Origin of the sequence: Streptomyces sp. MMCC 100 (assembly GCF_041538145.2) — a bacterium.
In the GTDB taxonomy this organism is placed as follows: Bacteria; Actinomycetota; Actinomycetes; order Streptomycetales; family Streptomycetaceae; genus Streptomyces.
This window is the reverse complement of the sequence record NZ_JBGORK020000001.1, coordinates 561,146-618,816: the sequence shown is the minus strand read 5'-3', so window position 1 is coordinate 618,816 and position 57,671 is coordinate 561,146. Positions and strand designations below refer to the sequence as shown.

General features: G+C 71.6%; 39 protein-coding genes and 2 rRNA genes (1 of these 41 cut by a window edge). 24 read left to right on the top strand and 17 right to left on the bottom strand.

What is annotated here, in order from left to right; translation table 11 throughout:
- The 9 genes from ABS735_RS02925 to ABS735_RS02885 all read left to right on the top strand — a co-directional run.
- Positions 1-953: the 3' end of an FHA domain-containing protein gene (locus tag ABS735_RS02925; RefSeq protein WP_373899816.1), read on the top strand. 3,016 nt of this gene lie to the left of the window's left edge; only the last 953 of its 3,969 coding nucleotides appear in the window; its start codon lies beyond the left edge, outside the window; its stop codon occupies positions 951-953.
- A gap of 274 nt (positions 954-1,227) precedes the next feature.
- Entirely contained in the window at positions 1,228-2,625 is a 1,398-nt protein-coding gene (locus tag ABS735_RS02920; RefSeq protein WP_373899815.1) for an ABC transporter substrate-binding protein, read from the top strand.
- Positions 2,626-2,728: 103 nt separating this feature from the next.
- Entirely contained in the window at positions 2,729-4,012 is a 1,284-nt protein-coding gene (locus ABS735_RS02915) for a carbohydrate ABC transporter permease (protein WP_373899814.1), read from the top strand.
- The gene (locus tag ABS735_RS02910; RefSeq protein ID WP_373899813.1) at positions 4,009-4,968 is read left to right on the top strand and encodes a carbohydrate ABC transporter permease; all 960 of its coding nucleotides are present in this window, start codon (positions 4,009-4,011) and stop codon (positions 4,966-4,968) included. The genes ABS735_RS02915 and ABS735_RS02910 overlap by 4 nt, the downstream gene beginning before the upstream one ends.
- A 165-nt stretch (positions 4,969-5,133) precedes the next feature.
- Positions 5,134-7,419 (top strand): bifunctional glycosyltransferase/CDP-glycerol:glycerophosphate glycerophosphotransferase, encoded by a 2,286-nt coding sequence (locus ABS735_RS02905; protein WP_373899812.1) that lies wholly within the window; start codon positions 5,134-5,136, stop codon positions 7,417-7,419.
- Positions 7,420-7,610: 191 nt separating this feature from the next.
- Positions 7,611-9,821, top strand: a complete 2,211-nt coding sequence (locus ABS735_RS02900) for a bifunctional glycosyltransferase/CDP-glycerol:glycerophosphate glycerophosphotransferase (protein ID WP_373899811.1) — start codon at positions 7,611-7,613, stop codon at positions 9,819-9,821.
- 7 nt (positions 9,822-9,828) lie between these two features.
- The gene (locus ABS735_RS02895; RefSeq protein ID WP_373899810.1) at positions 9,829-12,066 is read left to right on the top strand and encodes a bifunctional glycosyltransferase/CDP-glycerol:glycerophosphate glycerophosphotransferase; all 2,238 of its coding nucleotides are present in this window, start codon (positions 9,829-9,831) and stop codon (positions 12,064-12,066) included.
- A complete protein-coding gene (locus ABS735_RS02890) occupies positions 12,063-13,352 on the top strand; it encodes a hypothetical protein (protein WP_373899809.1) in 1,290 nt (429 codons plus the stop codon). Before ABS735_RS02895 ends, ABS735_RS02890 begins: the two co-directional genes overlap by 4 nt.
- 92 nt (positions 13,353-13,444) lie before the next feature.
- The gene (locus tag ABS735_RS02885; RefSeq protein WP_373899808.1) at positions 13,445-14,998 is read left to right on the top strand and encodes a hypothetical protein; all 1,554 of its coding nucleotides are present in this window, start codon (positions 13,445-13,447) and stop codon (positions 14,996-14,998) included.
- 16 nt (positions 14,999-15,014) lie between these two features.
- Here ABS735_RS02885 and ABS735_RS02880 read toward each other — a convergent pair whose 3' ends face one another.
- Positions 15,015-15,428: an organic hydroperoxide resistance protein gene (locus tag ABS735_RS02880; protein WP_373899807.1), complete on the bottom strand. Its 414-nt coding sequence runs from the start codon at positions 15,426-15,428 to the stop codon at positions 15,015-15,017.
- 147 nt (positions 15,429-15,575) lie between these two features.
- On the opposite strand from ABS735_RS02880, the gene ABS735_RS02875 reads away from it, so the two are divergent.
- Positions 15,576-16,046, top strand: coding sequence for a MarR family winged helix-turn-helix transcriptional regulator (locus tag ABS735_RS02875; protein ID WP_373899806.1), 471 nt, complete (start codon positions 15,576-15,578; stop codon positions 16,044-16,046).
- A 77-nt stretch (positions 16,047-16,123) separates the two neighbouring features.
- Positions 16,124-17,104 carry a UDP-glucose 4-epimerase GalE gene (galE, locus tag ABS735_RS02870; protein WP_373899805.1) on the top strand — a complete coding sequence of 327 codons (981 nt, stop codon included), beginning with the start codon at positions 16,124-16,126 and terminating at the stop codon, positions 17,102-17,104.
- A gap of 69 nt (positions 17,105-17,173) precedes the next feature.
- Here galE and ABS735_RS02865 read toward each other — a convergent pair whose 3' ends face one another.
- On the bottom strand, positions 17,174-17,611 hold the full coding sequence (locus ABS735_RS02865) for a glutaredoxin domain-containing protein (RefSeq protein WP_373899804.1): 438 nt from the start codon (positions 17,609-17,611) through the stop codon (positions 17,174-17,176).
- Between the two features lie 308 nt (positions 17,612-17,919).
- Here ABS735_RS02865 and ABS735_RS02860 point away from each other — a divergent pair, with 308 nt between their 5' ends.
- A complete protein-coding gene (locus ABS735_RS02860; RefSeq protein ID WP_373899803.1) occupies positions 17,920-18,459 on the top strand; it encodes a hypothetical protein in 540 nt (179 codons plus the stop codon).
- A gap of 14 nt (positions 18,460-18,473) precedes the next feature.
- Here ABS735_RS02860 and ABS735_RS02855 read toward each other — a convergent pair whose 3' ends face one another.
- Together ABS735_RS02855 and ABS735_RS02850 are read right to left on the bottom strand one after the other, a co-directional pair.
- On the bottom strand, positions 18,474-18,884 hold the full coding sequence (locus ABS735_RS02855) for a nuclear transport factor 2 family protein (protein ID WP_373899802.1): 411 nt from the start codon (positions 18,882-18,884) through the stop codon (positions 18,474-18,476).
- A 41-nt stretch (positions 18,885-18,925) separates the two neighbouring features.
- The gene (locus tag ABS735_RS02850; RefSeq protein ID WP_373899801.1) at positions 18,926-19,558 is read right to left on the bottom strand and encodes a TetR/AcrR family transcriptional regulator; all 633 of its coding nucleotides are present in this window, start codon (positions 19,556-19,558) and stop codon (positions 18,926-18,928) included.
- 172 nt (positions 19,559-19,730) lie between these two features.
- Here ABS735_RS02850 and ABS735_RS02845 point away from each other — a divergent pair, with 172 nt between their 5' ends.
- From ABS735_RS02845 to ABS735_RS02830, 4 genes are all read left to right on the top strand, one after another.
- The gene (locus tag ABS735_RS02845; RefSeq protein WP_373899800.1) at positions 19,731-20,681 is read left to right on the top strand and encodes an ABC transporter permease; all 951 of its coding nucleotides are present in this window, start codon (positions 19,731-19,733) and stop codon (positions 20,679-20,681) included.
- Positions 20,674-21,546 (top strand): ABC transporter ATP-binding protein, encoded by an 873-nt coding sequence (locus ABS735_RS02840; RefSeq protein WP_373899799.1) that lies wholly within the window; start codon positions 20,674-20,676, stop codon positions 21,544-21,546. The genes ABS735_RS02845 and ABS735_RS02840 overlap by 8 nt, the downstream gene beginning before the upstream one ends.
- Positions 21,547-21,696: 150 nt before the next feature.
- The gene (locus ABS735_RS02835; protein WP_373899798.1) at positions 21,697-23,943 is read left to right on the top strand and encodes a CDP-glycerol glycerophosphotransferase family protein; all 2,247 of its coding nucleotides are present in this window, start codon (positions 21,697-21,699) and stop codon (positions 23,941-23,943) included.
- Positions 23,940-25,658: a glycosyltransferase family 2 protein gene (locus ABS735_RS02830; protein ID WP_373899797.1), complete on the top strand. Its 1,719-nt coding sequence runs from the start codon at positions 23,940-23,942 to the stop codon at positions 25,656-25,658. The genes ABS735_RS02835 and ABS735_RS02830 overlap by 4 nt, the downstream gene beginning before the upstream one ends.
- Before the next feature lie 187 nt (positions 25,659-25,845).
- Here ABS735_RS02830 and ABS735_RS02825 read toward each other — a convergent pair whose 3' ends face one another.
- The 3 genes from ABS735_RS02825 to ABS735_RS02815 form a co-directional block, all read right to left on the bottom strand.
- Entirely contained in the window at positions 25,846-30,816 is a 4,971-nt protein-coding gene (locus ABS735_RS02825; RefSeq protein WP_373899795.1) for an NAD-glutamate dehydrogenase, read from the bottom strand.
- Positions 30,817-31,286: 470 nt separating this feature from the next.
- Positions 31,287-31,958, bottom strand: coding sequence for an HAD family hydrolase (locus ABS735_RS02820; RefSeq protein WP_373899793.1), 672 nt, complete (start codon positions 31,956-31,958; stop codon positions 31,287-31,289).
- Positions 31,959-32,016: 58 nt separating this feature from the next.
- Positions 32,017-32,520 (bottom strand): DUF6912 family protein, encoded by a 504-nt coding sequence (locus ABS735_RS02815; RefSeq protein WP_373899791.1) that lies wholly within the window; start codon positions 32,518-32,520, stop codon positions 32,017-32,019.
- Between the two features lie 1,344 nt (positions 32,521-33,864).
- On the opposite strand from ABS735_RS02815, the gene ABS735_RS02810 reads away from it, so the two are divergent.
- On the top strand, positions 33,865-34,134 hold the full coding sequence (locus tag ABS735_RS02810; protein WP_373899789.1) for an Rv3235 family protein: 270 nt from the start codon (positions 33,865-33,867) through the stop codon (positions 34,132-34,134).
- A gap of 119 nt (positions 34,135-34,253) precedes the next feature.
- Here the strand turns inward: ABS735_RS02810 and secA are convergent, their stop codons facing one another.
- Complete coding sequence (secA, locus tag ABS735_RS02805; RefSeq protein ID WP_373899787.1) at positions 34,254-37,097, bottom strand: preprotein translocase subunit SecA; 2,844 nt, start codon at positions 37,095-37,097, stop codon at positions 34,254-34,256.
- Positions 37,098-37,379: 282 nt separating this feature from the next.
- Between secA and ABS735_RS02800 the strand changes: the two genes are divergently transcribed.
- Both ABS735_RS02800 and ABS735_RS02795 read left to right on the top strand, forming a co-directional pair.
- Positions 37,380-37,946: a GNAT family N-acetyltransferase gene (locus ABS735_RS02800; protein ID WP_373899785.1), complete on the top strand. Its 567-nt coding sequence runs from the start codon at positions 37,380-37,382 to the stop codon at positions 37,944-37,946.
- Positions 37,947-38,178: 232 nt separating this feature from the next.
- The gene (locus tag ABS735_RS02795; protein ID WP_373899782.1) at positions 38,179-39,354 is read left to right on the top strand and encodes a winged helix-turn-helix domain-containing protein; all 1,176 of its coding nucleotides are present in this window, start codon (positions 38,179-38,181) and stop codon (positions 39,352-39,354) included.
- Between the two features lie 26 nt (positions 39,355-39,380).
- Here ABS735_RS02795 and ABS735_RS02790 read toward each other — a convergent pair whose 3' ends face one another.
- The 7 genes from ABS735_RS02790 to mtnA form a co-directional block, all read right to left on the bottom strand.
- Positions 39,381-40,145: a response regulator gene (locus tag ABS735_RS02790; protein WP_373899780.1), complete on the bottom strand. Its 765-nt coding sequence runs from the start codon at positions 40,143-40,145 to the stop codon at positions 39,381-39,383.
- 228 nt (positions 40,146-40,373) lie between these two features.
- Positions 40,374-41,066, bottom strand: coding sequence for a ribosome hibernation-promoting factor, HPF/YfiA family (gene hpf, locus ABS735_RS02785; protein WP_373899778.1), 693 nt, complete (start codon positions 41,064-41,066; stop codon positions 40,374-40,376).
- 313 nt (positions 41,067-41,379) lie between these two features.
- The gene (locus ABS735_RS02780; RefSeq protein ID WP_373899776.1) at positions 41,380-42,294 is read right to left on the bottom strand and encodes a ComF family protein; all 915 of its coding nucleotides are present in this window, start codon (positions 42,292-42,294) and stop codon (positions 41,380-41,382) included.
- Between the two features lie 161 nt (positions 42,295-42,455).
- Entirely contained in the window at positions 42,456-44,303 is a 1,848-nt protein-coding gene (locus ABS735_RS02775) for an LpqB family beta-propeller domain-containing protein (protein WP_373899774.1), read from the bottom strand.
- Positions 44,293-46,383: a two-component system sensor histidine kinase MtrB gene (gene mtrB, locus ABS735_RS02770; RefSeq protein WP_373899772.1), complete on the bottom strand. Its 2,091-nt coding sequence runs from the start codon at positions 46,381-46,383 to the stop codon at positions 44,293-44,295. Before mtrB ends, ABS735_RS02775 begins: the two co-directional genes overlap by 11 nt.
- 1 nt (position 46,384) lies before the next feature.
- A complete protein-coding gene (gene mtrA / locus ABS735_RS02765) occupies positions 46,385-47,074 on the bottom strand; it encodes a two-component system response regulator MtrA (protein WP_003975799.1) in 690 nt (229 codons plus the stop codon).
- A gap of 4 nt (positions 47,075-47,078) precedes the next feature.
- The gene (gene mtnA, locus ABS735_RS02760) at positions 47,079-48,221 is read right to left on the bottom strand and encodes an S-methyl-5-thioribose-1-phosphate isomerase (protein WP_373899770.1); all 1,143 of its coding nucleotides are present in this window, start codon (positions 48,219-48,221) and stop codon (positions 47,079-47,081) included.
- 140 nt (positions 48,222-48,361) lie between these two features.
- On the opposite strand from mtnA, the gene ABS735_RS02755 reads away from it, so the two are divergent.
- The 5 genes from ABS735_RS02755 to ABS735_RS02735 are packed head-to-tail and all read left to right on the top strand — an operon-like array spanning position 48,362 to position 54,053.
- Positions 48,362-49,744 carry a DUF7847 domain-containing protein gene (locus ABS735_RS02755; RefSeq protein WP_373899767.1) on the top strand — a complete coding sequence of 461 codons (1,383 nt, stop codon included), beginning with the start codon at positions 48,362-48,364 and terminating at the stop codon, positions 49,742-49,744.
- A 4-nt stretch (positions 49,745-49,748) separates the two neighbouring features.
- Positions 49,749-50,540, top strand: a complete 792-nt coding sequence (locus tag ABS735_RS02750) for a DUF4129 domain-containing protein (RefSeq protein WP_373899765.1) — start codon at positions 49,749-49,751, stop codon at positions 50,538-50,540.
- Complete coding sequence (locus ABS735_RS02745; protein ID WP_373899763.1) at positions 50,537-51,754, top strand: DUF4350 domain-containing protein; 1,218 nt, start codon at positions 50,537-50,539, stop codon at positions 51,752-51,754. The genes ABS735_RS02750 and ABS735_RS02745 overlap by 4 nt, the downstream gene beginning before the upstream one ends.
- Positions 51,754-52,743 carry an AAA family ATPase gene (locus ABS735_RS02740; RefSeq protein WP_373900212.1) on the top strand — a complete coding sequence of 330 codons (990 nt, stop codon included), beginning with the start codon at positions 51,754-51,756 and terminating at the stop codon, positions 52,741-52,743. Before ABS735_RS02745 ends, ABS735_RS02740 begins: the two co-directional genes overlap by 1 nt.
- Positions 52,743-54,053, top strand: coding sequence for a DUF58 domain-containing protein (locus tag ABS735_RS02735; protein ID WP_373899760.1), 1,311 nt, complete (start codon positions 52,743-52,745; stop codon positions 54,051-54,053). The genes ABS735_RS02740 and ABS735_RS02735 overlap by 1 nt, the downstream gene beginning before the upstream one ends.
- A gap of 104 nt (positions 54,054-54,157) precedes the next feature.
- On the opposite strand, the gene rrf is transcribed toward ABS735_RS02735, so the two are convergent.
- Both rrf and ABS735_RS02725 read right to left on the bottom strand, forming a co-directional pair.
- Positions 54,158-54,274: ribosomal RNA gene (rrf, locus tag ABS735_RS02730) — 5S ribosomal RNA — on the bottom strand.
- Positions 54,275-54,487: 213 nt separating this feature from the next.
- Positions 54,488-57,610 (bottom strand): 23S ribosomal RNA (locus ABS735_RS02725).
- Between the last annotated feature and the right edge of the window lie 61 nt (positions 57,611-57,671).

The window sequence follows — 57,671 nt, the reverse complement described above, 5'->3', positions numbered from 1 at the left end:
CGCCCGGCAGCGGCCGCACCGAGCTGCTGCGGGCGCTCGTCGCCTCGCTCGCCTCGGCCGAACGCCCCGACCGGCTGGGCATCGTCCTCATGGACGGCCGCGACACCGTGAGTTCCGGCGGCGCCCACGGCGAGGGCCTGCGCGTGTGCACGGACGTACCGCACGTCACCACTCATCTCACCGCCAACGACCCCGTGCGGATGCGGGAGTTCGCGCAGTCCCTGAGCGCCGAGCTGAAGCGGCGCGCCGAGCTGCTCGGACGGTCGGACTTCGCCGAGTGGCACACGGGGCGCGAGGTGTCGGGCCGACTGGTCGCCCAGCGCACACCGACGCCGGCGGGACCCGCGCCGATCTCCGACTCCGGGGACGTCGAGTCCCCGCCCAGCTCCACCCTGCGACTGCGGCCGGCCGCCGCCAGGCGCCGAACGGGTCCCGTCCCGCCGCTTCCCCGCCTCGTCGTGGTCGTCGACGACCTCGACGCCCTCGTCACGCCCCCGCTCGGCTCCCCCGGGCGGCCCGCGGCGGGTTCGGTGATGCGGGCGCTGGAGGCCGTCGCGCGGGAGGGCGAGCGGCTCGGTGTCCACCTGGTGGCCGCCACCGCTCCCGGCGGTCGTACGGACCGCACGGAGCCCGCGCTGCGCTCGACCCTCCGCGTCACCCTGGACGCGCCCGTGCCGGGCCCGGACGAACCGACGCCCGGACGTGGCCGGTTGACCCGCCCGGACGGCCGCGCCGTGGCCTTCCAGGGCGGCCGGGTCACGGGCCGGATCCCGCGTACGGCGACCCTGCGTCCCACGGTGGTCCCCCTGGAGTGGCACCGCATGGGCGACCCGCCCACCCGCCGCCCCGTACGCGAACTGGGCAACGGGCCGACCGACTTGGCCCTCCTGGCCAGCGCGCTGGAACGGGCGGCCCGGGAGGTCTCGGCGGCCGAGGTCCCGTCACTCCTGTAACGCCGCCGGGAGTGCGACTCACTCCGTCCGGCGATTCCCGCCCGGCGATTCCCGCCCGGCGATCGAGGACGAGGGCGTCCAGGCCGAAGCCGGGCCGGGGGCGCCAGCCCCCGGGACGCCCGGACCCGCGCCGGGTTTCCGATCACGGTCACGACGCGGTCACGATCCTCCTGTTGACCGCGGACGCGCCCTTGCCGCCCTCACCCCCCTGGCGTACACCAGAGCGCACGGGACAGCGCCGAGCGTTCGACGAGGAACGAAGAACGGGGCAGTGATGCGCACGAGCAGCACCATCCGGACACGCAGAACCGTCAAGAGGGCCACCAGGACCGCCGCCGCCCTCGCCGCGGGAGCGCTCGCGCTCTCGCTCACCGCGTGCGGCGGCGATGACGACGACAGCGGCGGCGACAAGGGCGACCAGGGCGGCGGCACCAAGCAGCCGGCCTCCTCCGTCACCCTTCCGAAGCTGGACGGCGAGAGCCTGGAGGTCGCCGCCGTCTGGACCGGAACCGAGCAGGAGAACTTCAAGAAGGTCCTCGCCGAGTTCGAGAAGCGCACCGGCGCCAAGGTGACCTTCGTGCCCGCCCAGGACCCGATCATCAACTTCCTCGGCTCGAAGATCGCGGGCGGCGCCCCGCCGGACGTGGCGATGCTCCCGCAGCCCGGCGCCATCAAGCAGGCGGTCGACAAGGGCTGGGCCAAGCCGCTGGGCGCCGAGGCCACCAAGGAGCTCGGCGAGAACTACTCGCAGGGCTGGCAGGACATCGGCAAGGTCGGCGGCAAGCAGTACGGCGTGTACTACAAGGCCGCCAACAAGTCGCTGATCTGGTACAACGCGCAGGTCTTCGAGAACGCGGGCGCCGCCGAGCCCAAGACCTGGGACGAGCTGCTCGACACCGCCCAGACGATCTACGACTCGGGTGTCACGCCGTTCTCCGTCGGCGGCGCGGACGGCTGGACCCTCACCGACTGGTTCGAGAACGTCTACCTCTCGCAGGCGGGCCCGGAGAAGTACGACCAGCTCGCCCAGCACGAGATCAAGTGGACGGACCCGTCCGTGAAGGAGGCCCTGACCACCCTCGCCCAGATCTGGGGCAAGAAGGACTTCGTCGCGGGCGGCGCGTCCGGCGCGCTCCAGACGGAGTTCCCGGCCTCGGTCACGCAGACCTTCACCGGCGGCGACCAGCCCAAGGCGGGCATGGTCTACGAGGGCGACTTCGCCCAGGTCAACATCGGTGAGACCAAGGCGGAGATCGGCACGGACGCGAAGGTGTTCCCGTTCCCGGCCGTCGGCGACACCGCGCCGGTGGTGTCCGGCGGCGACGCGGCCGTGATCCTGAAGGACTCCAAGGCGGCGCAGGCGCTGGCCACCTGGCTGGCCTCGCCGGACGCGGCGGGGATCCAGGCGAAGCTCGGCGGGTTCCTCTCGCCCAACAAGAGCATCGACTCCTCGGTGTACCCGAACGCGGTGCAGAAGAAGATCGCCGAGGCCCTGGTCGCGGCCGGTGACGACTTCCGCTTCGACATGTCGGACCAGGCCCCGCAGGCCTTCGGCGGCACCCCGGGCAAGGGCGAGTGGAAGACACTGCAGGACTTCCTGAAGAACCCGAAGGACGTCGCGGGCGCCCAGGCGAAGCTGGAGGCGGACGCGGCCGCCGCCTACGGAGGCTGACGCGATGACGTCGGCCACGGCGGCGGGGGCCACCCCGGCACCTCGAGGGCCTGAGGGCCCTCAGGGTCCACCGGTCCCCGCCGCCCCCAAGTCGCGCAAGAGCGTGACCGGCACCCGCAGGTCCGTGGCGGCGCTGTTCCTGCTGCCCGCCCTGGTGCTGCTCGGCGCGCTCGTGGTCTACCCGATCGGGTACTCGCTGATCCGCAGCTTCTACGACCAGTCCGGCGACTCCTTCGCCGGGTTCGACAACTACGAGGCGCTGTTCACCGACGACGGCATCCGCACCGCCCTGAAGAACAACATCATCTGGGTGGTGTTCGCGCCGACGGTCGCCACCGCGCTCGGCCTGATCTTCGCGGTGCTGACCGAACGCATCCGCTGGGGCACGGCGTTCAAGCTGGTCGTCTTCATGCCGATGGCGATCTCGATGCTCGCGGCCGGCATCATCTTCCGCCTGGTCTACGACCAGGACCCGGACAAGGGCGTCGCCAACGCGGTGTGGGTCGGGGTGCACGACACGTTCGCCGAGTCGTCCGCGTTCCCGAAGGCGCACCCGGGCCGCGACTCGCCGCTGAAGCCCGCCGGCGGCGGCGCGTTCATCACGAAGCAGCCGGTCGGCGCGGGCACCCCGGTCGTCCTGCCCCTGGTGGGCGTGGCCCCCGACCTGATGCCCGACGACGCGAAGAACGCCGTACCCGCCGAACCCGAGGACGGCAAGGTCACCGGCACCACCTGGCAGGACTTCACCCGCGGCAAGGGCGTCGGCAAGCCGGCCGGCGTCGACGCGGCCGAGCTGGGCTACGCCGGGATGAAGATCGAGGCGGTCAAGGACGGCGAGGTCGTCGCGTCCACCACGGCGGCCGGGGACGGCACCTTCACGCTGCCCGCGGCGGCCGACGGGGCGCTGCTCAGACTGCCCGCCGACAACTTCAAGGAGCCGTACAACGGCCTGAACTGGCTCGGCCCCTCCCTGGTCACCCCGGCGATCATCGGGTCGTACGTGTGGATGTGGGCGGGCTTCGCGATGGTGCTGATCGCGGCGGGCCTGGCCGGCGTGCCCCGGGAACTCCTGGAGGCCGCCCGGGTGGACGGCGCCAACGAGTGGCAGGTCTTCCGACGGGTCACGGTGCCGCTCCTGGCGCCCGTCCTCGCGGTCGTCGTCGTCACCCTGATGATCAACGTGCTGAAGGTCTTCGACCTGGTCTTCATCATCGCCCCGGGCTCCTCCCAGGACGACGCCAACGTGCTCGCCCTGGAGCTGTACCGCAAGGGCTTCGCCTCGGACCAGCCGGGCGTCGCCAGCGCCATCGCGGTGTTCCTGCTGCTCCTGGTCATCCCGGTGATGTGGTTCAACGTACGGCGACTTCGGCGGGAGGTGCGGCGATGACCGCGGACGCGGGTTCCCTCACCGGCCCCGGGGCCGGAACCGGATCCGGGGCCGGAACCGGATCCGGAACCACCGCTCCGGTGCCCGGGAAGACCGTCAAGGCGAAGCAGTCGCTCGGGTCCCGGCTCGCCGAGGCCGTCAGCGGCGGTGTCGTCCGGGTGTTCCTGATCGTGGTGGGCCTGTTCTGGCTGGTCCCGACCATCGGGCTGCTGCTGTCCTCGCTGCGCACGCCGGAGGACATGGCGGCGAGCGGCTGGTGGAAGGTCTTCACCGAGCCGTCCCAGCTGACCTTCCAGAGCTACGAGGAGCTGCTGAAGAACGGCGACATCACCTCGTCCCTCCTCAACACCGCGCTGATCACCGTCCCCGCGACGGTCCTGGTCGTGGTCATCGGGGCCCTGGCCGGATACGCCTTCGCGTGGATGGACTTCCCGGGCCGCGACTGGTGGTTCCTGGCCGTGGTCGGGCTGCTCGTCGTGCCCGTGCAGGTCGCCCTGATCCCGATCGCCGAACTCTTCGGCAAGATCGGCCTGTTCGGGTCGATGCTCGGCGTGATCCTCTTCCACGTCGGCTTCGGACTGCCCTTCGCGGTGTTCCTGCTGCGGAACTTCTTCGCGGAGATCCCGAGGGAGCTGCTGGAGGCGGCCCGCCTGGACGGCGCGGGCGAACTGCGGCTGTTCGCACGGGTGGTGATGCCGCTCGGCGGGCCCGCGATCGCGAGCCTGGGCATCTTCCAGTTCCTGTGGGTGTGGAACGACATGCTGGTCGCGCTGATCTTCTCGGACGCCGGGAGCCAGCCGATCACGGTCGCCCTCCAGACCCAGGTACGGCAGTTCGGCAACAACATCGACGTGCTGGCACCGGGAGCCTTCATCTCCATGGTGATCCCGCTGGCCGTGTTCTTCGCGTTCCAGCGGCAGTTCGTCTCCGGCGTCATGGCGGGCGCCGTCAAGTAACCTCCGCGACATCACCCTTGAGGGGGCGGGCCGGTTTCCGGTCCGCCCCCTCATCCGTACGGGCACGACGTCCCCCGAATGCCGCAGGGGCCGTAACCAAGTCGCTCCACCGGGCGTTGCCGGGCAGAACGCCCGCGCCGATCCCGCCGACCCATGGATGTCCCCGTGCCCAGGTTCAGTGTCATCGTCCCCGCGTATCGGGTTCAGGCGTATCTGCACGCGTGCCTGGAGTCGGTGCTGGCCCAGTCGTACCCGGACTTCGAGGTGATCGTGGTCGACGACTGCTCGCCGGACGCCTGCGGCGCGATCGCCGACGAGTTCGCGGTCCTCGACCCCCGCGTCCGCGTCGTACGCCTGCCGCGCAACGAGGGACTGGGCCCCGCCCGCAACGCCGGGATGGAACGGGCGGGCGGCGACTACCTGGTCTTCCTCGACGGCGACGACACCCTCGCCCCGCACGCGCTGCGGGGCATCGCCGACCGGATCAAGGAGACCGGCGAGCCGGACGTCCTGGTCTACGACTACGCGCGCACGTACTGGACCGGCGAGACGGTCCGCAACCAGGCCGCCGCGCATCTCACCGAGCACGGCCCGGCGCCGTTCCGGCTCACCGACCGGCCGGGGCTGCTGAAGCTGCTGATGGTGGCCTGGAACAAGGCGGTGCGGCGGGAGTTCGCCGAGCGCGAGGGCTTCGCCTTCCCGCCGGGCTACTACGAGGACACCCCGTGGACGTACCCGGTCCTGATGACGGCGGGATCCATCGCCACCCTGGACCGGGTCTGCGTCCACTACCGGCAGCGCCGGCGGGGCAGCATCCTCGGCACGCCGAGCGAGCGGCACCTGGACGTCTTCACGCAGTACGACCGCGTCTTCGCGTTCCTGGAGGCGCGCACGGAGACGCACCCGGACTCGCGCCCCGAACTGGTCCGCTGGCGGCCGCTCCTGTACCGCCGCATGGCCGACCACCTGACGACGGTGTACACCCGGCCCGACCGCCTCCCGCGCTCCCTGCGCGCCGAGTTCCTGCGCCGGGCCCGCGTCCACTGCCGCCGCTACCGGGTCCCCGGCGCCCCCGCCCCGCTGCCCGTCCGCCTCCGCCACGCCCTGCTCCGCCTCGGCATGCGCCGCACCTACGGCGCCCTGCGCCTCGCCTCGGCCCTGCGCCGGCGTACGGCGAAGGTCACCGCGGGACTGCTGCGCGCCGCACGGACCGGCGCCCTCCGCCTGCACTACCGCGTCCAGCGCTGCCTCCCGCTCCGCGCCGACCGCGCCGTCTTCGCCGTCGACGGGTACCGGGGGTACGGCCGCGACCCGGGGGCGCTGGAGGAAGCGTTCCGCCGTCTCGCGCCGCACGTGCGCACGGCGTGGGCCGCCGACCCCGTGCACCACCACACCGTCCCGCCCGGCACCCGCCGGCTGACGCCGGGCACGGCCGCCCACTGGACGGCCCTGGCCCGCTCCCGCTACCTGGTGCGCGACGCGGCCTTCGACACGGGCCTGGTCCGGCGCCGGGGTCAGGTCCTGGTGCAGACGCAGGCCGGGACGCCCCTCAAGCACATGGGCCTGGACCTCCAGGAGCGCCCGGCCGCCGCCCGCGGCACCGACTTCGCCCGGCTGCTGCGCGAGGTCGACACCTGGGACTACGTGATCTCCGCCAACCGCCACTCCACCCTGACCTGGGAACGCGTCCACCCCGGCGGCTGGACCACCCTGGAGTACGGCCAGCCGCGCACCGACGCCCTCCAGCGGGCGACGGCGGCGGACGTGGCCCGGCTGCGCGAGACCCTCGGCATCCCCGAGGACACGGTCGCGATCCTGTACGCGCCCACCCACCGCGACTACCGGCGCACCCAGCGCGCCGCCCTGGACCTGGAGCGCGTCGTGCGCCGCCTCGGCCCGCGCTTCATGGTGCTGGTCCGCGCCCACCCCGGCCACGGCGGCCCGCTCACCGCGTCCGCCGGCCGGGTGCTGGACGTCAGCGACCATCCGCACGTGGAATCGCTCTGTCTGGCCTCGGACGCCCTGGTCACCGACTACTCGTCCCTGATGTTCGACTACGCGGGCCTGGACCGCCCGATCGTGCTCCACGCCGACGAGCCGGAGGCGTACGAGGCGGTCCGCGGCACCTACGTCGACCTGCGTTCCTTCCCGCCGGGCGCGATCGCGCGGGACGAGGACGAACTGATCGGCGTCTTCGCGAGCGGCGACTGGCACGGAGCCCGGTCCGCGCGGCTGCGGGCCGCCTTCCGCGAGCGGTTCTGCCCGTACGACGACGGCCGCGCCGCCGAACGCGTCGTACGCCGGGTCGTCCTGGGCGAAACGGACCTGCCGCCGGTCGTGCCGCTCGCCGAGCGCCGCCCCGCGCCCCCCGCCGCGGCCGCCCTCGTCCGCACCCCGCTGGCGACGGTGCCGCAACCCGCGGGGCCCCGCACCGTCACCGACAGCCTCTGACCGCCGTTTGTCCACCGGGAGTCCCCATGTCCCGCAGTTCGTCGCGGCCCACTCCGACCCGGCCGCCCACGTGGCGGCCGACGGGACGGCCGGGCCGCCGCCACGACCTGTAGGGGCTCCCGCCGGACCGGGACAAGTCGGACCCGGACGAGCCGGTCCGGGATCACCAGCGAAAGAAGAGAAAGAGCAGTATGCCCCGCTTCAGCATCATCGTCCCGTCCCATGGGGTGGCGGGGCGGCTCGCCCAGGCACTGGACTCGGTCCTCGGCCAGTCCTTCGGCGACTTCGAGCTGATCCCGGTCTGCGACGGCCCGGACTGCACCGCGGCGGACGTCGCCGGGGAGCACGCCGAGCGGGACTCCCGGGTGACTCCCGTGCACTCGCCGCCGTCGGCCGGGCTGGCCGGCGCGCGCAACGCCGGCATGCGGGCGGCGACCGGCGCGTACCTGCTGTTCCTCGACGGCGACGACACCCTCGTGCCGGGCGCGCTGGCGGCGCTCGACGCGCGGCTGGCGGACGCGGGCGGCGTCGACGTCCTGTACTTCGAGTACGAGCGCGTGCCCTGGTGGGAGGGCGAGACCACCAACCCGGCCGCCCCGCTGCTGGCGAAGACCCCGGACGGCGCCTTCGCCCCCGACCGTGCCCCGCACCTGACCGGCGTGCACCTGCCCGCGTGGAGCGCGGTGCACCGCCGTACCTTCCTCACCGAGCGCCGACTGGACTTCACCGACGGATACTTCACGGACGTCGGCTTCGGCGCCCGCGTCGCGGTGCGCGCCGAGCGCGTGGCGGTGCTGCGCTCCGTGGTCGTACGGCACCGGGTGCGACGCCAGGGCAACCGGCTGAACCTGCCCGGCGAGCACCACGCGGACCTGCTCGACCAGACCGAACTGGCGCTCGCGTACGCCACCGAGCGGGGCCTGCCGCCCGAGCGGCTCGGTCCGCTGTTCGAGCAGCTCTTCGCGGCGGTCCTGAAGACGGCCGCCCACCCCCGGCGTCTGACCCGCCGGGGGCGCCGCGCCTTCTACCGCCGGGCGAGCCGCCTGTACCGGCGCCACCGCCCCGCGGGCTTCCGGCCACCGGGCGGGCGGCTCGGCGTGCAGCACCGGCTGCTGGCGTCGGGCTCGTACACCGGCTTCCGTGCCCTGCGCGCCGCCAACCGGGCCGCGACCGGCGTCCTGCGCCGCCTGCCGTGGCCGCGGGGACTGCGCACCCGGCTGCGCTACCGCCGCCACCTGCGCCGACCGCTGGACCCGAACCTCGTCGTGTACTGCGCCTACTGGGGCCGCGGCTATGCCTGCAACCCGGCCGCGATCCACGCCAGGGCCCGCGAACTCGCCCCGCACCTCAGGTCGGTGTTCCTGGTCGAGCCGGACCAGGCGCACACCGTGCCGAAGGACGTCGACCACGCCGTCATCGGCAGCCACCGGTACTGGGAGGTGCTGGCCCGCGCCAAGTACCTGGTGAACAACGCCAACTTCGCCGAGGGCGTCGTCAAGCGCCCCGGCAGCGTGCACGTGCAGACGCAGCACGGCACGCCGCTGAAGACGATGGGCGTGGACCAGTCGCCGTACCCGGTGGTGGCGGCGGCCACCGGCAGCTTCGCCAAGCTCCTTGGCCGGGTGGACCGCTGGGACTACAACCTGTCCGCCAACCGGCACTCCACCCAGATGTGGGAGCGCGCCTTCCCCGGCTCCTACGAGCACCTGGAGTACGGCTATCCGCGCAACGACGTCTACTGCACGGCGACCGCCGAGGACGTGGCCCGCGTCCGGCGCGAACTGGGCGTCCCGGAGGGGAAGACGGCGGTCCTGTACGCGCCGACGCACCGGGACTACGAGACCGGGTTCGGCGCGGGCGGCCTGGACCTGGAGGCGTTCTGCGAGGCGGCCGGCGAGGACGTGGTGGTGCTGCTGCGCGCCCACTACTTCTACGACCGGGGCGGGAAGCGGCAACGCACCGGCCGGGTCATCGACGTGACCGCGCACCGCTCCTCGGAGGACGTGTGCCTGGCCGCGGACGCGCTGGTCACCGACTACTCCTCCATCATGTTCGACTACGCCAACCTGGACCGCCCGATCGTCGTGTACGCCGACGACTGGGACGTCTACCGGGAGACCCGCGGCGTGTACTTCGACCTCATGGCGGCCCCGCCCGGCCCGGTGGCGCGCACGCCGCAGGAGCTGGCCCGCCTCTTCGCCGACGGCACCTACGCGGACGCGGAGTCGACGGCACTGCGGGCGGCCTTCCGGGAGCGGTTCTGCGAGTTCGACGACGGCCGGGCCGCCGAGCGCGTCGTGCGCCGGGTGCTGCTCGGCGAGCCGCCCGAGGCGCTGCCGCCCGTGGTCCCGCTCGCGCAGCGCGTCCTGGCCCCCGCCGCCGCCACCCTCGTAAGGAGCTGACCCCGCCGTGCCCCGCTTCAGCGTCATCGTCCCCTGCTTCAAGGTGCAGGGCTTCCTGCGCGAGTGCCTCGACTCGGTCCTGGACCAGTCCTTCCGGGACATCGAGGTGATCGCCGTCGACGACTGCTCCCCGGACGGTTCGGGGGCGATCCTGGACGAGTACGCGGCCCGCGACGACCGGGTGCGCGTGCTGCACCTGAAGGAGAACGTCGGCCTCGGCCGGGCCCGCAACGCCGGGCTGCCGCACGCCATGGGCGACTACCTCTTCTTCCTCGACAGCGACGACACCCTCACCCCGGGCGCCCTGCGCGCCATGGCCGACCGGCTCGCGGAGACGGACGACCCGGACGTGCTGGTCTTCGACTACGCGCGCACCTACTGGTGGGGCGGCACCCGGCGCAACGTCCTGGCCCGGGTGCTCGCGGAGGCGGGCGACGGCACGTTCACGGCGGCCGGACATCCCGAGATCCTCGACCTGCTGATGGTGGTGTGGAACAAGGTCTACCGGCGCGACTTCGTCGAACGGGAGGGCTTCACCTTCCCGCCCGGCTACTACGAGGACACGCCGTGGACCTTCCCGGTCCTGTTCAGCGCGGAGCGGATCGCCGCGCTGGACCGCATCTGCCTGAACTACCGGCAGCGCCGCCAGGGCAACATCCTGTCCACCACCAGCCGCAAGCACTTCGACGTCCACGCGCAGTACGAGCGGGTCTTCGCCTTCCTCGACGCCCGCCCGGATCTCGCGACCCGCTGGCGGCCGTTCCTGCACGCCAAGATGGGCGAGCACTGCCTGGACATCCTGTCCAAGCCGGACCGGCTGCCGCCGTCCGACCGGGCCGAGTTCTTCCACCGCACCGCCGAGATGTTCCGCGCGTACCGGCCGAAGGGCACGTCGGTCCCGGCCGAACTCCGGGTGCTGGAAGGGTCGTACGCCGCCTACCGGGTGCGCCGGCAGTCCGGGCGGGCGGCGCGGGAGCTGGAGCGCCGGGCGCGGCAGGCGCGCGGCACGGCCTCCGGGCGGCTGCGCCGCGCCGCGAGCGCCGTGCACGTCCGCCGCCCCCTCGACCCGGACCTCGTCGTGTACTCGGCCTTCTCCCACCGGGGGGTGCTGGGCGACCCCGCGGCGATCCACCGCGCGGCCCGGGAACTCGCCCCGCATCTGCGCGGTGTGTGGGTGGTGCGCGACGAGGAGTGCGCGGCGGACCCCGCCCTGCTGCCGCCGGGCACGGAGCACGTGCTGCTGGGCAGTGCCGCCTACCGCCGGGTGACCGAGCGGGCGGCGTTCCTCGTCAACAACGTCAACTGGCCCGGCGCGGTGGCGAAGCGGGAGGGCAGCGTCCACATCCACACCCACCAGGGCACCCCGCTCAAGTACATGGGCGTCGACCTGCTGGGCAGGCCCGGCGCACGGCACGGCCTGGACGTGCCGCAGATGCTGCGCCGGGCCGACCGCTGGGACCACAGCCTGGTCGCGGGCCGGTTCGCGGAGCGGGTGTGGGAACGGGCGTACCCGTGCCACTTCACGTCCGCCCGCACCGGCAGCCCGCGCAACGACGTCCTGGTGAACGCCGGTCCGGAGGACGGCCGCGGGGTCCGCGAGCGGCTCGGCGTCCCCGACGGCCACACCGTCGTGCTGTACGCGCCGACCCGACGCGAGTACCGGCGCGGCGGGCTGGTCGAACGCCTCGATCCGGCCCGGCTCGCCGCCGACCTCGGCGAAGGTCACACCCTGCTGGTCCGCCTGCACCCCTCCCTCGCCACCGGCCCGGCGCGCGGCCTGGGCCTGTCGGAACTGCACCGGCGGGGCGTGGTGATCGACGCGACGGACGAACCGCACGTCGAGGACCTGATGCTCGCCTCGGACCTGCTGATCACCGACTACTCCGCCCTGATGTTCGACTACGCCCTGCTGGACCGCCCGATCGTGATCCACGCCGACGACTGGGGCCCGTACACGGCGACGCGCGGCGCGTACTTCGACATCACCGAGGAGGCACCCGGTCACGTCTCGCGCTCCTACCGGGAGCTGGCGTGGCTGCTGGCGTCCGGGGCGTGGCGGGACGAGGAGGCGGCCCGGCTGCGGGCGGCCTTCCGGACCCGGTACTGCGAGTACGAGGACGGCCGGGCCGCCGAGCGGGTGGTGCGGACGCTGCTGCTGGGCGAGCCGATGCCCGCCCCGGAGCCCTCGGGCGTCCCCGGCGCCCGCGGCGTGCCGTCCGGACACGACCTGCTGCCCTCCGCATGAGACCCCGCGGCCCGGTCGTGGGCGTGCTGGTCCTGGTCGCCGTGTTCGCCGCGCTCCAGCTCGCGAACGTCACCGGCCGGGACACCCCCGACACCAAGAACTACCTGTCGTACGCGCTGAGCCTGACCGGTGAGAGCAAGCGCGGGGCGGCGACGGCCACCATCGAGTACGTGTGCGCGAGCCGGGCGGAGCGGGCCCGCCGGGACCAGAGCGTGCACGTGGTCCGCTTCCACCGCCCCGACCCCACCGACGAGGTGACGGCCGAGTGCCGTGCGCAGGAGTGGGCGGCGGTGGAGCCGCGGCTGGCGGCCGGGCAGACCGGCGGGCACACCGTGCCGTACATGTCGGAGCGCTTCATGCGGATCTTCGAGGCGCGGCCGGGCTATCCGGCGTTCCTGGTGCCGTTCGTCCTGGCCTTCGGGGTGACGTGGGGCCTGTGGGCGGCGGGGGTCGTCATCGCGGGCGCGGGCGGTGTGCTGGTCTTCCTGGTCCTGCGGACCCTGTCGGTGCCGGTGCCGCTCGCGCTGGCCGGGCAGGCGCTGTACTACGTGCTGCCGTGCGGGACGACCGCGATGCGCCCGATGACCGAGGGCCTGCTGATGGCGCTGACCCTGGCCGCGGTGTGGGGCTGCGCGCTGGTGCTGCGGGCGGGGCGGCCGCGGGCCGGGCTGGCGCTGGTTGCCGGTTCGCTGCTCGCCCTGTTCACGGTCAAGCACTCCCAGGCGCTGTTCCTGGGCCTGTGCCTGGCGGCGGCGGGCGCGGTGATCGCCCTGCGGCGGCATCGGCGGGGCGGGGCGCCGGTCCGGGATGTGCTGGCGCTCGCCGCCGTGGGCCTGGCGGGCGCGGCCGCCACCCTGCTGCTGGCGCGGCTGCTGCACTACCCGTCCGAGGCGGACAGCCTCCAGGACCTGCTCACCGGCCACTTCGCCCGTCCCGACCGCGAGCGTCCGTGGCGGGAGTTCTGGCAGTTGCAGGGCAACTTCTGGGTGGAGTGGCTGCGCAGGCAGGCCTGGCAGCCACTGTTCGTGGCGGCGCTGGCCGCGGGGGCGTGGGGCGCGCTGCGGCGCGGGGGCGCGGTCGGCGGTTTCCTGGTCGCGGCGGCGTTCACCGGGATCCTCACGCAGGCCGGGCACCCGGACATCAACATCTGGGGCGAGCGGCTGATCGTGCTGGCGTGGCTGCTGCCGGTGGTGGGGGTGCCGCTGCTGCTGGAGCCGGTGGCGCGGGGCGGCAAGGTGCCGTTGCCGGCGCAGGGGCAGCCGGAGCGGGCGGAGGCGGTCGGCTGAGCGTCACCCGTTGAGGTGACTTGGGGTCATGGGGCGGACCCCATCGGGAACATAGGGCAAATGTCCCGAATGCCCTTTTCTTTGACCGTCCTGTGAGCGCCGGCGTCCTCGTCCGGCGGCCCGCGCGCGGCGCGACGGCGCTGCGCGGCGGCCGCTCCTGGCGTCCCACCCCGTACCAGGCCGCCGGTTTCTGCTTCTTCCTCGTGATGACGCTGGCGTACTGGGCGGTGCCGCTGTGCTGCGACGCCGGTCAGCACGCGGCCGTCGTCGAGCGCCTGAAGGCCGACCTCCTCCACCCCCGCCATCCGATGGCCGACCTGCCGGGCGCGGGCAGCGCGTACTACTCGCCGTACGCGGTGGCGCAGGGCGCGTTCGCCCGGCTGACGGGGCTGGGCGGCTGGGAGGTGGTGCGGCTCGCCGGGCCGCTGAACCTGCTGGTGCTGCTGACCGGCCTGAACCGCTTCGTGCGGGTACTGACCCCGCGGCCGTGGGCGCCGGTCCTTGCACTGGGCGCGATGACGCTGCTGTGGGGCACCGAGCGGGCCTGGTGGAGCGGCTATCTCGGGCTGATGTCGATGACGGGCAACCTCGGCTACCCGTCGACGTTCGCGATCGGGCTCACCTTCTGGGCCTGGGCGCTGACCGGGGCACGCGCACGCGACGGACGCCGGGTGCGGTACGTGGGGCCGAGCGGGCTGCGCGGCCTGCCCGGATACGCGGGACTCGGCGCCCTCTACGGCCTGGTCCTCCTCGTCCATCCGATCACCTCGGTGGCGGCGGTGCTCGGCGCGGTGGCGCTGGTGGCCGGGTGGCAGCGCGGGTGGCGCGGGCCGGTCGCGGGGCGGTGGGCGCTGACGGGCGCCGTGGCGGTGGCGGCGGCGGCGGCCTGGCCGTACTTCGACGTGTTCGCGCTGGCCGGCGACGGCAGCGTGGACGCCATGCACCGGGTCCTGTACCTCCACCTGCCCGGGGAGTTCTGGCTGGCCCTGCTCGGCCTGCCGGCCCTGTGGGCGCGCGGACGCCGCTCGCCCCGGGACCCGCTGGTGCTGATGTTCGCGCTGGACTGCGCGGTGGTGGCGTACGGCTGGTTCAGCGGCCACTACACCTACGGCCGGATCCTCGGGCTCACACTGGTGCCGCTCCAGTTCGCCCTGGCGGTGGAGCTGGCGGAGCCCCGGCCGTGGGGGCGCCGGCGGGCGGCGCTGGGCTGGACCGCGACCGCGGGTGCCCTGCTCGGGTTCCTCACGGTCCACGCGGGTGCGGTGGTGCCGCGCGCGCTGGACCCGGTCGGCTTCGAGCAGCCGCCGAACTGGCCGACGTACGCGTGGGCGGCCCGGCACATCGGCCCCGGCGAGGTCGTGATCACCGACGGCTACTACGCCGGGCACGCCATCGCCGGGTACGGTCCGAACCTCGCGGCGCCCGCCTGGCCGGACCCGGCGCTGGACGAGCGGGAGCGCGGGCGGCGGGCGGCCGACGTGCAGGCGTACCTCGCGCCGGACTCGACCCGCGCCGAGCGCGCCGCCGTCGTCCGCCGCTACCACGTCCACTGGCTGCTGCTGACCCGCTGGCGCCCGATGCCGGAGGAGGCGGTGGTGGTGGCGTGGAGCGAACGGACGGGCGAGGTGCTGGCGCGGGTCGGGTGAGTACTTCCCGGGGGGACTACTCGATGACGAGGTCGACCGGGATGTTGCCGCGGGTGGCGTTGGAGTAGGGGCAGACCTGGTGGGCCTGCTCGACCAGCTTGCGGCCGGTCTCCGCGTCGAGGCCCTCGGGCAGCTCCACCCGGAGGGTGACGGCGAGCGCGAAGCCCTCGCCCTGCTTGCCGATGCCGACCTCGGCGGTCACCGCGGCGTCGCTGACGTCGACCTTCGCCGCCCGGCCGACCGCACCGAGGGCGCTGCCGAAACAGGCGGCGTATCCGGCGGCGAACAGCTGCTCGGGGTTGGTGCCCTGCCCGTTGCCGCCCATCTCGACGGGGATGCCGAGCGCGAGGTCGAGCTTGCCGTCGGAGCTGACGGTACGGCCGTCGCGGCCGTGGGTGGCGGTGGCGGCGGCGGTGTAGAGCGCGTCCATGGGGAGACCGTCCTTTTCGGAGTCGGGGCGTACAGGACATGGCGGGCTCGGGGATCTTCGCGACCCCCGACCACCCACAAGTAGAGCACGCGATTCAATTGCACACAACTCAATGACGCACAATACCTGTCCGCTACCCTTGGACACATGACCACGCCCGCAACCGACTGGCTCCGCCTGGACCAGCAGATCTGCTTCTCCCTGAACGCCGCGTCGCGCGCCTTCGGCGGTGTCTACCGCGTGGTCCTCAAGGAGCTGGGGCTCACGTACCCGCAGTACCTGGTGATGCTGGTGCTGTGGGAGCACGGCGAGCTGCCGGTGAAGAAGCTCGGCGAGCACCTCCGCCTCGACTCCGGCACCCTGTCGCCCCTGCTCAAGCGGCTGGAGGCGGCGGGCCTGGTCCGGCGTGAGCGCAGCGCGCGCGACGAGCGGTCGGTGGAGGTGCGGCTGACCGCGGAGGGCACGGCGCTGCGCGAGCGGGCCGTCGAGGTGCCGCGCCGGATCTCCGCGGCGACCGGCCTCGACCTCGCCGAGGTCCAGGACCTGCGCGCCCGCCTGGACCGGCTCACGGCGGCGCTGGACGCGTACGGCACCGATCCGGCCCCCGAACCGTCCTGAGGGGTGCGGGCGCTCGACGAGCGCCGGGATGACGGATCATGGCTATGAAGGACCACCGAACGAAGGGGACGGCCACAATGACCTGGCTGATCACCGGCGGCGCCGGATACATCGGGGCGCACGTCGTACGGGCGATGACCGAAGCGGGCGAGAAGGCCGTGGTCTACGACGACCTGTCCACGGGGATCGCCGACCGCGTGCCCGACGGTGTCCCCCTGGTGGTGGGCTCGATCCTGGACGGCGAGCGGGTCGCCCGCGCCCTGGCCGACCACTCCGTGACCGGCGTCGTCCACCTGGCCGCCAAGAAGCAGGTCGGCGAGTCGGTGGACCTGCCCCTGCACTACTACCGGCAGAACGTCGAGGGCCTGCGCGTCCTGCTGGACGCGGTCACGAAGGCCGAGGTCCCGTCCTTCGTCTTCTCCTCCTCCGCCGCCGTGTACGGCATGCCCGACGTCGACCTCGTGACCGAGGAGACGCCGTGCGTGCCCATGTCGCCGTACGGCGAGACCAAGCTGGCCGGCGAGTGGCTGGTCCGGGCCACCGGCAAGGCCTCGGGCCTCGCCACGGCCTCCCTGCGCTACTTCAACGTGGCGGGCGCGGCGAGCCCGGAGCTGGCCGACACCGGCGTCTACAACCTCGTCCCGATGGTCTTCGAGAAGCTGACGGAGTCCGCGGCCCCCCGGATCTTCGGCGACGACTACGCGACGCCGGACGGCACCTGCGTGCGCGACTACATCCACGTCGTGGACCTGGCCGAGGCGCACGTGGCGGCGGCCCGCGCCCTGCAGTCCTCCCCCGGCCGCACCCTCACGCTCAACATCGGCCGCGGCGAGGGCGTCTCCGTCCGCGAGATGATCGACCGCATCAACGCCCTCACCGGCTACGACCAGCCCCCGACGGTCACCCCCCGCCGCCCCGGCGACCCGGCCCGCGTCGTCGCCTCGGCCGACCGCGCCGCCGTCGAACTGGGCTGGAAGGCCAAGTACGACGTCGAGGACATGATCACGTCGGCGTGGGCGGGCTGGGTACGGCTCCACCCGGAAGCGGCACGGGACTGACACCCCGGGCGCGCGCCCTCCGAGTCCGGCCCGGAGGGCGCCGGGTCACCGGGTCACCGGGTCACCGGGTCACCGGGACGAGGAGACCTGCTCGCGCACCCACGCCGGGTCGGGATTGGTGTACGGCCGGCCCGCCACGAGCAGAGTGGGCACGGTCTCGTTGCCGTCGTTGGCCCCTCGCACCACTTCCGCCCCGGCCTCGTCCCGCCAGATGTCGACCCAGTGCAACCGCCGGGCCCTCCGGCCCAACCGGATGCGCAGCCGCATGCAGTAGGTGCACCCCGGGCGCCAGAAGACGACCGGCCGTCCGTCGACGGCACTGCGCCGCTGCGCCTCCAGCGCACCGATCGACCTGGGGAACATCAACGGCGAGGTCAGCCCCGCCAGCAGCACGAACACGAGCAGCAGCACGGCGCCCGTCCCCAGGCGCCCCTGGACGACCAGCCCGGTCGCAGCGCCCGCTCCGGCGATCAGCAGCAACACCGGACCCGTCCACGCCCGCCTCACTGGACCTGGCCCGACGTCACACGTCGCCCGGCCTCCCGAGCCGCCTGGTCCAGCCGGCCTCGATGTTTCTCGGACCGCGGACAGAAGTGAAGACCGGCCTTCGCACCTGATGGGATCATGCGACCAGTCTGCGGCCCGCCCGCGGCACTCGACGGTGTTCCCGTCCATCGGCCCTGCCCGGTGATCATCTCGAGCCTGGCCCCCGTGTTGTTCCCGATCGCCGTCGGACAGGGCGGTCCCGGCCACCGGGCCCCGGGAGAAGTCGTATTTCCGCGCAGACGGTCCTGGTCACGCCTCACACTGCGGGCATGGACAACCACGAAGCCAACATCTACGACCTGTTACTCATCGGCGGCGGCTCCGGCGTCGGCAAGAGCAGCGTCGGCTGGGAAGTGTCCGCGCTGCTGCGGGAGGCCAGGACCGCGCACTGTCTGATCGAGGGGGACGGCATGGACCAGATCCATCCCGCGCCCGACGGCGACCCCCACCGTACGGCGATCACCGAGCGGAACATCGCCGCGGTGTGGGCGAACTACGCGGCGCTCGGACAACGCCGGCTGATCTACACCAACACCGTCAGCATCCTCGAGGCGTCGATGATCGGGCGGGCGATGGGCGGGGACGAGGTCAGGGTCACCTGCGTGCTGCTGACCGCCGACGAGGCCACCGTGCGGCAACGGCTCGCCGTGCGCGAGACCGGGTCGCAGCTCGGCGTGCACGTCGAGCGGAGCCTGCGCATGGGGCGACGGCTCGCCGAGGAGGCTCCCGTGGGCACGGTGCGGGTACCGACGGACGGCCGGGCGGTGCCGGACATCGCGGCGCAGGTGGTCCGGCTCACCGCCTGGTGAGAGGGCCGCGTCGCCTACAGCGGCTGCACGAAGGCCGCCCGCCACTGTGGCGACGGGTCCGAGCCCAATGCCGTCCAGTACTCCCGGCCGCCGGTTATCCGCCCGTCCCGGACCGTCCACAGCGACACGACCCGGTGGACCCCCATCGTCTCGTGCGGGACCTGCACCTCGGAGACCACGGTCTCGCCGTCGCCGTCCGCCAGGACGCGTATCACGTCGATCGACCAACCTTCCGGATACTCCGCGTTGACGCCCACGAAGTCGGCGCGGCCCTCGATCCGCTCGGCGCTGACCGGCCACTCCACCACCAGGTCGTCGGCGAGCAGCGCGCCGAGGCCCTCCCAGTCACGGGCCTGCATGCGGGTCCAGAACTCCCGCACGACCGCCGCAGGTTCCCTCACACCCATGGGGTTCATCGGTTCCATGGGGGCATCGTGACAGGCCCCACTGACAATCCGCCCCGGACTCAGAGCGCCTTCAGGCCCTCCGCCGTCGCCCGGGCCAGCGATCCCAGGTAGCCCTTCGGCGGCTTCGGGCCGCGGACGACCACCGAGCGCCAGTACAGCGGGCCCGAGATCAGGTCCAGGGCGAGGTCGGTGTCGAGGGCCGGGCCCAGCTCGCCGCGTTCGGTCGCCGCCGCGAGGATCCTGCTGGCGACGCCGTCCTGGCCCTCGCGCAGGGTCTTCTGCAGCGCCTCCGCGATGTCGGGATTGCGGGCCGCCTCCGCCTGGAGGTCGGGGATGATCTGCGAGGCCACCGGGTGGCGCAGCGCGCGGGACGTCACCTCGTACAGCAGCCGCAGGTCGCCCTCCAGGGAGCCGGTGTCCGGCGCGGGCAGGCCCTGGACGGCGAGCGCCGAGACGACGTCGAGCACCAGGTGCAGCTTGGAGCGCCAGCGCCGGTAGACGGCCGTCTTGCCGACGCCCGCGCGGCGCGCGATGCCCTCGATGGACATGCGGGCGTAGCCGACCGCCGCCAGCTCCTCGAAGACCGCCGCCCGGATGGCCTCCGTCACGTCCTGGCGGAGCACCGCCGCCCCGGCGGGGGCCCGGCGGCGCGGGCGCGGCGTCGGCTCGTCGGCGGCGGCGTTGGTCGTCATGCGCGTCAAGCATAGGGCGTCACGACGAAACGGTTGCGTTCCGGCGTCACCACGCCCTACGCTCACGTTACGACGATACGGTCCCGTCCCGACGTAAGTGAACACCCACGGCTACCCAGGTGAACGTCGGGCGTCACCCTCTCGCCCCCTCCCCCGAGCGAAAGCACCGGATGTGAGCCAGGTCCTCGACCCACCGCCCCCGACCCAGGCGTCGGCCCAGGCCGCCCCCACGCCCACCCCCACCCGCGCCCCGGACGACCTCGCGGCGCTCGCCGCCCGGCACGGGCTGTCGGTCAGCGGTGCCCGCCCCTCCCTGCCCGATTACGTCCGTCAGCTGTGGGCGCGCCGGCACTTCATCGGCGCCTTCTCCACCGCCAAGCTCACCGCCCAGTACAGCCAGGCCAAGCTGGGCCAGGTCTGGCAGGTGATGACGCCCCTGCTCAACGCGGCGGTGTACTACTTCATCTTCGGCATGCTGATGAACACCAGCCGGGGCGTGGAGGACTTCGTCCCGTTCCTGGTCACCGGCGTGTTCGTGTGGACGTTCACGCAGAGCTCGATCATGGCGGGCACCCGGGCCGTCTCCGGCAACCTCGGCCTCGTACGCGCCCTGCACTTCCCGCGGGCTGCGCTGCCGGTGTCCTTCTGCCTCCAGCAGCTCCAGCAGCTGCTGTTCTCGATGGGCGCCCTCCTCGTGATCCTGCTCGCGTTCGGCGTGCCGCCCGCCCCGTCCTGGGTGCTCGCGGTCCCGGCGCTGGTGCTGCAGTTCGTGTTCAACGCGGGCGTGGCGATGGTCATGGCCCGGGTGGGCTCGAGGATTCCCGACATGGCCCAGCTGATGCCGTTCCTGCTGCGCACCTGGATGTACGCCTCGGGCGTCATGTTCAGCATCCACCACATGACCGGCCCGGACAGCGGCCTGCCGTCCTGGGTGGGCACCGCCCTCCAGCTCAACCCCGCCGTCGTCTACATCGACCTGATGCGCTTCGCGCTGATCGACAGCTTCGGCGGAAGCCAGCTGCCGCCCCATGTGTGGGCGCTCGCGGTGGGCTGGGCCCTGGTCGCCGGGATCGGCGGTTTCATCTACTTCTGGAAGGCCGAGGAGACCTACGGTCGTGGCTGACAACAACAGCACTGCCGCCGAGCAGGCGGGCGAGCGCGTACCCACCGTCGTCGCCGACGGCGTCGACATCGTCTACCGGGTCAACGGCACCGGCGCGGGACGCGGCTCCGCGACCGCCGCCCTCAACCGCATCCTGCGCCGCAAGAAGACCGAGAAGGCGGCGGGTGTGCGCCGGGTGCACGCCGTGAAGAACGTGTCCTTCGTGGCGTACCGGGGCGAGGCCATCGGCCTGATCGGCACCAACGGTTCGGGCAAGTCGACGCTGCTCAAGGCGGTCGCCGGCCTGCTCCCGGTGGAGAACGGCCGCATCTACACCGACGGGCAGCCCTCCCTGCTCGGCGTCAACGCCGCCCTGATGAACGACCTCACCGGTGAGCGCAACGTCTACCTCGGCGGCCTGGCGATGGGCATGTCCCGCGCGCAGGTCAAGGAGCGGTACCAGGAGATCGTCGACTTCTCCGGGATCAACGACAAGGGCGACTTCATCACCCTGCCGATGCGCACGTACTCCTCCGGCATGGCGGCCCGCCTGCGGTTCTCCATCGCCGCCGCCAAGGACCACGACGTCCTCCTCGTCGACGAGGCCCTGGCCACCGGCGACCGTTCCTTCCAGAAGCGCTCCGAGGAACGCATCCGGGAGCTGCGCAAGCACGCCGGCACGGTCTTCCTGGTCAGCCACAGCAACAAGTCCATCCGCGACACCTGCGACCGGGTGCTGTGGCTGGAGCGCGGCGAGCTGCGGATGGACGGGCCGACGGAGGAGGTCCTGAAGGAGTACGAGAGGTTCACCGGCGGCCCGGCCAAGGCGGCACCCAAGCCGCAGGCCAAGGCCGCGCCCGCCCCGAAGGCACCGGCGGCCGTCTGAGCGCGCCCGCCCCGTCCCCCGGGAGGCGTAGTCCCCGCCCTCCCGATTAATCCTTTTGCCCGATTGATGTCACTATGACCGAATAGAAACCGACCCACAGGAGTGCTCCGGGAGCGACGAAGCGAAGGCCGAGGCGAAGGAGTCCCCACGATGTCCGAGACGGTCCCCGATCCGTTCCCCGAGACGGCCCCCGACCTCAGCGTCATCGTCCACGGCCCCAACGTCGAGGACCACCTGCCGGCCCTCCTCGACTCCCTGGACGCCCACCCCCTCACCGGCGTCGAGGTGATCGTCGCCGCCGTCGGGGACTGGGCGCGGGAGACGGCCGAGCGGCACGCCCCCGCCTTCACCGTGCTGCCGCTGCCGGACGGGGCGGGGGACGCGGCGGCCCGCTCGGCCGGGGCGGCCCGGGCCCGGGGCCGGTGGCTGCACTTCGTGCACGCCAAGGACGGGCTGCCGGTCGGCGCCCCGCCCGCCGTCGCCGAGCACGTGAGCGGCCTCCCCGCCACCGTGGACGTCCTGCTCGTCGACCACGTCCGCAGTTCCTGGCGGGTCTCGGGCCTGCCCTCCCCCGACGGTCCCCGCCTCGCCCGCGCGGGCCGCGCCGAGGAGGGCCTCGCCCTCGACGGCCGCGCGGGCCTGCTCCGCCTGGCCCCGCTGCTCGGCAACCGCGTCGTACGCGCCGGCTTCTGGCGGGCCCAAGAACGGCTCCTGACCACCGAGGACGAGCCGTTCGCCGCGTACGCCGCCCTGCTGCTCGCCGACCGCGTCGCCTGCCTGCCGCACCCGGCGTACGAGGACCGCCGGCTGCGCCCCGAGAGCCTCCCGCCGCCCACACCGGCCCAGCGGTACGCGCTGGTCGACCGCTACGAGGCGCTCCTCGGCCTCACCACCGACCGGCCTGCCGTCCACGGCGTCCTGTACGACCTGATGGTCCGCGACTGCCTGCGCACCTTCGCCCGCGCCGGGATGCCCGACGTGGCACGGGAGTTCTTCCACCGGGCGTCCGTGACCGCCCGGCGCCACCGCCCCGGCGGCCACCGGCAGCCCGCCGGCCTCGAAGGCGTACGCCGGTCGCTGCTGGAGGAGGGCGCCTACGGCAAGTACCGCGCACTCCAGACCGCCAACCACGCCCGCCGCGAGGTGCGCTCCGCCGTGCGCACCGGCAGGCGCCGCGCGGGCACACGGCTGCGCGCCCTGCAGTACCGGAGCGCCCTGGCCCGCCCGGTCGATCCGCACCTCGCGGTCTTCTCGGCGTACTGGAACCGCGGGGTGGCCTGCAACCCGGCCGCGATCGCCGCCAAGCTCGCCGAACTCGCCCCGGGCGTCCACCCGGTGTGGGTGGTCACGACGCAGGGCGCGGCCCTGCTGCCGCCCGGCACCGACCACGTCGTGCCCGGCACCCGCCGCTACTGGGAGGTGCTGGCCCGCGCCAAGTACCTGGTCAACAACGTCAACTTCCCGGACGCGGTGGTCAAACGCCCCGGCACCGTCCACCTCCAGACCCACCACGGCACCCCGCTCAAACGCATGGGCGTGGACCAGCTGCCCTACCCCGCCGCCGCCCACGGCCTGGACTTCCAGGCCCTGCTGGAGCGCGTCGACAAATGGGACTACAGCGTCTCCGCCAACAGCCACTCCACCCGCATGTGGCAGCGGGCCTACCCGTCCCACCACGTCTGTCTCGACCACGGCTATCCGCGCAACGACGTCTTCTACACCGCCGGCGCCGCCGAGGTCCGCGCGGCCCGCGAGCGCCTCGGCATCGCGCCGGGCCGCCGCGCGATCCTCTACGCGCCCACCCACCGCGACTACGAGGCCGGCTGGACCCCGCGCCTGGACCTCGCCGCCCTCGCCGACCGACTCGGCGAGGAAACGGTCCTGCTCGTGCGCGCCCACTACTTCTACGAGAGCGCCGCCTCCCCTGCGGCCCCGCTGGCGGGACTGCGCCGCACCGGCCGCCTCGTCGACGTCTCCTCCTACGAACCCGTCGAGGAGCTGTGCCTGGCCGCCGACGCGCTGGTCACCGACTACTCGTCGATCATGTTCGACTACGCCAACCTCGACCGCCCGGTCGTCATCCACGCCGACGACTGGGAGACCTACCGCACCACCCGCGGCGTCTACTTCGACCTGATGGCCGAGGCGCCCGGCCCGGTCGCCCGCACCCAGGCGGAACTGACGGAGATCCTCACCACCGACGCCTGGCACGACGAACGCGCGACCAAGGCACGCACCGCCTTCCGGCGCCGCTTCTGCGAGTACGACGACGGCCGCGCCGCCGAACGCGTCGTACGCCGGGTCTTCCTCGGCGAGGACGAGCGGACGCTGCCCCCGGTCCTGCCGGTCGAGGACCGCACCCCGGCCCCGAGCCCCGAGGAGGCCTGCGCGTCATGAGGACAGCCACCACGAGCCCGGCTCCGGGCACGCCCACGCCCCTCCCGCTGAACACCCCGGACGTCACCGTCACGGTCATCGTCTACAACGACGCCGAACGCCTGCCCCGCGCGGTCGCGTCCGTGCTGCGCCAGACCCACGCGAACATCGAGGTCGTCATCAGCGACGACCACTCGACGGACGCCACCGAGGAGGTGGCCCGCGAACTGGCCGCCCACGACCCGCGCGTCGTGTACCTCCGGCTGCCCGAGAACAGCGGCGGGTGCAGCGCCCCGCGCAACCGCGCCCTGGAGATCGCGCGGGCGCCGTACCTGATGTTCCTGGACAGCGACGACGAACTCCCCGAGCGCGCCGTCGAGGTCCTGCTCGCCGCCCACCGCGAACGCGACCTGGACTTCGCGATGGGCGCCGTGCACCGCATCCGCGTGGACGGCGGACGCCGCACGACCTGGATGCCGCACCTGGTCGCCGAGCGCCGCACACTCGACGGCATCGAGGCCGACCCGCGGCTGTTCTTCGAGCACCTGTCGACCAGCAAGATGTACGCCCGCGCCTTCCTCGACCGCCACGGCCTGCGCTTCCCCGAGGGCATCCACTACGAGGACCAGCTCTTCTCGGCACAGGCGTACTGCCTGGCCAAGACGTTCACCGTCGTCCCGGAGCCGGTCTACCGCTGGTACATAGCCCCGTACGCGGCCTCCGACACCGCCTCCATCTCCAACCAGCGGCACAAGCTCACCAACGTCCGCGACCGCGTCCACGTCCAGCGCCTCATCGACGCGTTCCTGGCCGAGAGCGGGCACGAGGCGCTGCGCGAGGACAAGGACTTCAAGTTCCTCAAGCACGACTTCCGGATGTACGCCGGTGACCTCCCCTACCGGGACGACGCGTGGCTGACGTCCTTCGCGGACCTGATGAACCCCTACCTCGACACGCTCGCCGAGGGCGCCTACGCCCGGCTGCCCCGCGCCGAACGGGTCGTCCTGCGGCTGCTGCGCGACCGCCGCCTGTCCGACCTGCGGACGGCCGCCCGGGGACTCGGCCACGAGGTGGCACCGCGCCGGGTGACGCCGGACGAGGACAGCGGACGGGTGTACTGGGGCGAGGGCGTCCCCGTCTCCCCCGAGGCCCGTCGCGAGCTGGACCTGACGGACCTGGAACTGGACACCCGCCCGTTCTTCACCGCCCTGCTCCGGCACGAGATCACGGAGATCACACGCGGCCCCGGTGCCTCGGTCGACCTCACCGTCCACACCTACGACCCCGCGCTGCGCCTCCCCGTCGGCCCCCAGCGCGCCGTGCTCCACCTCTCCCCCGGCCGCCGGCGCCTCACGGTCGCCTTCCGCCTCTCGCCCGTCCGCCCCGGCCTCTTCGAGGGCCGCGTCCGCCTGGACCTGGCGGCGGCCCGTCTGCCCCTCCACGGCTTCGAGGGCACCCGCCATCCCGTGCTCCGCCTCCACCACCGCGGCCGCACCCACACGGGCATCCTCCTGGCGCCGCTGGCCTTCCCGCCCCTCACGGCCCGCGTCCCCTACCGCACCGGCCTCACCCCCCACCGGGTCACCCTCCGCCCGGAGGGCCACAACCCGGGCCGCCTCCAGATCACCTGGCAGCCGACGGGCCCGACAGCCACACTCCTCCGCCCGACAGCCCGCCGCCTGTCCACCCCGAAAACCCGAAGAGCAGCCCGCTTGGTGTCCAACATCCTCCACTGACCCGGCCCCAGCTGCGGGCAGTCGTGCCGCTGGGGCGGCACGGGTGGGCGCAGCGGCACCCCGCAACGCCGGGCTGCGTCCCCACCCCGCGCCCGCCCCACGCCGGACACGACACAAAAAGGCGCCCCGGACCAACCGGCCCGGGGCGCCTCCCACGGCAACGGCAACGGCGTAAACGCCGCACCGCCTACGAATGCGTACGCAGCAACGTCCGCATCGTCCGCATAGCCACCGAAAGGTTGGACAGATCGAACTCGTCCGACGACCGGATCTCCTCCAGCGTCGTCCGCGCCCGCCCGAGGATCGCCGCGTTCTTCTCCTCCCAGGCCTTGAACCGCTGCTCCGGCGTCGACGTGCCGTTGCCCACCGCCAGGACGTCCGCGGTCAGCGACGCGTGCGCCGCGTACAGGTCCTCGCGGATCGCCGCGCGGGCCATGGACTGCCAGCGGTCGTTCCTCGGCAGATCACTGATCCGGTCCATCAGCTGGGTGACGCCGAGCCGGTCGGCGAGGTCGTAGTACACCTCGGCGACGTCCAGCGGCTCCTTGCCCATGCGGTCGGCCACCGACACGATGTCCAGCGTCGCGAAGGCCGAGGAGAACCCGGCCACCCGCGTGGCCGGCTCGTCCGGGACACCGGCGGCGGTCAGCTCGTCGTAGATGTGCTGGTACCACTCCGCGTCCGCGCCGCGCAGCAGCTTCGGCAGCTGCGACCAGACCTGCTCGACCCGCTCGGCGAAGAAGTCCACCGTCTTGGCCAGCTCCAGCGGCTGCGGCCGGTTGTTGAGCAGCCAGCGCGTGCCGCGCTCGACCAGGCGGCGCGAGTGCAGCCGGATCCGGGTCTGGACGGCGGCGTCGGCCTTGGTGTCCAGGGCCTCCACCGCGTCCCACACCGGGGAGGAGCTGAAGATCGCCCGGGCCACGGTCTGCGCCCGCACGATCTCCTCGAGCGACGCGCCGGTCTCCTCGCGCATCCGGTGCAGATACGTCGTACCGCCCGTGTTGACCGTGTCGTTGACCAGGACGGTCGTCGTGATCTCGCGACGCAGCGGGTGGCTGTCGATCTGCTCCAGGAACTGCTCGCGCAGCGCCGTCGGGAAGTAGGCGTGCAGCAGGCCCTTGAGGTACGGGTCGTCCGGCAGCGAGGTGTGCAGCAGCTCCTCGGCGACCGTGATCTTCGTGTACGCCAGCAGCACGGCCGTCTCCGGACCGGTCAGGCCGTGTCCGCTGCCCAGCCGCTCGCGGATCTGGCGGTCCGTGGGCAGGAACTCCAGGGTCCGGTTGAGGTGGCCCTCCCTGACCAGGTGCCGCATGAAGCGCTGCTGGGCGTGGAGCATGTCCTTGGACTGCGCGAGCGCGTTGGCGATCGCGGTGTTCTGCGCGTAGTTGTTGCGCAGGACCAGCGCGCCGACCTCGTCGGTCATCTGGGCGAGCAGCTTGTTGCGCTGCTTGACGGTCATGTCGCCGTCCTTGACGAGACCGTTGAGCAGGATCTTGATGTTCACCTCGTGGTCGGAGGTGTCCACGCCCGCGCTGTTGTCGATGGCGTCGGTGTTGATCCGGCCGCCCTGCAGCGCGAACTCGATCCGGCCCAGCTGGGTCAGGCCCAGGTTGCCGCCCTCGCCGACGACCTGGACCCGCAGGTCCCTGCCGTCGACGCGGATGGCGTCGTTGCCCTTGTCGCCGACGTCGGCGTTGGACTCGGTGGACGCCTTGACGTACGTACCGATGCCGCCGTTCCACAGCAGGTCCACCGGGGAGCTGAGGATCGCCTTCATCAGCTCGGCCGGGGTCATCTTGGTGATGCCCGACTCGATGCCGAGGGCCTCGCGGATGTGCGCGTTGACCGGGATGGACTTGGCCGAGCGCGGGAAGACGCCGCCGCCCGCCGAGAGCAGCCCGGTGTTGTAGTCCTCCCAGGACGAGCGCGGCAGCTCGAAGAGCCGGCGGCGCTCGGCGTACGAGGTGGCCGCGTCCGGGGTCGGGTCGATGAAGATGTGCCGGTGGTCGAAGGCGGCGACCAGGCGGATGTGCTCGCTGAGCAGCATGCCGTTGCCGAAGACGTCGCCGGACATGTCGCCGATGCCGACGACGGTGAAGTCCTGGGTCTGGGTGTCCACGCCCAGCTCCCGGAAGTGCCGCTTGACGGACTCCCAGGCGCCGCGGGCGGTGATGCCCATGCCCTTGTGGTCGTAGCCCGCGCTGCCGCCGGAGGCGAAGGCGTCACCGAGCCAGAAGTTGTAGGACTCGGCGACCTCGTTGGCGATGTCGGAGAACTTGGCGGTGCCCTTGTCGGCGGCGACGACGAGGTAGGTGTCGTCCTCGTCGTGCCGGACGACGTCCTCGGGGTGCACGACCTCGCCGGCCACCATGTTGTCGGTGATGTCGAGCAGGGCCGAGATGAACGTCTTGTAGCTGGCGATGCCCTCCGCCATCCACGCGTCGCGGTCGACGGCCGGGTCGGGCAGCTGCTTGGCGACGAAGCCGCCCTTGGCGCCGACCGGCACGATGACGGTGTTCTTCACCATCTGCGCCTTGACCAGGCCGAGGATCTCGGTGCGGAAGTCCTCGCGCCGGTCCGACCAGCGCAGACCACCGCGCGCGACCTTGCCGAAGCGCAGGTGCACGCCCTCGACGCGCGGCGAGTACACCCAGATCTCGAACGCCGGGCGCGGCGCGGGCAGGTCGGGGATGGCCTGCGGGTCGAACTTCATGGAGACGTAGTCGTGCGGCACTCCGCCGCTCGCCTCCTGGAAGAAGTTGGTCCGCAGCGTCGCCTTGATGACGGTGAGGAAGGACCGCAGGATCCGGTCCTCGTCGAGGCTCGCGACCTGGTCGAGGGCGGCGTCGACCTCTTCGAGCAGGGCGTCGACGATCTCGCGCCCGGCACGCTGCCGCTCCGGCGCCATCCGCGCCTCGAACAGGGAGACGAGCAGCCGCGTGGTGTGGACGTTGTTGCGGAGGGTGTCCTCCATGTAGTCCTGGCTGAACGTCGAACCGGCCTGCCGCAGGTACTTGGCGTACGCGCGCAGCACCATCGCCTGCCGCCAGGTCAGCCCGGCGCTGAGCACGAGGGCGTTGAAGCCGTCGTTCTCCGCCTTGCCGGTCCAGGTGGCGGCGAAGGCGTCCTGGACGCGCTCGCGTGCGTCGTCGCCGAGGTAGTCGGCGCCGCCGGCCGGCGCCTTGGGCATGCGCAGGCCGAAGTCGTAGATCCAGGCCGTGGTGCGGTCCGCGCAGCGCAGCTCGTAGGGCCGCTCGTCGGTGACCTCGACGCCGAGCCGGCTGAGCACCGGCAGCACGGCGGACAGGGAGACCGAGCCGCCCTTCTGGTAGATCTTGAAGCGCCGTTCCTCGGGCGCGGCGCCGACCGGCTCGTACAGGCTCAGCGCGAAGGTCTGCTCCTCGTCGAGCCGCTCCAGGTGACCGAGGTCGGCCACCGCGGAGCGCGGGCCGTGGTCGGCCTTGTAGCCCTCGGGGAAGGCGGACCCGTAGTGGCGCAGCAGCTCCGCGGCGCGCTCCTCGCCGAACTCCGCGGTCAGCGCCTCGCCGAATCCGTCGGCCCAGGAGCGGGCGGCCTCGACGAGCCGGGCCTCGACGCGCTCCTTGTCGGCGTCGGACAGGTGCGGCAGCTCGGTGCCCTGCGGGACCCGGACCACGAAGTGCAGCCGGGACAGGATGGACTCGGTGTTCCAGGCCGTGAAGTCGACGCTGGTACCGCCGAGCTCCTCCTTGAGGATGTCGATGATCCGCAGCCGGACACCGGTGGTGTAGCGGTCGCGGGGGAGGTAGACGAGGGCCGAGTAGTAGCGGCCGTACTCGTCCTGGCGCAGGTAGAGGCGCAGGCGGCGCCGCTCCTGGAGGTAGAGCACCGAGGTGACGATCGGCTCCAGCTCCTCGACGGAGGTCTGGAACATCTCGTCGCGCGGGTACGTCTCCAGGATCTGCAGCAGGTCGCGCCCGTCGTGGCTGTTGGGCGAGAACCCGGCGCGCTCCAGCACCTCCTCCACCTTGCGCCGCACGACCGGCACCCGGCGGACGGACTCGGTGTAGGCGGCGGAGGAGAACAGGCCGAGGAAGCGCCGCTCACCGACGACGTTGCCGTTCCCGTCGAACTTCTTGACGCCGATGTAGTCGAGGTACGACGGCCGGTGCACGGTGGCCCGGCTGTTCGCCTTGGTCAGCACCAGCAGCCGGTGCTCGCGGGCCTTGGCCCGGGCGTCGGCGGGCAGCCGCTCGAAGGAGGGGCTGACGGGGTGGCTCTCGTCGGTCGCGTGGTGCGGGTCGGAGCGCAGGATGCCGAGGCCGGTGCCGGCGACGGCGCCGAGGGAGTCGTCCTCGCGCAGCTCGTACTCGCGGTAGCCGAGGAAGGTGAAGTGGTCGTCGGCCAGCCAGCGCAGCAGCTCGCGGGCCTCCTCCAGCTCCCGCGCGGGGAGGTCCTCGGGCGTGGTCTCGGTCGACAGCTGGTCGGCGATACGGACGGCCGCGTCCCGCATCTTGCCCCAGTCCTCGACGGTCTCACGGACGTCGTTCAGGACGCGCAGCAGGTCGGCGGTGATCTGCTTGAGGTCGCCGCGGTCGGTCTCGCGGTCGATCTCGACGTGGATCCAGGACTCGGTGTGCGCGTCGTGCGGCAGGTCGCCGGTGGGCGGACCGGCGAGCACCTCGACGAGCTTGCCGGCGATGTCGCGCCGCACCACGATCTGCGGGTGGACGACGACGTGGATGCCGCGGCCCTGGCGGGTCAGCTCGTTGGTCACGGAGTCGACGAGGAAGGGCATGTCGTCGGTGACCACCTCGACGACGGAGTGGCTGCACGTCCAGCCGTTCTCCTCGACCGTCGGGGTGTGCACGCGGACGTTGGCCGTGCCCTGCGGCCGGTTCTCGGCCAGCCGGTAGTGCGAGACGGCGGCTCCGAAGACGTCGACCGGGTCGCGGTCGGCCAGGTCCTCCGGGGCGGTGTGCCGGTAGTAGCGCTGGAGGAACGCGAACACGGACGCGTAGTCCGGGGCGCCGTCCGGGCCGGCCGGGCCGTCCGGGGTGCCCGGAGTGCCCTCGCCCGTCGTCCCGGTCGGTAGGTGCCCCCCGACCGGGCTGTTCTCAGCTACCCGCGCAGCCCTTTCGAGCAGCTCGGCCTTGGCTTCGTCCAGCTTGGTCTGCATTGTCCTCTGACTCCTGTCGCGCGCCGTTGCGTGACGTAGAAGGAAGTACGGTCTCCTGCCTTCCGGCATGACGTCGGGACACGGGGTGTCCGGTCCGCTTCGACGCTATGCCGCAAGACGAGAGGAGCGGGGGCATATCAGCCAATGTCGCCGCTCTCGCCGGGTGTGACTTCGCTCTCGCCGTCACCGTCCGGGGAGTGTGCGGCGGCCTACCGGGGGCCCTGGCCGCCCTGTCCCGCCCGCGAGGATCAGCGACCGCCGCCCGGACACGGATGTCGTCCGTGTGTGCCGGGCGCAGGGCAGGGGCACCAGTGCCCCCGCGAGCTATCGCGCTGATCACGCCACAAGGCTATCGCCCCGCACGGGCTCCCCGTCATGAGCCGCATGTGTACAAAACCGGGCCGGCAACTTGGACGTTCCGCACAGCTACGACCGGGTAACGGCACGACCCGCGACACCGGACGGCACCGTCACCCCGCCAGCTGCTCCGCCACCACCACGGCTTCCCCCAGCGTGTCCACCACCGGCACCCCGATCCCCTCGAGGCTGGCCCGGCTGTGCGACCCGCCGGTGTACAGCACCGCTCCCGCCCCCACGTGACGCGCCGCCACCGCGTCGTCCGCGGCGTCCCCGATCACCACCGTGCGAGCAAACTCCACCCCGGACAGCGCCAGCTGCGCGAGATGCCGCACCATGTGCTCGGCCTTGCTGCCCCCGGACGGCCCGGTCCGCCCGTCGACGCGTATGAAGTGCGTCTCGATCCCGAATCCCTTGACCAGCGGCACCAGCTCGTCATGGCCGTACATGCTGAGGATCGACTGGCTGCGCCCCGCCGACCGCCACCCCGCGAGCAGCTCCGTGACGCCGTCGGCGAGCCGGCACCGGTCCCGGTGCGCGCCGTAGTGGCGCTGGAAGGTCGCGTCCATGACCTCCCACTCGGCGTCGGTGGGCAGCCTTCCCATCAGCCGCTCGTAGAACTTCGGCACCGGCACGCAGTACAGCGCCCGGTACTGCTCCAGTGTGATCGGCGCCAGCCCCAGCTCGGCGAACGCCGCGTTCGTCGCTCCGATGATCGCGTCGTTGTCGTGGAACAGCGTGCCGTTCCAGTCCCACACGATGTGTGCGCCCGTCTGCATCCCCATGCCCGAAAACGTACCCGCCGCCACTGACAATCGGGGCGCCGCGGTGTGAGTGCCCTGGTCAGAGCAGGTTCGGGATCTCCTGCGTCGCGTACCAGAGCAGCTCGTGGTCCTCCGCGCCGTCCACGACGAACTGGGCGTCGTCGTCCCCGCCGTCCGCCGCCGCGAGGGCCTCGGCAGCGGTGCTCACGTCCGCCTCCGCGTCGGCGGAGTCGACGTGCACCGCGGCCGCCTCGGCCAGCGGCAGCGGCCCGACGACCCGGACCTCGCCCAGCGCCGCCGGGTCGAGTCCCCGGTCCGGGTCGGCCGCGGCGGCGCCGTCGGGTACGTCGGCGGCGACCACGACCCGGCGCCGCGCCGCGGCGGTGTCGGCCGCCAGCAGTCGCAGCGAGGCCAGCGCGGCCCGGTTCAGGGCGGCGTACTCCAGCTCCTCGATGTCGTCCGACAGGTACCACTCGCGCAGCGCCGGCGTGACGGCGTAGGCGACGAGCGGTCCGGTCCCCAGCTCCCCCGCCCGGTGCGCCTCGGCGAGGCCGGACAGGGTCAGGGGGACGTAGACGCGCATGAGTCTGCCGCTTTCGTGGTCGGGGACGCGCCGCCGGAGCGCTCGTCGGCCCGGCGGAAAGGCCTTCAGGAGCCACCAGGATACGTGCGGGTGTCCCCTTTCGAGTTCCCACCCAGGGCGTCGGACGCGTCCACTCCGAGCCCGGAATTCACCCGGTCCGCCTTGGCGCCCCGGCCCATCCGACCGCCTCGATCACTCGGATAGGTGAACCTCCCTCCCCCCTCGGCGCGGTCGCCCGCCTCCTTGCCGTGCCGCCCCTCCAGCCCGTACAAGATCCCCGACCACGAAAGTTACCGCCCGGTATCGCCCGGGCCGCCGAACGGGGACCCCATGCGCAAGGTCATGACCAGGACGCAGCTCCGCCCCACTGCCCCGCCCCACCACACACCAACCGCCCCCTTCACCCCACCGCCCCACACCCTCGCAAGCGCCACACCCGACGCACCCGGCATCGCCCACCCCGACGGACCCGGGACCGCGCCGTCCGACGGACCCGGTGCTGCGCCGCCCTACCCGCGCGACTGCGTCCTGCCCCGTACGTCCGGCGACACCACCGCCCCCTTCGCCCCACCACCGCCCCACACCCTCGCAAGCGCCACACCCGACGCACCCGGCATCGCCCACCCCGACGGACCCGGGACCGCGCCGTCCAACGGACCCGGGACCGCGCCGCCCTACCCGCGCGACTGCGTCCTGCCCCATGCGGCCGGCGACACCGCGCCCCGCGCGCCCGGTGACGTTCCGTCACGCCTCCCCGGCGGGCTCCGAGGAACCGGCGGGGGTCATGAGTCCCCGCCCGGTCTCGCTCCCTTGGGCACCGCCGCCTCCCCCTCCGCCGCGTCCGGTACGCCGCCTTACGCTCCCGGCGGCGCCCCGCCCCACGCGCCCGGCGGTGTGCCGCCGCGCAGGCCGGGGGCGCGCGGGGCGCGTGCCGCGGCTCCGGGTGGGCGTCCGCCGGGGTCTCCGGGACGGTCCCAGCGGCCCCGTACGCGGCCGGCCGACACCCGTCCGCCCACGGCCGGCCCGGGCCGGGGCACCGGTCTGGGTCCCCTCACCGCGCCGGACGCCCTCGCCACGGGCCCCGGGCCGGGCCCGACCACGCGGCTCGGGTCCGGGTCCGGGTCCGGGTCCGCCACGGCCGACGCCCCCGCGCGCACCGCGTACCCCGCCAAGGCCCGCGCGGCGGGGTCGCCCGTACCAGCGGGCCACCGGGCCGCACAGCCCGCCGCAGCGCCTCTCGTCCCCGCGCAGACCCCGCGCCGTCCCGTCCCGCAGCTCCGCCCCACCGACCACTTCGCCGAGCTTCTCCTCGGCGTCCTCAGCGGCCGACGCCCTGTCCACTCGATGCTCCGCCACACCGTCGGCCGCGCCTACGACGACCTTGCCCACCTCGCCGAACGCGGACCGCTGCGCACTCGCGGCGCCCTGCCCGTCGTTCGCGACATCGGCTACTTCGAGCCCCGTCCGGGCGCCCTCGAGGTCTTCGCCCGCATCGGCGCGGGCGACCGGCTGCGCGCCATGGCCTTCCGCCTGGAGCGGGGCAGAGACCTGCGCTGGCGCTGCACGGCGGTGGAACTGGGCGGCCCCCGCAGGCCTCGCGCGGACGACGACTGACCGACCCGCCCCGACAGAACGGCCCCGTAGGAACTGGCCCCCCAGGACAGGCCGAAGGGCCGGTCACCCCCGGGTGACCGGCCCTTCCCACCACTGCGGCGCCCACCGGCACCGCGCCGTCACTTCTTGCGGCGGCGTCCGCCCTTGGCCTGCTTGCGGCGCTCCGCGCGCGTGAGCCCGCCGGACTGGGCCTGCGCGGCCTCGCCGTCGGTGAACTCGCCCTCGACGACACCGCCCTCACCGTCCACCGTGGGCGCGGAGAAGTGCAGGTCCCGGCGCTGCGGTGCGTCGAGGCCCTTGGCCCGGATCTCCGGACGGGCACCGGCCTGGGCCGGGACCGCGTCCTGCGCGCCCTTGTCGAGCGACGGCGCCGCGTCCTCGACCGGGACCTCCTCGACCTGCTGCTCGACCTGGACCTCCAGGTTGAACAGGTAGCCGACGGACTCCTCCTTGATGCCCTCCATCATGGCCTGGAACATGTCGAAGCCCTCGCGCTGGTACTCGACCAGCGGGTCCTTCTGCGCCATGGCGCGCAGGCCGATGCCCTCCTGGAGGTAGTCCATCTCGTAGAGGTGCTCGCGCCACTTGCGGTCCAGGACCGAGAGGACGACCCGGCGCTCCAGCTCGCGCATGATCTCGGAGCCGAGCTGCTTCTCCCGCGCCTCGTACTGCTCCATGACGTCGTCCTTGATGGACTCCGCGATGTAGTCGGCGGTCAGACCGGCCCGGTCGCCGGCCGCCTCCTCCAGCTCCTCGACGGTGACCTTCACCGGGTAGAGCTGCTTGAAGGCGCCCCACAGCCGGTCCAGGTCCCAGTCCTCCGGGAAGCCCTCGGCAGTCTCGGCCTGCACGTAGGCGTCGATCGTGTCGTTCATGAAGTGCTGGATCTGCTCCTGCAGGTCCTCGCCCTCCAGGACGCGGCGCCGCTCGCCGTAGATGACCTCACGCTGGCGGTTGAGGACCTCGTCGTACTTCAGGACGTTCTTACGGGTCTCGAAGTTCTGCGTCTCGACCTGCGACTGGGCGGACGCGATCGCGCGCGTGACCATCTTGTTCTCGATCGGCACGTCGTCCGGCACGTTCGCCATGGACATCACGCGCTCGACCATCTGGGCCTTGAACAGCCGCATCAGGTCGTCGCCCAGGGAGAGGTAGAAACGGGACTCACCGGGGTCGCCCTGACGGCCGGAACGACCGCGCAGCTGATTGTCGATACGGCGCGACTCGTGCCGCTCGGTGCCCAGGACGTAGAGGCCGCCCAGTTCCTTGACCTCTTCGAACTCGGCCTTGACCGCCTGCTCGGCCCGCTCGAGGGCGGCGGGCAGGGCCGCGGCCCACTCCTCGATGTGCTCCTCGGGGTCGAGGCCGCGCTGGCGCAGCTCCGCCTCGGCGAGGTCCTCGGGGTTGCCGCCGAGCTTGATGTCCGTACCGCGGCCGGCCATGTTCGTGGCCACCGTCACGGAGCCCTTGCGGCCCGCCTGGGCGACGATCGTCGCCTCCCGGTCGTGCTGCTTGGCGTTCAGCACCTCGTGCTGGACACCGCGCTTGCTGAGCTGCTGCGAAAGGTACTCGGACTTCTCGACCGAGGTGGTGCCGACGAGGATCGGCTGGCCCTTGCGGTGCTTCTCCTCGATGTCGTCGACGACCGCCTCGAACTTGGCGACCTCGGTGCGGTAGATCAGGTCCGACTGGTCCTTGCGCACCATCGGCCGGTTGGTCGGGATGGGCACCACGCCGAGCTTGTAGATCTGGTGGAACTCGGCGGCCTCGGTCATCGCCGTACCGGTCATGCCGGACAGACCGGGCTGTTCCTTGCCGTCGTGGTCGTGGCGCTTGTAGAGGCGGAAGAAGTTCTGCAGGGTGATCGTGGCGAGCGTCTGGTTCTCGTCCTTGATGTCCACCCCTTCCTTCGCCTCGATCGCCTGGTGCATGCCCTCGTTGTAGCGGCGGCCGGCGAGGATACGGCCGGTGTGCTCGTCGACGATCATGACTTCGCCGTCGAGGACGACGTAGTCCTTGTCCTTCTTGAACAGTTCCTTGGCCTTGATGGCGTTGTTCAGGTAACCGACCAGCGGGGTGTTCACCGACTCGTAGAGGTTGTCGATGCCCAGCCAGTCCTCGACCTTGGACACGCCCGACTCGTGGATGGCGACGGTGCGCTTCTTCTCGTCGACCTCGTAGTCGCCGGTCTCCTCGATGCCCTTGAGGGTGTTGCCGGCCTCGCCCTTCTTCAGGCGGGTGACCAGCTTGGCGAAGTCGCCGTACCACTTGGTGGCCTGGTCGGCCGGGCCAGAGATGATCAGCGGCGTACGGGCCTCGTCGACGAGGATGGAGTCGACCTCGTCGACGATGGCGAAGTTGTGGCCGCGCTGAACGAGTTCGTCCTTGGACCACGCCATGTTGTCGCGGAGGTAGTCGAAGCCGAACTCGTTGTTCGTGCCGTACGTGATGTCGCAGCCGTACATCTCCCGGCGCTGGGCCGGCGTCTGGTTGGCGAGGATGCAGCCGACGTTCAGACCCAGGAACTTGTGGACGCGGCCCATCAGCTCCGAGTCGCGCTCGGCCAGGTAGTCGTTGACCGTGACGATGTGCACGCCCTCGCCGGACAGGGCGTTGAGATAGGCGGGCAGCGTGCCGACGAGGGTCTTGCCCTCACCGGTCTTCATCTCGGCCACGTAGCCCATGTGCAGGGCGGCGCCACCCATGATCTGCACGTCGTAGTGGCGCTGGCCCAGGACGCGCTTGGCGGCCTCACGGACGGTGGCGAAGGCTTCGGGCAGCAGGTCGTCCAGGCTCTCACCGTCGGCGTAGCGCTGCTTGTACTCGTCGGTGAGGGCCCGCAGCTCGGCGTCGGAGAGGTCAGCGAAGTCCTCTTCGATGGAGTTGACCTGGTCCGCGATGCGGTGCAGCTTGCGCAGGATCTTGCCTTCGCCTGCACGCATGAGCTTCGAGAGGACGGACACGGGGGTTGGTCTCCTTGCCGGTCGGGCCTGGGACGGTCGGTTTCCTGTGACGGACTGAGCAACGGCCATCGTATGCGAGGACCCCACCGCACCGGGAGGCCTGCCGTAACGGGGACCGTCCACTCCTTACATCCAGCATCCCTGTCTGCTGTCACCCCTTTCAACGTCCGGGCCCCGCAGATGGTGCCGCACCCTTCCGACGAATCGGCACGGGAGGTGACCGGACGTTCACGGACGGCAAAAATATTGGCGCCTCCACTGAGCGCCGCGCAGAATCGGCCGATGGAACCCGTCACGCTCACCACCGACCGCCTCGTCCTGCGCACGGTCGGCCCCCGGGACACCGAGGCCGTGTACGCCGCCGCGCAGGATCCCGACATCCAGCGCTGGACGACGATCCCCTCGCCCTACCTCCCGGAGCACGCGCGGGGCTTCACGGAGCGGATGGTCCCCGACGGCTGGGCGAACGACTCGATGTTCACCTTCGGCCTCTTCCTCCCCGCCGGTGACCTGGTGGGCATGCTCTCCGTCACGATGATCTCCCTGGGCGTCGGCGAGATCGGGTTCTGGGGCACCAAGGAGCACCGGGGCCGGGGCTACGTCACCGAGGCCGCCGTCGCCGCCTCCCGCTGGGCCTTCACCGAGCGGGCCGTCGACCGCCTGGAGTGGCGTGCCGAGGTCGGCAACACGGCCTCCCGCGCGGTGGCCCAACGCGCGGGCTACACCATGGAGGGCACGCTGCGCTCCGCGATCAACAACAAGGGCGTACGCCGCGACTGCTGGATCGGCTCCCTCCTCCCCTCGGACCTCTCCCTCCCGTCCACGTCCCCGTACTTGCCGGCGCGGTGACAGCAGTAGCTGCGGCCAGTCGCGCCGCAGCCCCCGCGTAGCTGCGGGCAGTCGTGCCGCTGGGGCGGCACGGGTGGGCGCAGCGGCACCCGGCAAGCGCCGGCCCGCGCCCCCTGCCCCACGCCCGCACCCACCCCGGGCGCCCTGTGAACGCCGGCGCGCCGACCCCACCGCACTCGACCCCACCGCACCCACCCCCCACTGTCAGACCCACCCCCTATCGTGCGGACGTATGACGACCCTGCCGCCCCCCGCCACGGAACTGTCCGCAGACGAGGCCCGCCGCCTCGCCCTCCGCGCACAGGGCTTCCTCGGCGCCCCCGACCGCCGCGCAGGCGTCCGCGGCGTCCTCCGTCACCTGGGCGCGGTGCAGCTCGACACCATCTCGGTCCTCGCCCGCTCCCACGAGCTGATCCCCTACGCCCGCCTCGGCGCGGTCGGCCGCCGCACCGTCGAGGACGCCTACTGGACCGACACCCACGCCTTCGAGTACTGGTCCCACGCCGCCTGCATCCTCCCCATCGAGGAGTGGCCCCACTTCGCCTTCCGCCGCCGCGGGTTCCGCAACCGCCCGCACTGGAACCACCACCTCCCCGAAGGCGACTACGACCGCGTCATCAAGCAGCTCCGCACCGAGGGCCCCCTCACCGCGACGGACCTGGGCGGCGCGAAGAAGACCAGCGAGTGGTGGGACTGGTCCGGCACGAAGGTCGCCGTCGAGCGCGCGCTCATGTACGGCGAGGTGGTGTGCGTGGAGCGCCGCGGCTGGAAGCGGGTGTACGACCTGGCCGAGCGAGCGGTCCCGGCCGCGCTGCTCCACGACGACCTGGACGACACCGAGTGCCTGCGCCGCCTGGTCCGCCTGGCCGGTCGGTCCCTGGGCGTCGGCACGCGCGCGGACATCGCGGACTACCACCGTCTCAAGGCCGAGCAGGTCGACGCGGTGATCGCCGACTCGGGCCTGGAGCCGGTCACCGTGGCGGGCTGGGGCCGGCCGGCCTGGGCGGACCCCGCGGCTCTGGAGACGGTCCCACGCGGCCGTCACCGCACGACACTGCTCTCGCCCTTCGATTCCCTCGTCTGGGAGCGGGCGCGCACGGAGCGGATCTTCGGTTTCACCCACCGCCTGGAGGCCTACGTGCCCAAGCAGAAGCGGGTACACGGCTACTTCGCGATGCCGGTCCTGGCCGGCGGGCGGATCGTCGGCCGCGTGGACCCGGCGCGCGAGGGACGCACCCTGGTCGCCAAGCAGGTCACGCTGGAGGGCCCCAAGGCGGTTCCGGCGGTGGCCCAGGCCCTGGCCGAGGCGGCGGGCTGGGTGGACTGCACGAACGTACGCGTGGAGCGGGTCGAGGCGCCGGACCTGCGCGAGCCCCTCACTCGTGAACTGACCCGGCTGCTCGACTGACCGGTACCGGTACCGGGCTCAACGACTCAACGGATCTCGAGAATCTTCTCCCGCATCGCGTACACCACGGCCTCCATCCTGGAGTGCAGCTGGAGTTTCTCCAGGATGTTGCGCACGTGGTTCTTCACGGTGTTCTCGGAAATGAACAGTTCCTTGGCGATGTCCCGGTTGTTCATTCCCGTGGCGACGAGCTTGAGGACCTCCAGCTCGCGATCCGTGAGCCGCGGTGCGGGCACCAGTCGGCGTTCGTCGGTCCGCTGGATCATCGACTTGAACTCGGTGAGCAGTTTCGACGCCATGGACGGACTGATCTGGGACTGCCCGTCGGCCACGGCGCGAATGGCGGTGGCCACCTCGTCCGTCGAGATTTCCTTGAGGAGATAGCCGGTCGCGCCCGCCTTGATCGCGTCGTAGAGGTCGGCCTCCTCGTCGCTGATCGTCAGCATGATGATCTTGGCACTGGGGGCCACCTCCTTGATGGAGGTGCATGCCTCGATACCGCCCCGCTTGGGCATCCGCACGTCCATCAGGACGATGTCCGGCAGCAGGTCGGCGGCCTTCTCCACGGCCTCGGCGCCGTCACCGGCCTCTCCGACGACCTGGATGTCCTCCTCGGCCGCGAGCACGATCTCCAGGCCGCGGCGGAAGAGGGCGTGGTCGTCCACGACCAGCACCCTGATCGGCTCCTCGCGCGTGGAGCCCGCGTCCGCGTCCGGGCCCATGCCGACCGCCGCGTCGTCGATCCCGTGGTCGACGCCCGCGCCCCGCATCGGTCCGAAACTGTCCGCCATCGTTCCTCCCCCTGAAGGCTGTGGCACGTGGTCCTGAGCCATCGCCAACCCAGAGCAACGACCCACCCGTTGGGCCGTTGCCGCCATGATTCCATGCCTGGCCGACAGCAGGGTGACCGAACGGGCGGCGATGGGGTCGCACACCCTCGCGCACCGTCGCACACCGGTGCCCCTGGGGGCGCACACGCGCTCCAGGGGCACCGGCCCGCTGTCACCCGGCGGTGTGTGTCAGCCGCCGAGCGCGTCGCCCGCGTCCGGGGCGTGCGCCTGGGTGACCATCGTGTCCGTGGTGAGGTGGATCACGCCGTAGTCGTAGGCGTGCCGCCGGTAGACGACGCTGGGCTCCTTCGTCTCGGAGTCGACGAACAGGTAGAAGTCGTGCCCGACCAGTTCCATCTCGTAGAGCGCCTGGTCGAGGGACATCGGTGCGGCCACGTGGGTCTTCTCCCGGACGACGAGCGGGCCGTCGCCCTGGACCTCCAGCGAGCCGATCTTCTTGGTGGGTACGCCGTCCTGCTTCTCCGTCGGGACGACGTCGCCGGTCCCGTTGAGTGTCGCCGCGCCGGGTACGTGGTCGGCGACCTCGGCCGCCGAGATCCGGCGCGCGCCGCGGCGCGAGAAGCGCTTGTCGTGCTGCTTGCGCAGCCGTGCGCCGAGCTTCTCCGCCGCCAGGTCGAGCGCCGCGTAGGGGTCGCTCGCCGCCGCCTCCGCCCGAATCACCGGACCGCGGGAGCGGAGCGTGATCTCCACTCGGTCACAGCGGTCGGCCTGCCGGGGGTTCGGCTCCTTGGACACCTCGACGTCGAGGCTGATCACCTTGCCATCGAGCTTCTGGATCTTCTCCAGCTTCAGCTTCTCGGCCACGTGCTTCCGGAACCGCTCGGGCACCTCGGTCTTGCGGCCCTTGACGACGATGTCCACGCAGAACTCCGTTCCCGGATCGCTCCGCTTCGACGGCGGAGCATCTCCCTTTTGCACCAGGTTCCGGTCTATCCCGAAACCTCGGACTCGGTGACGTCCACCTCCTCCCCCGCGGGCGGGATCTCCACTCCACCGGTGCGGGTGATGACGGTGAAACCCGCAGCACGGCATTCGGATTTGAGAGGTGTGGCCTGCGGCTTTGCCTCACAATCGAACATATCTCGCCCGGACGGATGTCGTCACCCTCTACCGCGGCGTACCTCCGTTCCGGTGAATTGAGCCTCTCATTACCTGCAACGATGAAAGTTCTCAGTCAGTTCCGGTTTATTTCGAAAGAGTCTGGTGAGGCCGCGACCACTGCCGCGCAGATCGCCTCACGGATCACGCCACCGCCTCCGTACCGGCCCGCCATTCGGGGCCCGGCCTTCCGTTCCTCTCCGCCTTCCCCTGCCTCCGCCGGATACACAGCCGATCTCGGCCTCCCGTACGTGCCGGGCCCCGTCCGCGACTCAACGGCGGTGGCCGTCACCGCGCGCACCGCACGTGCCGCCTCGGCCAGCGACGCCCCCGTCGTCATCAGGTCGTCGACCAGGACGAGCGCCCCACCGCCGCGCAGCAGCCCGCCACCGCCGGGTGCCACCGCCAGCGCGCCGGCGAGGTTGTCCACCCGCTGCCGGGCGTCGAGCCCCGACTGGTCGGCCACGGCGTACCGCTGCCGCAGTGCGGCCAGCACCCGGGCGGAGGTCCCGGTGCGCCGCAGCTCCCCCGCGGCCGCGAGGGCGATCCGTCGCGCCGGGTCGTGTCCGCGGATCCGCACGGCTCTGCGCGCCGACGGCACGGGCACGAGCAGCACCGGGCCCCGCACCCGTGCGGCCTCCGCGTCACCGGCGCCCGCGTCACGGGCTCCCGTCCACGCTTCCCGGAGACCCGCCCGCACCGCTCCCGCCAGCGCCGCGCCGAGCGGTCCCGTGAGGGCCAGCACCCCCCGCTCCTTGTGGGCCAGCAGGGCGGCCCGCACCTCGTCCGCATACGGCGCGGCCGCGTGCACCGCGGGCAGGCCGGGCGGCTCCGGCTCCGGACGCACACGGCACGGCGGGGCTCCGCTCAGCGCCGTACGGCACCGGGGGCACAGCACCGCGCGAGCCCTGCCGCAGCCTCCGCACTCGGCCGGCAGCACCAAGTCCGTGAGGTCCGTCCACCATCCCCGTAACGTCCGAGATCCCCGCATGGCCACCACTGTGCCAACGCCCGCGGAACCCTGCCAGGCCTGTGGAAAACCCCGCCCCGCACCCTGTGGAAAACTCCGCAGCGCTCCAAAACGACCGGACGCCCCACACCGGACGGACCGGCGCGGTCGCCTCCCACACCGGACGGACCGGCGCGGTCGCCTCACCCCGGATAGACCGGCGCGGTCCCCTCCGTCACCTTCTGCCACTGGAGCCCGGACGGCAGCCGCACGATCAGGTCCTCCGAGTACGCCACCAGCGGCAGCCGCTCGTCCTCGGTCGCGGCGATCTCCTTGACGCCCGTCAGCGCCGCGGGCACCGAAGCCTCCGGTGTCGAGCCGTCGACCTGGACGTAACCGATCTGCTGGACGCCCCCACGCTCACGCCCGACCACCACGAGCCGGGCGTCACCGGCCCACGACATGGCCGTGACCTCCTCCAGTTCCGGGGTCGCGGAGCGCAGTTCGAGCACGGTGACCGCAGGCGGTTCGCCGGCCCTCTCCTCACGTTCGATCCGTCCGATGAGCAACGACCGCTTGCCGTCCTTCTCCACGACGAGCGCGATCCGCACCCCGTCGGCGGCCACCCGCACGGCCTGAACCCGGCCGTCGAGACCCGGCGTCCGGACCTCCACGGGGTCGCCCGCGCCCTCCTTCAGCAGCAGCAACCGCGGGTCGGCCGGGTCGCGGTCGGCGATCCACAGGTCGCCCTGCGCGTCCCAGCTGGGCGGTGTCAGCCGGTCCGCCTCCGCCTTGCCGCCGCTGGTCAGCACGGGGTCGCCGAGCGAACCGCCCGACACCAGCGAACCGACGTACAGCGACTTGCTGTCGAGTCCGATCCCGGCCGCGCTGTGCTCGCCGCGCGACACCGCCACCGACCGCAGGGCCCGCCGGCCCTCGCCCAGGGGGCCGGGCACCGGTTCGGCCCCGGTCCCGTTGCTGCCGGCGGCGATCCGCACCAGACGGTCCTGCTCGTCCACGAAGTACAGGTAGTCGGGCCGTTGCGCCGACCCGCGCGTCGCGACCGTCTCGGCCCGGTCCTCGGAGAGCGAACACACCTGCTCACCGCCCGAGCGCAGCTCGACCTCCTCCACCGCTGGGGTGAGGTTCTGCAGCGTGAACAGGAGCTGCGCGGCCATCTCGTCGCACTTGTCGGCACCCGCCGAGGCCGCCTTGTCGTTCAGCGGCACGATCAGCTTGTTGCGGTCGTCGGGCGTCAGCGAGACGACGTCCTCCGCCAGCGCCGTCCCGGTCGGGAAGCTGGACCTGACCACGGGGTCCAGCAGGCTCGTCGGCCCGCTGAGCAGGGAACGCACCGCCTGGGTGAGCGGATCCACGCGCCGGCGCACGTAGACGGGGTCGGCGACGGCCGACGGCTCCCGGACCGTGCCGGTGTCGGCGTCCGCCCGCATCACGGTGTTCGAGGCGAAGTAGTACCGGTTGACCGACATGTAGTTGCGCTGGAAGTCCGACTTGCCCATGACGACGCCCTGCGGCAGCACGTCGATGCGCCACTGCTTGGTCTTGGAGTCGCGGGTGAGGTGCACCGACTCGCGGTACGGGCCCCCGGCCGGCGAGTACGACTGCTGCGCGTCCACCGTGGCGACCTTGGTGCCGGTCAGGTTGACCGAGTAGTCGTTGGCGTCCTCGCGGTTTCCCGAGTGGTCGGACACGGTCCCCGGGCCGTCCGCGAGCACCGTCGCGGACCGGTCCGGCCGCCAGTTCTTCGCGGCGTCGCCCGTCAGGTACTTCCGCGCCGTCTCGTAGTGCGGGTCGTCGCTGGTCAGCGCTTCCAGGAAGCCCTGCACGATGTCGGAGGGCGGATCGTCCGGCTGCGGCGGCATCGCGAACACCCGCACCTGCGGGTCCTGCCGGGGCGTGGACTCCACTCCTCGCAGGTCCCCGCTGTCGGGCATGGACGCACATCCCGCCAGCAGTACCAAACCGCAGGCGGTGTACGCCATCACGCGTGCCGGCCCCCGCCGACCGCTCCCCTCGCGGTCAGCGCCCACGAGATGCCTCCCCTTGCCTGCTCGAGTCCTCTGGACCGGCGTCCGGACGGCTCGCCGCCCCCGGTGCCGGCCCGCCGTCCTGTCTCCGGGCGGCGCCCGACACCGGCCTCGGCACCACCCGTGCCCCGTTGCCCGGCAGCGCCGTCGGGTCGGCCGTGGGGGTCACCGTGGCCTGCCGCGGCGTTATCGGCCCCCGCGCGGAGACCGGCGAGCCCTGCCCGGCCGGTGCCTGCGCCGGGACGCCGGCCGCCTTGTCCGCGCCGTGCGGCGGTGCGGTGTCGTTGAGACCCGCGTCCTGGAGCCCGCGGTTGCGGCGCGAGTCGGTCGGCTCCAGCGGTATCGGGGAACCCCGCAGCGGCTCGTCCGCCGTCCTCGGCAGCGTCAGCCGGAACTGCGAACCGCCACCGGGCTCTCCCCAGGCCTGCAGCCAGCCGCCGTGCAGCCGCGCGTCCTCCAGGGCGATCGACAGGCCCAGCCCCGTACCGCCGGTGGTACGCGCGCGTGCCGGGTCGGCCCGCCAGAAGCGGCTGAAGACCCGGGTGGCCTCGCCCGGCTTGAGCCCGACGCCGTAGTCGCGCACCGCGACGGCGACCGCGCCCCCGGCGGCGGCGAGCTTGACGACGACGTCCCGGCCCTCGCCGTGCTCGACGGCGTTGACGACGAGGTTGCGCAGCACGCGCTCCACACGCCGTGCGTCCGCCTCGGCGACGACGGGCTGCTGGTCGCCGGAGAGGCGTATCTGCGTCCCCTTGCGCTCGGCGAGCGGCTCCGCACCGCTGACGACCCGCCGTACGACCTCCCTGAGGTCTATCGGCTCGGCCTCGAGGGCCGCGGCGCCCGCGTCGAAGCGGCTGATCTCCAGCAGGTCCGCGAGCAGCGTCTCGAACCGGTCCAGCTGGTCGGCGAGCAGCTCGGCCGACCGCGCGGTCACCGGATCGAAGTCCACGCGCGCGTCATGGATGACGTCGGCCGCCATCCGCACCGTGGTCAGCGGCGTCCGCAGCTCGTGCGACACGTCGGAGACGAACCGCCGCTGCATCCGAGACAGGTCCTCCAGCTGGCTGATCTTGAGCTGGAGGTTCTGCGCCATCTTGTTGAAGGCCTCGCCGAGCCGGGCGATGTCGTCCTCGCCGGTGACCTTCATACGTTCCTGCAGCCGCCCCGCGGACAGCCGCTCGGCGATGCTCGCCGCCATCCGTACGGGTGTGACGACCTGGCGCACCACGAGCCAGGCGATGGCACCGAGCAGCACGACGACGAAGAGCCCGGCCGTCGCCAGGGTGCCCCTGACCAGGCTGAGCGACTTCTCCTCCTGGGTGAGCGGGAAGAGGTAGTACAGCTGGTAGGGCTCGCCGTTCGGGTCGTTGACCTGCTTGCCGATGACCAGTCCGGGCTGGGACGCCTCGTCGGAGTTGTAGACGATCCGGGTGTAGCTCTGGGCGGCCGCGGTGTCGCCGTCGATGCGTTCCCGCAGGGACTCGGGGACGCTGGCCGCCCAGTTGACCATTCCGGAGGCGCGTGGACCGCGTCCGCTGCCGCTCTCCCCGCCCATGGGGAGAGTGACCACGTCGAACGCGCTCTGACCGCCGCTGGAGAGCGACTTCACCAGTTCGCTCATCCACTGGATGACGTTCTGCGAGGGACGGCCGTCCGCAGGGGTGGTGTCGTCGCCGTTGGTGCTCGCCGCCTCCTCGGCCTTCTGCTTGGCGGCAGTGAAACCGCCGGTGGCCTGGCTCTGGGAGGCCTTCACCTTGGCGTCGAGCAGTCCGTTGCGGACCTGGCCGATCACGACGAAGCCGAGGAGCAGCACCACGCCCAGCGACATCAGCAGGGTGGTGGCGACGACCTTGAGCTGGATGTTGCGCCGCCACAGCCGCATGACCGGCAGCAGGGGGCGGCGCACCCAGCGCATGAACAGACGGAGCACCGGGCTGCCCTGCACTCCGCCGTGCAGCAGCCCGCCCTCCAGCACGCGGCTGAAGCGCGAGCCGGGGGGCTTGCGGCCGATGGTCTCGGGGCCGACAGGCCGCCCGGCGCGGGCCCCGGACCCGGGCGCCGAAGCGGCACTGTCCCTGGTCATGTCAGCTCGGCCCGGCCTTGTAACCGACGCCACGGACGGTCACCACGATCTCCGGCTTCTCCGGGTCCTTCTCGACCTTGGAGCGCAGCCGCTGGACATGCACGTTGACCAGCCGGGTGTCGGCGGCGTGCCGGTAGCCCCAGACCTGCTCGAGGAGCACCTCGCGCGTGAACACCTGCCACGGCTTGCGGGCCAGCGCCACCAGCAGGTCGAACTCCAGCGGCGTCAGCGCGATCGACTGTCCGTCCCGCTTCACGGAGTGACCGGCCACGTCGATGACCAGGTCGCCTATGGCCAGCTGTTCCGGTGCCGGCTCCTCCGACCTCCGCAGGCGTGCTCGGATACGGGCCACCAGCTCCTTCGGCTTGAACGGCTTCACGATGTAGTCGTCGGCGCCCGACTCGAGGCCCACCACGACGTCGACGGTGTCACTCTTCGCCGTCAGCATCACGATGGGTACACCCGACTCCGCCCTGATCAGGCGGCACACCTCGATGCCGTCCCGGCCGGGCAGCATCAGGTCGAGCAGCACCAGGTCGGGCTTGGTCTCCCGGAAGGCGGCCAGCGCCTTGTCGCCGTCGGCTACGAAAGATGGCTCAAAACCCTCACCACGCAGCACAATGCCGAGCATCTCGGCCAGTGCGGTGTCGTCGTCGACGACAAGGACTCGTCCCTTCATAAACGACATCATCCCATTAGCTAATCGTTACCTGGCGTGACCTGGCACACAGCACGGCCAGGCCCTCGGCCGTCACGGGCGAAACCACGCCCTCCTCGGTGACGATCGCCGTCACCAGTTCGGGCGGGGTGACGTCGAACGCCGGGTTGTACGCCTGGGTCCCCAGGGGTGCCACCGGAATCCCGCCTCCCGCTCCCGCCACCGGCACCTGAGGTGCTGTGACCTCGGTCACTTCATATCCGGGGCGCTGCTCCACTTCGATGGACGCCCCGTCCGGCGTGCCCGGATCCACCGTCGTGACCGGCGCCACCACGATGAACGGCACATGGTGGTACCGCGCGAGCACCGCGAGCGGATAGCTCCCCACCTTGTTCGCCACCGAACCGTCGGCCGCGATGCGGTCCGCGCCGATGAGTATCGCGTCCACCTCACCCGCCGCGAACAGCGAACCCGCCGCGTTGTCGGTGAGCAAGGTGTACGCCATGTCGTTGCGGGCCGCCTCGTATGCCGTCAGGCGAGCACCTTGCAGCAAGGGACGCGTTTCGTCCACCCACAGGCGTCGCAGCCGCCCCGACCGGTGCGCCGCGAGCGCCACCGCGAAGGCGGTCCCTTCACCGCCCGACACCAGCGAACCGGTGTTGCAATGCGTGAGGACGCGATGCCCCCCGGCGGGCAGCAGCTCGTCGAGCAGCGCCAGCCCGTGCGCGGCCATCCGGGCGCTGGCCTCGGCGTCCTCCCGGTGCAGCGCCCGCGCCGCGGACAGCGCCGCCGCGGCGGCCTGCCGGGTGTCACCGGTCCTGGCGAGCGCCTCCTGGTGGGCGGCCTGCGCCCGGCGCACCCCCACGGCGAGGTTCACCGCGGTGGGGCGGGCCCCCGCAAGCGCCGCCGCGGCCTCCTCGACCTCGAAGCCCCGGACGGCGGCGAGCGCGACTCCGTAGGCGCCCGCGATGCCCAGCAGCGGCGCCCCGCGCACGGCGAGCGAGCGGATCGCCTCGACGAGTGCGGCCGCGTCCGTGCAGACCAGCTCGACTTCTTCGGCCGGCAGCCTGGTCTGGTCCAGCAGCACCAACACCGGGCCCTCGGGAGGTTCCTCCCAGCGAAGGACCGGTATGCCGGTCGACCGCTTGTCCTGGCCGCTTCGTGCGTCCTGATCAGCCATGCGGTCAGTGTGCCCCCTGGACGACGGACAATTGAAGGTGCGCAGCCCCTACCGCGCCCGGTCCGCACCCGACGCCCCCATGGCACGATGGCTGCCAACCTGCCGCCGCGACCGCGGACGGGCACCGTGAAGGAGCGACGATGAACGACACTCCGGGCTGGGCATCGCCCGGATCCGCCCCGTCCGACGGGCAGGAGCCCGGCGAGTCCGGCCCCGCCGACCGCCCCGCCGGTCCCGATCAGCCCGCGCCCCCCGCGGACCGGCCGGGTGCGGAACCGACGAGCCCCGGCACGAAGTGGTCCAAGGAGCAGCCGCCCCCCGGCCAGTGGTCCGCACCCACCGGACCCTCCGACCAGGGCCAGACCCCGCCTCCGCCGCCGCCCGGCCCGGGCTGGGGCACCCCGCCACCCGGACCCCCCGGAGGCGGCTACGGCGGCTACCGAGGCCCCGGCGGCTACGGCGGCGCGGGAGGGGGCTACGGCGGCTACGGCGCCCCCGGTGGACACGGTGGCTGGGGAGGCGGCTGGGGCGGTCCCCCGCCCGCGGCCAAGCCCGGCGTGATCCCGCTCCGTCCGCTCGGCGTCGGCGAGATCCTCGACGGTGCCGTCTCGACCATGCGCACCTACTGGCGCACCGTCCTCGGCATCTCCCTGACCGTCGCCGTCTTCACCGAGGTCATCGTCGTGCTGCTCCAGGGCCTCGTCCTGGACAACACCGGCACCGAGGCCCTCAACGACCCCGACGCCACCCTGAGTGAACTCGGCGACGCGCTGGCCGACACCACGATCAACTCGGGTGTCATCTTCCTGATCTCCCTGGTCGGCACCGTACTGGCCACCGCCCTGCTCACCACCGTCACGAGCCGCGCCGTACTCGGCAAACCGGTGACCACCGCCGAGGCCTGGCGGGACGCCCGCCCTCAGGTGCTGAAGCTGTTCGGCCTGATCCTCCTGCTGCTCCTCATCGTCGCCGGTCTCCTCACGGCCGGTATGGCACCCGGCCTGATCATCACGGCCACCGCGGGCGGCGAGGCCGGCGTGGCCCTGGCCGCCCTGGGCTTCATGGCGGGCGGGGTCGTCGCCGTCTGGCTCATGGTCCGCTTCTCGCTGGCGTCCCCCGCGCTGATGCTGGAGAAACAGGGCATCAAGAAGGCGATGGGCCGCTCGGTGAAGCTGGTGCGCGGCTCCTGGTGGCGCGTCTTCGGCATCCAACTGCTCGCCACGGTCATCGCCAACGTCGTCGCGTCGATCATCGTCATCCCCTTCACCTTCCTCGCCGCGGCCCTCGGCGGCGACGGGATCGGCGGCTTCCTCGAGGGCACCGGCGACCTCGGCTGGACCTTCCTCGTCGTCAGCGGCATCGGCTCGGTGATCGGCTCCATGATCACTTTCCCGATCACGGCGGGCGTGACCGTACTGCTGTACATCGACCAGCGCATCCGCCGCGAGGCCCTCGACCTCGAACTGGTCCGCGCCGCCGGTACCCGGGGCCCCGGCGCCTCCGGCGCCGTCCCGGGGAGCTGATGCGGTGAGCACGTCGGGGGGAGTTCTCACAGAGGTGCTGTCACGCACCGCCGCACGAACGGTGTCACGCGCCGGCGACACCTCGGTGCTGTCTGCACTGTCGCTCTCGCGCTCGGGTGACGAACCGCCGGTGACGATCCCGCGCGACCCGGCGCGGGAGGCCGCGCGGCGCGAGCTGTCCAAGCGCATGTACCACGAGAACGACCCCAGCTGGTTCCAGCGGGCCCTGAACGCCTTCTGGGACTGGATCGAAGAGCTGTTCAGCAAGGCGTCCACCGCGACACCCGGGGGGACGCTCGGACTGGTCGTCGTCATCGTGGCCGTCCTGGCGGTGCTGGGCGCCCTCTGGTGGCGCCTGGGCACCCCCCGCCGCAGTCCCGTCTCCGCCCCCGCCCTCTTCGACGACCGCCCCCGCAGCGCCGCCGACCACCGCGCCGCCGCCGAGGCACACGCCGCCCAAGGACACTGGAGCCAGGCCGTCCAGGAACGCATGCGGGCCGTCGTCCGCGCCCTGGAGGAACGCGCCCTGCTCGACACCCGCCCCGGCCGCACCGCCGACGAGGCGGCCACCGAGGCCGGCCGCGCCCTGCCCGTCCACAGGGACCGACTGCACGCCGCCGCCCGGGACTTCGACGACGTCGCGTACGGCGGCCGACCCGGCAGCGAACAGTCGTACCGCCGCCTGACCGAACTCGACCACGACCTGGAACGCAGCAAGCCGCACCTCACGAGCAGCACGGCCGGCGGTCCCACGGGGGACGCGGACCGGGACACCCGCCGGGGAGCCGCCGAATGACCACCGAGGCCACGCTCCCCACCACCGCGGCCTCGCCCACCGCCCGCCAGGTGTGGACCCGCGCGCGGGGCATCGCGCTCGCGCTCGTCCTGCTGCTCGTCGGGGCCGTCGCGATCGCGGTCGTCCGCTCCGACGCCCGGCACGGCGAACTCGATCCGCGCTCCGCCGACCCCTACGGCAGCCGCGCCGTCGCCGAACTCCTCGCCGACCGGGGGGTCTCCACGCGCGTGGTCACGACCCTGGACGAAGCGCGGGCCGCGGCCGGCCCGGACACCACTCTGCTGGTCGCCGTACCCGATCTGCTGACGGAACGCCAGCAGATGCGACTGCACTCCGCGACCACCGGCTCCGGCGGACGCACCGTCCTTATCGCCCCCGGCGGCAGCGCCGTCGAACGCCTCGCCCCCGGCGTCACCGCCGACCCCGCACTCAGCTTCGACTCGACGCTGGCCCCCGCCTGCGACCTGCCCGCCGCACGGCGCGCGGGCGACGCCGACACGGGCGGCATCCGCTACAGCACCCACCTCGAAGCCGACACCTGCTACCCCAGCCGGCGCCTGGCCACCCTCCTGCGCATCCCCGACCCGTCCGCGAAGGCGTCCGCGGAGGGCACCGCGGGCGACACCGTCGTCCTCGGCGCCCGCGACATCCTCTTCAACAACCACCTCGACGAGCACGGCAACGCCTCGCTCGCCCTCCAACTCCTCGGCTCCCGCGACCACCTGGTCTGGTACCTCCCCTCCCTCTCCGACGCCCCGGCCCCGGACGAGGAACGCAGCTTCTTCGACCTGCTCCCGTCCGGCTGGCTCTGGGGCACGCTGCAGCTCTTCATCGCCGCCGCACTCGCCGCCCTGTGGCGGGCACGCCGACTCGGCCCCCTGGTGCCCGAAAAACTCCCCGTCGCGATCCGCGCCTCCGAAACCGTCGAAGGCCGCGCCCGCCTCTACCGCAAGGCGAACGCGCGCGAACGCGCCGCCACCGCTCTTCGCTCCGCTACCCGCACCCGCCTCGCCCCTCTCGTAGGCGTCCCCGTCACCCAGGCGCACACGCCCGAGTCCCTGCTCCCCGCCCTGTCCGCCCACCTCCACGACGCGCACGGCGACGGACAGTCCCTGCACACCCTCCTCTTCGGCCCGCCACCCGGCGACGACGCGGCCCTGATCGCACTCGCCGACCAACTCGACGCCCTCGAAAGAGAGGTACGCCGTCCATGATGGACCCGACCACTGACAACGCCGGGCAGACCGCGGCCCCGGGCAACGCCCGCGCCGCCCTCGAAGCCCTGCGCGCCGAGATCGCCAAGGCCGTGGTCGGCCAGGACGCCGCCGTGACCGGTCTCGTCGTGGCCCTCCTGTGCCGCGGCCACGTCCTGCTCGAAGGCGTCCCCGGAGTCGCCAAGACGCTGCTCGTCCGCACCCTCGCCGAGGCCACCGAACTCGACACCAAACGCGTCCAGTTCACCCCCGACCTGATGCCGAGCGACGTCACCGGCTCCCTCGTCTATGACGCCCGCACCGCCGAGTTCTCCTTCCAGCCCGGCCCGGTCTTCACCAACCTGCTCCTCGCCGACGAGATCAACCGCACGCCGCCGAAAACCCAGTCGTCCCTCCTCGAAGCCATGGAGGAACGCCAGGTCACGGTGGACGGCACGCCCCGCCCGCTCCCCGAGCCCTTCCTCGTCGCGGCCACCCAGAACCCGGTCGAGTACGAGGGCACCTACCCCCTCCCGGAGGCCCAGCTCGACCGCTTCCTCCTCAAACTCACCGTCCCCCTCCCCACCCGACAGGACGAGATCGACGTCCTCAGCCGCCACGCGGCCGGCTTCGACCCGCGCGACCTGCACGCCGCCGGCGTACGCCCCGTCGCCGGTGCCGCCGACCTGGAGGCCGCCCGCGCGGAGGCCGCCAGGACGACCGTCTCCCCGGAGATCACCGCCTACGTCGTCGACATCTGCCGCGCCACCCGTGAGTCGCCGTCCCTCACCCTCGGCGTCTCCCCGCGCGGAGCCACGGCACTGCTGTCGACCTCCCGCGCGTGGGCCTGGCTCACGGGCCGCGACTACGTCACCCCCGACGACGTGAAGGCCCTGGCCCTCCCCACCCTCCGGCACCGCGTACAGCTCCGTCCGGAGGCCGAGATGGAGGGCGTGACCACGGACTCGGTCATCAACGCGATCCTCGCCCACGTCCCCGTCCCCCGCTGATGGCAATCACCGGACGCGCCGCGTTCATCGCGGCCCTGGGCTCCGTCCCCATCGGCATCTGGGACCCCAGCTGGACGGGCATCCTCGCGGTCAACGCCCCGCTGGCCGCCGCCTGCGCCTGCGACTTCGCCCTGGCCGCCCCCGTACGCCGCCTCGGCCTGACCCGCTCCGGCGACACCTCCGCCCGCCTGGGCGAGACCGCCGACGTCACCCTGACGGTCACCAACCCGTCGGGCCGCCCGCTCCGGGCCCGCCTGCGCGACGCCTGGCCGCCCAGCAGCTGGCAGCCCGGCACGGAGACGGCGGCCTCCCGCCACAGCCTGACGGTCCCCGCCGGGGAACGCCGCCGCGTGACCACCCGCCTGCGCCCCACCCGCCGCGGCGACCGTCAGGCGGACCGCGTCACGATCCGCTCGTACGGCCCCCTGGGCCTCTTCACCCGCCAGGGCACCCACCGGGTCCCCTGGACCGTGCGCGTCCTCCCCCCGTTCACCAGCCGCAAGCACCTCCCCTCCAAGCTGTCCCGCCTCCGCGAACTCGACGGACGCACCAGCGTCCTCACCCGCGGAGAGGGCACGGAGTTCGACAGCCTGCGCGAGTACGTACCCGGCGACGACACCCGTTCCATCGACTGGCGCGCGACAGCCCGCCAGTCCACCGTCGCCGTACGCACCTGGCGCCCCGAACGCGACCGGCACATCCTGCTGGTCCTCGACACCGGCCGCACCTCGGCGGGCCGCGTGGGCGACGCCCCTCGCCTCGACGCCTCCATGGACGCCGCTCTGCTTCTGGCCGCCCTGGCCTCCCGCGCCGGCGACCGCGTCGACCTCCTCGCCTACGACCGCCGAGTACGCGCCCTGCTCCAGGGCCGCACGGCGGGCGACGTCCTTCCCTCCCTGGTCAACGCCATGGCGACCCTGGAGCCGGAGCTGGTGGAGACCGACGCGCGCGGCCTCACCGCCACCGCTCTCCGGTCGGCCCCTCGCCGCTCCCTGATCGTCCTCTTCACGACGCTCGACACGGCCCCGATCGAGGAAGGACTGCTTCCCGTGCTGCCCCAGCTCACTCAGCGCCACACGGTCCTCGTGGCCTCGGTGGCCGACCCGCACGTCGCGAAAATGGCCGAGGCCCGCGGCCACACGGACGCCGTCTACGAAGCCGCAGCGGCCGCACAGGCCCAGTCGGAACGCCGTCGCACCGCGGACCAACTCCGCCGGCACGGCGTAACGGTCGTCGACGCGACCCCGGACGAACTGCCTCCGGCGCTCGCGGACGCCTACCTGGAACTCAAAGCGACGGGCCGCCTGTAAAACGGCGGGGCGGGGCCGGAAGGCCCTGCTCTCTTCGTTTCAACGACCCCCTAAACGCAGAAAACCCCGCACCGTTCCCGGTGCGGGGTTTTCTCGCAATAATTGTTCGGCGGCGTCCTACTCTCCCACAGGGTCCCCCCTGCAGTACCATCGGCGCTGTAAGGCTTAGCTTCCGGGTTCGAAATGTAACCGGGCGTTTCCCCTACGCTATGACCACCGAAACACTATGAAACAGACAATCAACCGGGTGACCAACACAGTCTGATTGTTCGTGGTTTCAGAACCAACACAGTGGACGCGAGCAACTGAGGACAAGCCCTCGGCCTATTAGTACCGGTCACCTCCACACCTCACGGTGCTTCCAGATCCGGCCTATCAACCCAGTCGTCTACTGGGAGCCTTAACCCCTCAAAACACAGTGGACGCGAGCAACTGAGGACAAGCCCTCGGCCTATTAGTACCGGTCACCTCCACACCTCACGGTGCTTCCAGATCCGGCCTATCAACCCAGTCGTCTACTGGGAGCCTTAACCCCTCAAGGGGGTGGGAGTCCTCATCTCGAAGCAGGCTTCCCGCTTAGATGCTTTCAGCGGTTATCCCTCCCGAACGTAGCCAACCAGCCATGCCCTTGGCAGAACAACTGGCACACCAGAGGTTCGTCCGTCCCGGTCCTCTCGTACTAGGGACAGCCCTTCTCAAGACTCCTACGCGCACAGCGGATAGGGACCGAACTGTCTCACGACGTTCTAAACCCAGCTCGCGTACCGCTTTAATGGGCGAACAGCCCAACCCTTGGGACCGACTCCAGCCCCAGGATGCGACGAGCCGACATCGAGGTGCCAAACCATCCCGTCGATATGGACTCTTGGGGAAGATCAGCCTGTTATCCCCGGGGTACCTTTTATCCGTTGAGCGACGGCGCTTCCACAAGCCACCGCCGGATCACTAGTCCCGACTTTCGTCCCTGCTCGACCCGTCGGTCTCACAGTCAAGCTCCCTTGTGCACTTACACTCAACACCTGATTGCCAACCAGGCTGAGGGAACCTTTGGGCGCCTCCGTTACTCTTTAGGAGGCAACCGCCCCAGTTAAACTACCCATCAGACACTGTCCCTGATCCGGATCACGGACCCAGGTTAGACATCCAGCACGACCAGACTGGTATTTCAACGACGACTCCACCCACACTGGCGTGCGAGCTTCACAGTCTCCCAGCTATCCTACACAAGCCGAACCGAACACCAATATCAAACTGTAGTAAAGGTCCCGGGGTCTTTCCGTCCTGCTGCGCGAAACGAGCATCTTTACTCGTAGTGCAATTTCACCGGGCCTATGGTTGAGACAGTCGAGAAGTCGTTACGCCATTCGTGCAGGTCGGAACTTACCCGACAAGGAATTTCGCTACCTTAGGATGGTTATAGTTACCACCGCCGTTTACTGGCGCTTAAGTTCTCAGCTTCGCCTGGACGAATCCAAGCTAACCGGTCCCCTTAACGTTCCAGCACCGGGCAGGCGTCAGTCCGTATACATCGCCTTACGGCTTCGCACGGACCTGTGTTTTTAGTAAACAGTCGCTTCTCGCTGGTCTCTGCGGCCACCCCCAGCTCACGGAGTAAATCCGGTCACCGAGTGTGGCCCCCCTTCTCCCGAAGTTACGGGGGCATTTTGCCGAGTTCCTTAACCATAGTTCACCCGAACGCCTCGGTATTCTCTACCTGACCACCTGAGTCGGTTTAGGGTACGGGCCGCCATGAAACTCGCTAGAGGCTTTTCTCGACAGCATAGGATCATCCACTTCACCACAATCGGCTCGGCATCAGGTCTCAGCCTTATGTGCGACGGATTTACCTATCGCACGGCCTACACCCTTACCCCGGGACAACCACCGCCCGGGATGGACTACCTTCCTGCGTCACCCCATCACTCACCTACTAACCGCTTGGGCCGGCGGCTCCACCACTCCCCTTTGCCCGAAGGCTCCAGGGCGGCTTCACGGCCTTAGCATCACGATGCTCGATGTTTGACGCTTCACAGCGGGTACCGGAATATCAACCGGTTATCCATCGACTACGCCTGTCGGCCTCGCCTTAGGTCCCGACTTACCCTGGGCAGATCAGCTTGACCCAGGAACCCTTAGTCAATCGGCGCAAACGTTTCTCACGTTTGTATCGCTACTCATGCCTGCATTCTCACTCGTGAACCGTCCACAACTCGCTTCCGCGGCTGCTTCACCCGGCACACGACGCTCCCCTACCCATCACAGCCGGCGTTGGCCGTATTACTGCAATGACACGACTTCGGCGGTACGCTTGAGCCCCGCTACATTGTCGGCGCGGAATCACTAGACCAGTGAGCTATTACGCACTCTTTCAAGGGTGGCTGCTTCTAAGCCAACCTCCTGGTTGTCTGTGCGACTCCACATCCTTTCCCACTTAGCGTACGCTTAGGGGCCTTAGTCGATGCTCTGGGCTGTTTCCCTCTCGACCATGGAGCTTATCCCCCACAGTCTCACTGCCGCGCTCTCACTTACCGGCATTCGGAGTTTGGCTAAGGTCAGTAACCCGGTAGGGCCCATCGCCTATCCAGTGCTCTACCTCCGGCAAGAAACACACGACGCTGCACCTAAATGCATTTCGGGGAGAACCAGCTATCACGGAGTTTGATTGGCCTTTCACCCCTAACCACAGGTCATCCCCCAGGTTTTCAACCCTGGTGGGTTCGGTCCTCCACGACCTCTTACAGCCGCTTCAACCTGCCCATGGCTAGATCACTCCGCTTCGGGTCTTGAGCGTGCTACTAAAACCGCCCTGTTCGGACTCGCTTTCGCTACGGCTTCCCCACCCGGGTTAACCTCGCAACACACCGCAAACTCGCAGGCTCATTCTTCAAAAGGCACGCAGTCACGAGACACCAAGCAAGCTTGATGTCCGACGCTCCCACGGCTTGTAGGCACACGGTTTCAGGTACTATTTCACTCCGCTCCCGCGGTACTTTTCACCATTCCCTCACGGTACTATCCGCTATCGGTCACCAGGGAATATTTAGGCTTAGCGGGTGGTCCCGCCAGATTCACACGGGATTTCTCGGGCCCCGTGCTACTTGGGTGTCTCACAAGCAAGCCGCTGATGTTTCGACTACGGGGGTCTTACCCTCTACGCCGGACCTTTCGCATGTCCTTCGCCTACATCAACGGTTTCTGACTCGCCCTGTTGCCGGCAGACAACAGAAGTGAGATCCCACAACCCCGCACACGCAACCCCTGCCGGGTCTCACACGTATACGGTTTAGCCTCATCCGGTTTCGCTCGCCACTACTCCCGGAATCACGGTTGTTTTCTCTTCCTGCGGGTACTGAGATGTTTCACTTCCCCGCGTTCCCTCCACACTGCCTATGTGTTCAGCAGCGGGTGACAGCCCATGACGACTGCCGGGTTTCCCCATTCGGACACCCCCGGATCAAAGCCTGGTTGACGACTCCCCGGGGCCTATCGTGGCCTCCCACGTCCTTCATCGGTTCCTGGTGCCAAGGCATCCACCGTGCGCCCTTAAAAACTTGGCCACAGATGCTCGCGTCCACTGTGCAGTTCTCAAACAACGACCAACCACCCATCACCCCGGAA

Excerpts from the sequence above, each read along its gene's own strand:
- ABS735_RS02920 (WP_373899815.1), top strand. The coding sequence starts at position 1,228 with ATGCGCACGAGCAGCACCATCCGGACACGCAGAACCGTCAAGAGGGCC.
- ABS735_RS02745 (WP_373899763.1), top strand. The coding sequence starts at position 50,537 with ATGACCACCGAGGCCACGCTCCCCACCACCGCGGCCTCGCCCACCGCC.
- ABS735_RS02810 (WP_373899789.1), top strand. The coding sequence starts at position 33,865 with ATGCTCCGCCACACCGTCGGCCGCGCCTACGACGACCTTGCCCACCTC.
- ABS735_RS02855 (WP_373899802.1), bottom strand. The coding sequence starts at position 18,884 with ATGGAACCGATGAACCCCATGGGTGTGAGGGAACCTGCGGCGGTCGTG.
- ABS735_RS02830 (WP_373899797.1), top strand. The coding sequence starts at position 23,940 with ATGAGGACAGCCACCACGAGCCCGGCTCCGGGCACGCCCACGCCCCTC.
- ABS735_RS02890 (WP_373899809.1), top strand. The coding sequence starts at position 12,063 with ATGAGACCCCGCGGCCCGGTCGTGGGCGTGCTGGTCCTGGTCGCCGTG.
- ABS735_RS02880 (WP_373899807.1), bottom strand. The coding sequence starts at position 15,428 with ATGGACGCGCTCTACACCGCCGCCGCCACCGCCACCCACGGCCGCGAC.
- ABS735_RS02875 (WP_373899806.1), top strand. The coding sequence starts at position 15,576 with ATGACCACGCCCGCAACCGACTGGCTCCGCCTGGACCAGCAGATCTGC.
- ABS735_RS02835 (WP_373899798.1), top strand. The coding sequence starts at position 21,697 with ATGTCCGAGACGGTCCCCGATCCGTTCCCCGAGACGGCCCCCGACCTC.
- mtrB (WP_373899772.1), bottom strand. The coding sequence starts at position 46,383 with ATGACCAGGGACAGTGCCGCTTCGGCGCCCGGGTCCGGGGCCCGCGCC.
- ABS735_RS02790 (WP_373899780.1), bottom strand. The coding sequence starts at position 40,145 with ATGGCGGACAGTTTCGGACCGATGCGGGGCGCGGGCGTCGACCACGGG.
- ABS735_RS02820 (WP_373899793.1), bottom strand. The coding sequence starts at position 31,958 with ATGGGGATGCAGACGGGCGCACACATCGTGTGGGACTGGAACGGCACG.
- ABS735_RS02740 (WP_373900212.1), top strand. The coding sequence starts at position 51,754 with ATGGACCCGACCACTGACAACGCCGGGCAGACCGCGGCCCCGGGCAAC.
- ABS735_RS02800 (WP_373899785.1), top strand. The coding sequence starts at position 37,380 with ATGGAACCCGTCACGCTCACCACCGACCGCCTCGTCCTGCGCACGGTC.
- ABS735_RS02795 (WP_373899782.1), top strand. The coding sequence starts at position 38,179 with ATGACGACCCTGCCGCCCCCCGCCACGGAACTGTCCGCAGACGAGGCC.
- mtnA (WP_373899770.1), bottom strand. The coding sequence starts at position 48,221 with ATGGCTGATCAGGACGCACGAAGCGGCCAGGACAAGCGGTCGACCGGC.
- ABS735_RS02900 (WP_373899811.1), top strand. The coding sequence starts at position 7,611 with ATGCCCCGCTTCAGCATCATCGTCCCGTCCCATGGGGTGGCGGGGCGG.
- ABS735_RS02850 (WP_373899801.1), bottom strand. The coding sequence starts at position 19,558 with ATGACGACCAACGCCGCCGCCGACGAGCCGACGCCGCGCCCGCGCCGC.
- ABS735_RS02860 (WP_373899803.1), top strand. The coding sequence starts at position 17,920 with ATGGACAACCACGAAGCCAACATCTACGACCTGTTACTCATCGGCGGC.
- ABS735_RS02780 (WP_373899776.1), bottom strand. The coding sequence starts at position 42,294 with ATGCGGGGATCTCGGACGTTACGGGGATGGTGGACGGACCTCACGGAC.
- ABS735_RS02910 (WP_373899813.1), top strand. The coding sequence starts at position 4,009 with ATGACCGCGGACGCGGGTTCCCTCACCGGCCCCGGGGCCGGAACCGGA.
- ABS735_RS02755 (WP_373899767.1), top strand. The coding sequence starts at position 48,362 with ATGAACGACACTCCGGGCTGGGCATCGCCCGGATCCGCCCCGTCCGAC.
- ABS735_RS02825 (WP_373899795.1), bottom strand. The coding sequence starts at position 30,816 with ATGCAGACCAAGCTGGACGAAGCCAAGGCCGAGCTGCTCGAAAGGGCT.
- ABS735_RS02815 (WP_373899791.1), bottom strand. The coding sequence starts at position 32,520 with ATGCGCGTCTACGTCCCCCTGACCCTGTCCGGCCTCGCCGAGGCGCAC.
- mtrA (WP_003975799.1), bottom strand. The coding sequence starts at position 47,074 with ATGATGTCGTTTATGAAGGGACGAGTCCTTGTCGTCGACGACGACACC.
- ABS735_RS02735 (WP_373899760.1), top strand. The coding sequence starts at position 52,743 with ATGGCAATCACCGGACGCGCCGCGTTCATCGCGGCCCTGGGCTCCGTC.
- galE (WP_373899805.1), top strand. The coding sequence starts at position 16,124 with ATGACCTGGCTGATCACCGGCGGCGCCGGATACATCGGGGCGCACGTC.